Consider the following 53,659-nt stretch of genomic DNA (forward strand, 5'->3'; position numbering starts at 1 on the left):
CGGCGCCCGCCTCGGCCTGCGCCAAAAGCGCGCGGATCAGAGCCAACAGACCAGTTTCGGCCGCGTCCAGTTGATCGCGAACCCACAGCTTGAAATCGGTCGCCACCTGGTCATTCCGGCTGCGGCCCGTGTGCAAACGGCCCGCGGGCTCGCCAATCACCTCTTTCAGCCGCGCTTCGACATTCATGTGGATGTCTTCCAACGCGGTCGAGAACTGAAATTCGCCGTTCTGGATTTCTGACAAAACGGTGAGCAGCCCTTCCCGAATTGCTTCGGCGTCACTATCAGTAATAACGCCTGTGGCCGCCAGCATGGCGGCATGGGCGCGCGAGCCTGCGATGTCCTGGGCTGCCATCCGCTGATCGAACCCGATCGAGGCATTGATTGCCTCCATGATCGCGTCTGGACCGGCGGCAAAGCGGCCGCCCCACATCTGGTTCGAGGATTGATCGGTCATGTAAGAAAACCCGGAGTTGATATGCGCCTATTTCGTCTGATCCCCCTTTATATGGCCCTTGCGCTGGGTGCAAATGCGGCTTTGGCCATGGATGCGGAAACTCTGGGCCCGCTGCGCGAGGGCACGCTGAAACGGCTGATCCTGCATAAAGAGCCGAAACCGGTCGAAGCGGTCGAGTTTCAGCTGGAAGATGACGGCGGCACCGCGACGCTTGAGGATTACAGGGGCAAATATGTTCTGCTGAACTTCTGGGCCACGTGGTGCGCGCCCTGCCGCAAGGAAATGCCGCAGATCGCCGAGCTGCAGGCAGAGTTTGGCGGCGACAAGTTCGAGGTGCTGACACTGGCCACCGGGCGCAACTCGCCTGCAGGGATCAAGAAATTCTTCGAAGAGAACGGCATCGAAAACCTGCCCCGCCATCAGGACAAAGGCTCGGCCGTGGCGCGGGAATTCGGCGTGATCGCGCTGCCGATCACGGTGATCCTCGATCCCGACGGCAATGAGATCGCCCGGCTGATCGGGGACGCCGATTGGAATTCGGACAGCGCAAAAGCGATTATTTCAACGCTGGTGGGCGCTGAAAGCTAAGGAATACGCCATTCCCAGCAATCTGTGCTAGACTGGAACCGGCCCCGATGGGCCGGTTTTTCGTTTGTTACCTTTTGGAAGGGAGGCGACTATGAAACCCGTCGTTCTGTTGATTGGCCGCTTGCCCAACGTCATCGGCGATGTGGCGCGGCAGTTGGATCACATGCCGATTCAATGGCTGGGGGCACATGACCCCGACGAGGTCCGGCGGCAACTGGATGCCGAGCCCCGGATTGTCTGCGCCATCATGGGCGCCGGTCTGGATGACAAGATACGCGGCGAGTTGGTCGGCATCATCGCCGCACGCAGGCCGGATATCTGCATTCACCTCAAGGATCGCGCCTCGGGCCCCGACGGACTGGTGCCCTTTGTGAAACGTGTGGTGCAGCACGAAATACTCGACACGCTCGAAGCAGGCTGACGCCACGCAACCTTTGACAGCATCCTGACTGCTCTGCACTCTGCGGGCGGGAGGATGGAATGCCGCTTGAAATACTGCTGGTTCTGGTTGTCGGAGGCATCGTTGGCGTGACGGTGTTGCTGCATTTGACCGGGCGGTCACGGGTACGCGAACTGACCCCCGAGACCGCGCGCGCGGAATGGCTGCGTCACGCGCCCGACGACGAGATCATCGACATCACCATTGCACATGACAAACACTCGGCCCTGATCCGGACAGAGACCGGCAACGGGCTGCTGTGGTCTTTCGGTGCCGATACCGTAGCCCGGCATCTGCTGGATTTCGACTGGCTGGATCACCCCGAAGGGTTTGAGATCCAGTTCCACGAATTCGGCACACCCAAAGCCATCGTCCGCCTTGACGAATTCGAACGCCCGCACTGGGAACATCTGATGGACCCCTCATGACCGACCAAGTGACCTTTCCCGATGCCGTGCAGTGGGCGGTACCGTTTTTCATCGCCGCCATTCTGGCCGAGTTTGTGTGGATCGCCATCAAGGGCAAGGGCGGCCGGTATGAGACGCGCGATGCGGTGACCTCGCTGGTGATGGGGGCGGGAAATATCGCCTCGGGCTTTTTGCTGGGCTTCATCGCCTATGGGTTTTTCATGTGGCTGTGGCAGATCACGCCGCTGAACCTGGGCACCTCGATCCCGGTGATCATCCTGTGCTTTGTACTGGACGATCTGCGCTATTACTGGGTGCATCGCTTTGGCCACCGCATCCGCTGGGTCTGGGCCAGCCATGTGAATCACCACAGCTCGCAACACTACAACCTGACCACCGCGCTGCGACAGACCTGGACCTATACCTTCACCTTCATGATGCTGGTGCGCGCGCCGCTGATCCTGCTGGGCTTTCACCCGGCGATGGTGCTGTTCTGCGGCGGGTTGAACCTGATCTACCAGTTCTGGATTCACACCGAAGCCATCGGCAAGATGCCCCGCTGGTTCGAGGCGGTGATGAACACCCCCAGCCACCACCGTGCCCATCATGGCCGCAACGCGCGCTATCTGGATTGCAACTATGCAGGTGTCTTCATCATCTGGGACAAGATGTTCGGCACTTTCGTACCTGAACAAGACGATGACCGCGTCGATTATGGCCTGGTCCATAATATCGGCACGTTCAACCCGCTGCGCGTGGCGTTCCACGAATGGGTCGGCATCTGGCGTGACGCGACGCGACCGGGGCTGACCCTGCGCGAGCGTCTGGCCTATTGCTTTGCGCCACCGGGTTACAGCCATGACGGCAGCCGTGACAGTTCTGAGCAGATCAAAGCCAAACACCTGGCCCGCTACCCCGAAGATCGCGGAACGCCCGGATTCGAGCAATATGAGGCAGAAACGCCCAATACGCAGGCAAAACAGGCTTAAATCCGCCGATCCGGCACCCCCCGTTCCTTGAAAGCGGAAATTCACATTCCATATTCAGCGGATGTGACCCGTATCAAGTAGCCGGAGGCCGAAATGTCCAGATTGACGAGTGTATCAACCGTTCTTGGTCTGGTCGGGCTGGTGCTGGCTATGCTGACGGCATTGGCAGGCGGCGCCCCCAGCCTCATCGCGCTGGGGTTTGTCATGCTGGCACTGGGCTTCATGGGCGCAGTAATCGGCGCAGCGGCCGCCTTGGGCCGCGTCTGGGAAACGGTGCGCTGAACCGCATCATTTTCTCCCCCCTTAACCGCAGATTCATAGTTTTGCTCTGAAATCAGATCCCGAGCGGCGACGTAATGGGAATGGCAAGGCTATGCGGGGAAAAGAACAGGCAGATATGCCCGAGGGTGCCGAAAGCCCTCTGAACGCGGCTGTTACATCTCGTGACACCTCCACCGTTCAAATGGCGACCGAGGCCGTAAAGCACAAACAGTGTAAACTGGCCTTTCAACCCATCATGCAGGCGCATCCCCCGTTTGGTGTAGCGTTCTACGAAGGATTCATTCGGGTGCTGGATGAAACCGGGCGGGTCATTCCCGCACGGGATTTCATGCCCCAACTGGAAAACACTCCCATCGGGCGGGATCTGGATTGCGTCGCGTTGGAGATGGGGCTGCGAACGCTGGCCAGAAACCCCGACATCCGCCTGTCGATCAACATGTCCGCGCGCTCGATCGGGTATGCGCGGTATTCGCGGGTGCTGGAGCGGTTTCTGAAAAAAGATGCCGGTATCGGCGAACGGCTGATCCTCGAAATTTCGGAAAGTTCGGCGATGACGGTGCCGGAACTGGTGATCGATTTCATGGATCGGCTGCAACCGCGCGGCGTCGCCTTTGCGCTGGATGATTTCGGAGCCAGCAATTTCAGCTTCCGCCATTTCCGAGAGTTCCTGTTCGACGCCGCCAAGATCGACGGGCAATTCGTGCGCGGCATCAGCGACAACCCCGACAATCAGGCGCTGGTCCGCGCCCTGGTCGCGGTGGCACGAGAGTTTGAAATTCTGGTGACGGCCGAATCGGTGGAAACCAAGGCAGACGCCGAATTCCTTGTGGCCAATGGCGTGGACTGTTTGCAGGGGTTCCTGTTCGGTGCCCCCACCGTTTCGGCCCCGTGGAAGGACGTGAAAACCCAGCAAACCGGCAGCTAACCACGCAAAACTGCCCTTAGGGCACCCTGAGACAAGGTGACCGTTGCTGCAATTGCAGCATTACGCTATGCCATGTGCAGTTGGAGCGGGGGATCAGGAGGCGCTCTGGTTCACAGGGGCCTTGCCTTTGCGATCCGCGCCGTTACGGTTCCCACAGGACCTTGATGGTAAAGGATTGTCTATATGACCAACGTAGTAATCGCATCCGCAGCACGCACCGGTGTCGGCAGTTTTGGCGGCTCGTTTGCAAACACACCCGCACATGACCTGGGGGCCGCCGTTCTTGAGGCCGTCGTCGAGCGCGCCGGCGTCGAAAAGGGTGAGGTAAGCGAAACCATCATGGGTCAGGTGCTGACCGCGGCTCAGGGTCAGAACCCGGCCCGTCAGGCACATATCAATGCCGGTCTGCCGCAGGAAAGCGCGGCCTGGGGCATCAACCAGGTCTGCGGTTCGGGCCTGCGTGCCGTCGCGCTGGGTGCTCAGCACATTCAGCTGGGCGATGCCGAAATCGTTGCCGCCGGCGGTCAGGAAAACATGACCCTCTCGCCCCACGCCGCCGCTCTGCGCGCCGGTCACAAGATGGGCGACATGAAGTATATCGACACCATGATCCGCGACGGCCTGTGGGATGCCTTCAACGGCTACCACATGGGTCAGACCGCCGAAAACGTCGCCGAGAAGTGGCAGATCAGCCGTGACATGCAGGACGAATTCGCCGTCGCCTCGCAAAACAAGGCCGAGGCCGCGCAGAAGGCCGGCAAGTTCGCAGATGAGATCGTGCCCTTCACCATCAAGACCCGCAAGGGTGACATCGTGATGGATAGCGACGAATACATCCGCCACGGCGCAACCATGGAGGCGATGGCCAAGCTGCGCCCCGCCTTCACCAAGGACGGTTCGGTCACCGCTGCAAACGCATCCGGCCTGAACGACGGCGCGGCGGCAACCCTGCTGATGTCGGCCGAAAATGCCGAGAAGCGCGGGATTGAGCCTCTGGCCCGCATCGCATCTTACGCGACCGCCGGTCTGGACCCGTCGATCATGGGCGTTGGCCCGATCTACGCGTCACGCAAGGCACTGGAGAAAGCGGGCTGGTCGGTTGACGATCTGGACCTGGTCGAAGCCAACGAAGCCTTTGCTGCGCAGGCCTGCGCCGTAAACAAGGACATGGGTTGGGACCCGTCGATCGTGAACGTCAACGGCGGCGCGATCGCCATCGGCCACCCGATCGGCGCATCCGGCTGCCGCGTTCTGAACACGCTGCTGTTCGAAATGAAGCGTCGTGATGCGAAGAAGGGTCTGGCGACCCTCTGCATCGGCGGCGGCATGGGTGTCGCTCTCTGCGTGGAGCGCGACTAAGTGCGTTGACAATTAATCATAAATGGGCGTCCGTCGGGCGCCCTTTTTTGTTACAATCACCCTTTACCCAATAGATGCGACAATATCACCGGACAGAAAAACGAAATCGAGCACGAAACGATATTGCGCAACAATCTCTCTCAGAGTAACAGAATTACCAAGCAGACTTAATTGGAGGAATCCTCAATGGCACGTACAGCACTCGTAACCGGCGGCTCCCGCGGCATCGGCGCAGCAATTTCCAAGGCGCTCAAGGCCGAAGGGTATAATGTTGCAGCCACCTATGCCGGGAACGACGAAGCGGCGGCAAAATTCACCGAGGAAACCGGCATTGCCACCTACAAGTGGAACGTGGCCGATTATGACGAATCCAAAGCGGGTATCGAAAAGGTCGAAGCCGAGGTTGGCCCGATCGACATCGTGGTTGCCAACGCGGGCATCACCCGCGATGCACCGTTCCACAAAATGACCCCGGAACAGTGGCACCAAGTGATCGACACCAACCTGACCGGCGTATTCAACACCGTACACCCCGTCTGGTCCGGCATGCGCGAGCGCAAGTTTGGCCGCGTGATCGTCATCAGCTCGATCAACGGTCAGAAGGGCCAGTTCGCGCAGGTAAACTATGCCGCAACCAAAGCGGGCGATTTGGGCATCGTGAAATCGCTGGCACAGGAAGGTGCGCGCGCAGGCATCACCGCCAACGCGATCTGCCCCGGCTACATCGCGACCGAGATGGTCATGGCGGTTCCGGAAAAAGTTCGTGAATCCATCATCGGTCAGATCCCGGCCGGTCGCCTGGGTGAGCCCGAGGAAATCGCCCGCTGCGTGGCGTTCCTGGCGTCCGACGATTCTCAGTTCATCAACGGCTCGACCATTTCGGCCAACGGTGCGCAGTTCTTCGTCTGATCCGACGATCCTGCAAAAAATTCGGGCCGGTCCTATTGGGCCGGCCCTTTTTTATCCCGTAAGAACGCGCGCGCTGCGCTCAGCGGGAACCGAACAGCCATTTCAGGGCGTTGTTGATTGCGCGGGACCGTTCCAGATGTGCGCGCTGAAAGGCGCGGGCAGTGGCCGGGTTCGTGGTGACCTCAATCATGGCAGTCTTCCTTTCAGTTCAACTCTGTTTGACTTGAACTAAATATGCGCCTTACATTTAAAGCTGACAAACGAGGTTTCTACAGACTTCAGTTAAGAATTTTTTGACACGATGAGCATACCCCTTCCCCCTCTGACTGCCTTGCGGGCCTTTGATGCCGCCGCGCGAAACATGTCCTTCGCCAAGGCGGCTGACGAATTGCATGTCACGCCGGCGGCGCTGTCCTTTCAGATCAAATCCCTTGAGGAACATCTGGGCCGCCCCCTGTTTCGACGCCTGAACCGCGCGGTAGAACTGACAGAGGCCGGGCGCGCCCTCGCCCCCGGTGCGGCCGAGGGGTTTGCCACGCTGCAGGCCGCGTGGCAGGCAACCCGGCGGCAGGGCGACGACACCAGCCTGACGGTGACCGCAGGCCCTGCGCTGACGGCCAAATGGCTGGCGCCGCGGCTCTATGACTTTGCTCGGTCGCATCCCGAGATTGACCTGAAGTTTTCAGCCACCCTGCGGATCGTGGATCTGGAACGCGACGATGTGGATGTGGCCATCCGCTTTGGCTATGGCCCGGATGAGGGGGTGTATTCCGTCCCCGTCCGCAAAGAATGGCTGACCCCGGTTATGACCCCCGAACTGGCCGAACAGTTTCCGACCGTCGAAAGCCTGAAGGACGCGCCGCTGATCCACGACGACTCGATTGCGTTTCTGCGGCCTCGTTGTGACTGGCCCACCTGGTTCCGGGCCGTGGGGATAGATTTCACGCCCGAGCATGGCGCGCGGTTCTCGAACGCCGATCACGCGATCGATGCCGCCGTTGCGGGTGTTGGCGTGGTGCTGGGCCGCCGCGCCATGATCCTGAAGGACATGACCGAGGGGCGGCTGGTTGCCCCCTTCAAGGTCGCCATCGAGACCCGCGGGCGGTTCCGCTTTCTGTGCCTGCCCGGTGCCGAAAACCGTCCGCAGATCGCAGCCTTTCGGGATTGGTTCGTTGCCGAGATCGAGAAAACCGCGCATATCTCGGACGAATTCAAGATCATCCCGGTCGAAGACATCCCATCCCCATGACCAGAACGCACGCAACTGCCATCGGGTTTATCGCCGTTTTGCTGTGGTCCCTGCTGGCCCTGTTCACCGTTGGATCGTCTCCGACCCCGCCCTTGCTGCTGAACACCATCTGCTTTTCGATCGGCGGCACGCTGGGCTTGATCTGGACCGGGGCCAATGGTGGACTGCGCCGGCTGCGCACGGTGCCCATGACAACATACTTGTTCGGCACAGCGGGGCTGTTTGGCTATCACGCGCTGTATTTCTCAGCCCTGCGTATGGCCCCGGCGGCCGAAGCCGGATTGATCGCCTATCTCTGGCCGCTGCTGATCGTGCTGTTTTCCGGGCTGCTGCCGGGTGAGAACCTGCGCCTCGGACATCTGATCGGTGCCTGCCTTGGCTTTGCCGGGGCGGCTGTGATCATTGCAGGGGGCGGCAGCATGGGGTTTCAGGCCGATCACCTGCCGGGTTATGGGCTGGCGCTGCTCTGCGCGCTGACATGGTCGGGCTATTCGGTCCTGTCGCGGCGACTGGGGGATACACCGACCAGTTCCGTCGCCGTGTTCTGCATCGCCGCGGCGGTTGCCTCGGGCCTTCTGCATATGGCGGTCGAAGACACTGTGTGGCCCGATGACTCCATCGGCTGGATATCGGTCGCGGCACTTGGGCTGGGACCGGTCGGGCTGGCGTTCTATGTCTGGGATATCGGGGTTAAGCAGGGCGACATCCAGATGCTGGGCACGGCGTCCTATGCGGCACCCCTGTTGTCTACGCTGGCTTTGGTTGTGGCCGGGATCGCCGCCCCGTCCTGGGGTCTGGCGATCGCGGCCGTGTTCATCGCAGGCGGCGCGGCGATCGCCGCGCGGGCCAGTATGAGACGCTAGTTCGACAGTCGCTCGATCTCTTCCTTCAGCCTAAGCTTCTGCTTTTTAAGCTGAGCAATATGGAGATCGTCGATGCCAGGCGAGCGTTGGGCTTGTTCTACTTCAAGACCGAGAGATTCGTGCTTTTTCTTCAGTTCGGTCAGGTGTGCGCTCACGCTCATGGCGATACTCCTCTGTTGGTGTCTGAGTTTCACGTAAGAAGTTGACCACATCGTTTCCACCCTGTCACGCTGCAGACGCACAGAAAATGTCATAAATCCGACAAATTCGGCTGGTTACTGCCTATCGGTCGAAAATGCCGCAGATCGCGGCCCCGTCGCGCAACACGGCTGAGACCTGAGTCGTATAGCTTTCGCCGTCTTTTTCGTGGCGGTCACCGTCATGCAAAATCAGCGGCGCGTGCAGCCGAAACGCCGCCTTACCGCCCTTTCTGGCGCGTAAAATCACCAGTTCGGCACCGCGACCAGTACGCGCGGCCAGCGGCAGCACCTCGACCGAGCCCAAACGCCCGGCGCAGCCCGCCAGCATGTCGGGCAGCCGGTCGGCCTTTTGGATCATGTGAAGATACCCGCGAGGCGCGAGGCGCTTGGCTGCGACGTCGAACCAGTCCGTCAGAGGTGTTTTCTCTCCCAAGGCCACGCTGCGCCCCTTATCCGCGGCAGGGCTGTGCGCCCCGGAGCGGTAATAAGGAGGGTTGGCGATCACGTGGTCGAATTGCCTCTGCTTCAGGTCGGCAGGCAGAGCGTTCAGGTCCGCTTCGATCACCTCCAGCGACGCGCCGTTTTCGACTGCATTTCGGCGGGCCAGATCGGCATAAGCAGGCTGCAGCTCTACCCCAACCCCCTGCAGCCCCGGCACGCGGGCCAGCAGACACAGGATCGCGGCACCGGCCCCGCAGCCCAATTCCAGCACGGTGTGACCACGTGTCGCCGGAACTGATGCCGCCAGCAGCACCGGATCCACCCCGGCGCGATAGCCCGCACGCGGCTGCCACAGGCGCACATGCCCGTTCAGAAAATCGTTACAAGTCAGGTCTGTATCGGGAAACAGGTTCATCGCCCCAGCGGAATGTCATTGTCGCGCATCACCCGTTCCGCCCGGATCAGGTCATCCGCCCGCACCATCAGGCGACGGGGGAAGATTCCGATGCCGCCTTCGAGGATGCTCATATTTACGTCCATCTGAAAGCAGTCTATATCCTCACCCTCAAGAAGGGCCGAAGCAAAGGCCAGGATCGTTGGATCGGTGCTGCGCAAAAGTTCTTTCATGGGGATGGATGTAAGGGCAAGGACCGCCGAAAGTCGAGCCTTGTATCAGGAGTGTGATGGATATCGACACGATCACAAAACCGCATGAGCGGCTGGCGGAAATCTTGGCTGGCGAAATGGACGCGGTCAATGAGCTGATCCGCACGCGCATGGCCTCGGAACATGCGCCGCGCATTCCCGAAGTGACCGCACATCTGGTTGAGGCCGGTGGTAAGCGCCTGCGTCCGATGCTGACCCTGGCGGCCGCGCGGTTGTTCGGCTATCCGGGTGACCACCATGTTCGGCTGGCGGCAACGGTCGAGTTCATCCACACCGCCACGCTGCTGCACGACGACGTGGTGGACGAAAGCGCCCAGCGGCGCGGACGGCCTACGGCGAACCTGTTGTGGGACAACAAATCAAGCGTTCTGGTGGGCGATTACCTGTTTTCCCGCAGCTTCCAGCTGATGGTCGAGACCGGATCGCTGCGGGTTCTGGACATTCTGGCCAATGCCTCGGCCACCATTGCCGAGGGCGAAGTGCTGCAAATGACAGCCGCCACCGATCTGGGCACGGATGAGGCGATTTACCTGCAGGTCGTGCGTGGCAAGACCGCCGCGCTGTTCTCAGCTGCAACCGAGGTCGGCGGCGTCATCGCCGGCGCGTCCGAGGAGCAGGTCAAGGCTCTGTACGACTATGGCGATGCGCTGGGTATTGCCTTCCAGATCGCCGATGATCTGCTGGATTATCAGGGCGATAGCAAAACCACCGGCAAGAATGTCGGTGACGATTTCCGTGAGCGCAAGCTGACCCTGCCGGTGATCAAGGCCGTGGCGCAGGCAACCCCCGAGGAACACGCCTTTTGGGAACGCACCATCGGCCGGGGCCGTCAGGAAGACGGTGATCTGGACCACGCGCTAAGCCTTATGGGCAAATACGGCACTCTGGACGCCACCCGCGCGGACGCGTTCGGATGGGCCGCCAAGGCCAAGGCATCGTTGGACGCCCTGCCCGATCATGAAATCCGCACCCTGCTGCGCGATCTGGCCGATTACGTGGTCTCGCGCCTCAATTAAGCTGCGTCGCGCGGCACCACCAATTGGGATGGGCCGCGCCGATTTCATAAGCCGCGAAATGCGCGTCATTCATCGTTGGATAAAGCGCGAAACAGGTCGAACCTGAGCCTGACATCCGGGCCAGAAGGGCCTGTTTGGTATCTGCCAGTTCCTCAAGCACACTGGCCACATCCGGGGCCAACCCGGTGGTGGGCGGCTCAAGGTCATTGCGCTGATCCTGCAACCACATGGCACAGTCCTCGGGTGTGTTGAAGGCTGGCATTGCGTCCGGCATGGGCGGGTTGTCACGGCTGACCAGAGCCGAGAACACCGTGCCTGTGGGCACTTCGACGCCGGGATTAACTAGCAAGGCGGGCAATGGGGGCAAAGTGATCGGGTCCAACCGCTCGCCTATACCGCGCATCCGCGTGCCAGATGCCAACATGCACACCGGAACATCCGCACCTAAAGACAATGCGGCATCCGGCGAGACAGCCACCCCTTGATCCGCAACCATCCGCAGAGTCGCTGCAGCGTCCGACGACCCGCCGCCGATCCCGCCGCCATGAGGCAGCACTTTGTTCAGATCGATATGCCCTGCCCAGCCCGCAGACTCGGCGGCTTTCCAGACCAGATTGCGGTTGTCCGTGGGCACACCCGCCGCATGTTCACCGGTGACCGTCATTGACAGTTCGGAGCCCGGTGTGAACGCCAGCGTGTCGCCGATATCCGCAAAGACCACCAGCGAATCCAGCAGGTGATAGCCGTCCGATCTCTGGCCGGTTACATGCAGGGTCAGGTTGATCTTGGCGGGCGCGAAGGCCTTAATGGCCATTGGCGACCTTCAGCGGCTCGGCCCCTTCTTCGGCCAGAACCGCGTCCAGCCCAATTTCCAGCTTGCGGCGGATGCGTTCGGGGTCGGCCTCGCCATCTGTATCTGACGGGTCGATGAAGGACAGGGCGCGGCTCCACTGGAACTCGGCCTCACGCCCGCGACCCACGGCCCAATAGACGTCCCCCAGATGGTCATTCACCACCGGATCGACCGGCATCAGTTCGACCGCGCGCTCCATATGCTCGACCGCTTCGTCATAGCGGCCCAGTCGGAACAGGACCCAGCCCAGACTGTCGACGATATAGCCGCTGTCGGGTCGCGCGGCGACGGCGCGTTCGATCATCTCGAGCGCTTCATCCAACTTTTCCTGCCGTTCGACCAGCGAATAGCCCAGATAGTTCAGCACCTGCGGCTGATCCGGGTTCAGCTCCAAGGCACGGCGGAAATCGGCCTCGGCCTGATCCCAGTTCTTCAGCCGCTCATGCGAGATACCGCGGGCATAATGCAGGAACCAGTTGCCGCCCACGCCGCTCTCGGTCAGCTCAATCGCCCTGTCATAAGACGCAATAGCGCTCGCGTATTCCTCTTGCTGGCGCCGCAGATCGGCCAGTGCCACATGCACGCTGGGCAGGTTTGGGCTTTGGTTGGCGAGCGTCTGCAACACTTCGGCGGCTGCATCTTTTTTGCCCCACCGGCTGAGCACTTCGGCCCGGCCAAGTTCGGCAGCGTGGTAATCGCTGCTGCTGGGCGGCACCTTGCGATAGGCGTCCACCGCCAGATCATATTGTTCCAGCTCGTCCAGCAGTTCGGCGCTCAGCAGGATCGCGTCCACGTGATCGGGCCGCAGGTAGGTGGCGATGCGCACATACAGCAGGACGTAGTTCTCAGCCGCCTCGTTGCTGAGCGCGGCGCCGACGGAAAAGAACACTTCGGCCATTCCGTCCTGAGCCGATTGCGCATGGGTGAACGGCAGCGTTTCACCGGCGCTCAGACGCGCGACATAACCTTCGATGGACGGATCACTGCCAGCGACAAAGACCTCTGCCAGAAACTGCAGCGCCTCGTCATGGCGGTCCAGTTGCGACAGGACTTCAGCCCGGGAAAGAGCCGCGCGGCGCGAAAAGCGGGACACAGCGCCATTGTTCGCCGAAAATACCTCTTCGGCCCCTTCAAAATCACCCACTGACGCCAGGGCCAGCGCCTTGTGGTACAGCGCAAAGTCCCGCAGCCCGTCCTGCGTGGCGACCTCATCGAATTGTTCCATGGCGCGGGTCATTGCACCCTGACCGATATAGGCCCAGCCCGCCATCAGACCGTCGACCAGAGGCCCCACGCCCTGTGTTTCGTGGTCCAGAGCCAACAGTTCGTCCAGCTTGCCGTCGGCCCCCAGATTGGCAGTGATCACCATTCGCGCCGCCTGACTGGGCAGGCCCATATCCTCGATCGCCTGTGCAACAGGCAGGGCACGCAGCACCTCACCCAGGGACAGGCGCGCCACGACAACGCTTTCCAACAGGGTCGCATTTTCGGGATCGGCCTTCAGGGCGCGGGCATAGTATTTCTCGGCTGCGGTATAGTCGTTCTCGTAAATCGCCTGACGGCCGGCCAGATAGGCGCCGAACCCATTATCCGCTTGTACCGGAAAAACAAAAGACGAGGTGAACAGCACAGCCAGCGCTGCGCGACGAACCAGAGAAACCACCAAAATCCTGCCTTGCTATTCTTGTCTGCGCAACAAGCTAGGGCTTTGGCTGGCAAGAGGCAATGGCAGAGCCTTCACGACCCTGCCAGTGCCCGGATTTTCGCTTACATGTTGGGATAGTTCGGGCCATCCCCGCCCTGCGGTGTGGTCCAGGTGATGTTCTGGCTGGGGTCCTTGATGTCGCAGGTTTTGCAGTGGACGCAGTTCTGGAAGTTGATCACGAATCGCGGACCGTCTTCATCCTCGACCATCTCGTACACACCCGCCGGGCAATAGCGCTGCGCCGGTTCGTCGAACTTGGGCAGGTTGACCTTCACCGGGATGTCCGGATCGGTCAGTTTCAGATGGCAGGGCTGGCTTTCCTCATGGTTGGTCATCGCAAAGGACACGTTGGTCAGACGGTCGAAGGACAGCGTGCCATCGGGTTTGGGATAGTCGATGGGCTGGTGCTTGCTTGCCTCTTCGGTCGATAGCGCGTCGTTCTTGCCGTGGCCCAACGTGCCCAAGAGCGAGAAGCCCAGCGTGTTGGTCCACATGTCCATGCCACCCAGCACAAGGCTGGCGGTCAGGCCGTATTTCGACCACAGAGGCTTGACGTTGCGCACCTTTTTCAGGTCGCTGCCAATGGGGCCATCGTGCACGTCGGTCTCGTAAGCGGTCAGCTCATCGCCCGAACGGTCGGCCTTGATCGCGTCGAATGCGGCCTCGGCCGCGGCCTTGCCTGACAGCATCGCGTTGTGGTTGCCCTTGATGCGCGGCACGTTGACCATGCCCGCCGAACAGCCCAGCAGAGCCACGCCGGGTGCAACCAGTTTCGGCATCGACTGATAGCCGCCCTCGGTGATCGCACGGGCGCCGTAGGCTACGCGCTTGCCGCCTTTCAGCAGCTCGGCCACCATCGGGTGATGCTTGAAGCGCTGGAACTCCATGTACGGGTACAGGTGCGGGTTCTTGTAGTTCAGGTGCACCACGAAACCGACATAGACCTGATTGTTTTCCAGGTGATAGATGAACGAACCGCCACCTGCATTGCTGCCCAGAGGCCAGCCCATGGTGTGGGTGACAGTGCCTTCCTTGTGTTTGGCCGGGTCGATCTCCCAGATCTCTTTCATGCCGACGCCGTATTTCTGCGGCTCTTTACCGGCAGACAGGTCGTACTTTGCGATGACCTCTTTCGACAGCGAACCACGGACGCCTTCCGACAGGAAGACATATTTGCCGTGCAATTCCATGCCCGGTTCGGTGCCCGGACCGTAGGACCCATCGGGTTCCAGACCGAAGACACCGGCAACCACGCCCTTGACCTCACCATTGTCGCCATAGACCAGCTCGGAACAGGCCATGCCGGGGAAGATTTCGACGCCCATCTCTTCGGCCTGTTCAGCCATCCAGCGGCAGACATTGCCCATCGATACGATGTAGTTGCCGTGGTTGTTCATCAGCGGCGGCATCGGGAAGTTGGGGATGCGGATTTTACCGGCCTCACCCAGCATGTAGAAGTTGTCTTCGTGCACCGGCACGTTCAGCGGCGCGCCTTTTTCCTTCCAGTCCGGGATCAGCGCGTCCAGGCCGCAGGGGTCCAGCACCGCACCCGACAGGATATGCGCGCCCACTTCCGAACCCTTTTCCAGAACAACGACGTTTAGGTCCGCGTCCAGCTGTTTCAGACGGATGGCCGCCGACAAGCCCGCGGGGCCTGCACCCACGATCACCACATCGTATTCCATCGCTTCGCGTTCAATCTCGGCCATCGCGGGCTCCTTAGCTAACTTTCCGAATTGGCGCTTTCACTGCGTGGTCTGCGCAATATTGTTTCACGGCTGATTACATGGTCTGAAAGACCTTGGTCAATCAAAACACGGCGTAACATTGCTGCAATGCGGCAGTTATGCCTCGGGAGCGTCCCCCATGAGGTATCTGGGACCGCTACCATGGGATTTCGCGCGGTCATCCGGGTTGTAAAGGGCGCATTTCGGCAGGCTTAGGCAACCGCATCCGATGCAGCCATCCAGATTGTCCCGCAACCGCGTCAGGGTATCGATTCGCTGGTCCAGATGGGACCGCAGCCCGATGCTGATCTTTTGCCAGTCTTTCGGCGTCGGCGTGCGGTTCCCCGGCAAACCCGACAGCACCTCGCGAATCTCGGGCAGGGTCAGGCCGAATTGCTGGGCAATCATGATGAAACTCAGCCGTCGGATATCGGCGCGCTGATAGCGCCGCTGCCCGCCCGCGTTGCGCCAGGGCGCGATCAGCCCCTGCGCCTCGTAGTACCGAATGGCGGAAACCGCCAACCCGGTGCGCTGCGCCAAGGCCCCAATCGCCAACCCTTCGGATACTGCCATATCGCCCTCTCAAAAATCCCTTGACCTAAAGTTAGGTTTAGAAATTACGGTGAGTCAGGACAAGCCTCAATTCGCAAAGGAGATCCCATGATGGCGACGCTTGAACATACCAACTTCACCGTCCGCGACCCGCAGGCCTCGGCCGCGTGGATGCATAAGGTGTTTGGCTGGAAAACCCGCTGGGAAGGCCCGGCCATCGCGGGCGGATACACGGTGCATGTGGGCAGCAAGCATACCTATCTGGCGCTCTATGCACCCAGTGATCCGAAACCGTCGGGCGAAAGCAGCTATGACATCGTTGGCGGCCTGAACCACGTGGGTGTGCTTGTCGAAGACATCGACGCCACCGAGCAGAAAGTGATCGACGCAGGCTTTACCCCCAAATCCCACGCCGATTACGAACCGGGCAAGCGGTTTTACTTCGACGACGACAATGGCATCGAATTCGAGGTGATTAGCTACGCCTAGGCTGTAATCCGCCCGGTGCATGACCATGCCCTCTTGCATTTCACACCCCATTTGGGTCAGGTATTTGCCAACCCATCAAATCGCCCCGACGCTGGTTCCATGCGGCGGGGCGCATCACTTTTTGCGTGGACGACAAGAGTATGGAAAAGATTCCAATGACGCCTGCGGGCAATGCCGCGCTCGAGGCAGAGCTGAAAAACCTGAAATCCGTTGAGCGCCCGGCGATCATCGAAGCCATCGCCACAGCGCGCGAACTGGGCGACCTGAAGGAAAACGCCGAATACCATTCGGCGCGCGAAAAGCAGGGCTTTATCGAAGGCCGCATCAAAGAGCTGGAAGGTATCCTGTCGCTGGCCGATGTGATCGACCCCGCCAAGCTGTCCGGTGCGATCAAATTCGGCGCCAGGGTCACGCTGGTCGATGAGGACACTGACGAGGAAAAGACTTGGAAGATCGTGGGTGAGTATGAGGCCAATATCGAAAACGGCCTGCTGAACATCAAATCCCCCATGGCCCGCGCCCTGATCGGCAAGGACGAAGGCGATAGTGTCGAGGTACGCACCCCTGGCGGCGTGCGGTCCTACGAAGTTCTGAACATCGAGTACGCCTGACCGGAGCGTTCCCATGTCCGAGCCCACGCCTGAGCAGGAAACCGAGCGACCGACCTCGCTGGGCATCTACGACAAGCCCTCGCGCCCGGCGGTGACCGAGATCGAGATCGCAGCCATTGTGCTAAGCCTGATCTGGCTGGTGGTGTCAGTGGTGTTTCTGGTGCTGCCCGGCCAGACGAAGGGCGGTGGGTTCGTTGTGACCCTGCTGGCGGTGTTCATGCCGGTGGCGATGATCTGGGTTGCCGCCACCGCGATGCGCGCCAGCCGCGTGATGCGCGAGGAAAGCGAACGCCTGCAGACCGCGATCGACGCGATCCGGCAGACTTATGTCATCCAGCAACAGCGTGCGGCCAGCACGTACGAACCGGCGGTCAGCAAGAAACTGGATGAAATCGCCGAGGCCGCAAAAAAGACCGAAAGTGCACTGGCAACGTTTTCGACCAAGCGAACCGAGGCACCGCGCGCAGCTGCGCCAACCGGCACAGGTGATCAGACAACGCTGGAACTGGGCACACAGGCCGAGGACATCGCACCGCCGCTTGGCACCGAAATCTTCATTCGCGCGTTGAACTTTCCTGAAACGCAGGATGATACCGAAGGGTTCAACGCCCTGCGTCTGGCGTTGAAAGACCGCAAGACCGCGCAACTGGTGCAAGCCTCGCAGGATGTGCTGACCCTGCTCAGCCAGGAAGGCATCTATATGGATGACCTGCGCCCCGACATGGCCCGACCCGAGGTCTGGCGGCAGTTCGCGCAAGGCGCGCGCGGGCGTTCGGTGGCCGCTCTGGGCGGCATCCGCGACCGGTCCTCGCTGGCGCTGACGGCTGCACGGATGAAACAGGACCCGATCTTTCGCGATGCCGCGCACCATTTCCTGCGCCGCTTTGATCACATGATCGTGGCCTTTGAACCCGAAGCCAGCGATGCCGACCTGACCGCCCTTGGCGAAACCCGCACGGCGCGGGCTTTCATGCTGCTGGGGCGTGTGGCCGGGACGTTCGACTAAGGTGCCGGGACGGCCCAGCTCATGCGCGTGGCGCTGCTGAATCCGAACAGATACCGAAACGGACCGGTCTTTTCCTTGCTGACGACCCTGAAGCCCTCGCGCTCATACAGGGCCTTTGCGCGGGGGTTTGTATCAATCACATCCAGCTGCACTTCAGCCATGCCCGATTTGCGGGCCTCATCCTTGATCGCGGACAGCAGCGCGGTTCCGACCCCCTGCCCGCGTGCTTCTGCGGCCACAAAGATACCATCCATCTGAGACACGCCGGGTTGCAGATCGCGCTCCAGAACGCTCAGCAACAGACCGCGCCATGTGGCGCCAAACCAGCCGTAGATCTTTGCCATATCGGACAGGCTGCCCTCGACCAGCCCACCATCCATGGTTTTGAAACCGGCCAGCCCCAGCATCTGGTTTGAACTGTCCCGCGCAACCAGGGCAAATTGCGGATTTATGGCATGTTCAATGAAAACAAGCCCCTTTTTGTCCGGCCCCATGACCTTGTGCAGCTTGGCTGCAAAAGCCTGCCAGAACAGGGCTGCGGCCTTTGGCCGTTCCGCCTCGGCGAAGCCCCGTTCGATCCTGACAGTCACAACCCAAAGCTTCCATAAGGGATGAACCGGACCATATCGCCCGGCTTGATGTGACGCGCGCCATCCTCGATCTCGACCAGTCCTTCGGCCCAGCTGAGCCCGCTGATCCGGCCCGATCCTTCCGAGGCGAACACCTCGGCCCGGCCATCACGGACACGGGCACGCAAATATTCGCGGCGGCCCGGTTTCTTGCGTTTCTCGAACGCGGCGGGCAGATCGAACCCTTGCGGGTCCTGCCAGCCTTCACCCGCCATCAGGCCCAGTGCGGGACGGGCAAAGATCAGCGTGCAGACCATGGCCGCCACCGGATTGCCCGGCAGGCCGAACACCGGCGTTCCGTCCCACATGCCCAACGCCAAGGGGCGACCAGGTTTCAGCGCGATCCGCCATTCCTGCATCGCACCTGCCTGCCGCAACAGGGCCGAGACGTGGTCCTCGTCCCCCGCCGACGCGCCGCCGCTGGTCAGGATCACATCCGCCTGCTCTGCCGCCCGGTTCAGGCTGTCGCGCAGGGCGTCACGGTCATCCGAAACGCGCCCCATATCCACGGGCTGAAACCCGATGCGCGCGATCAGCGACAGCAGCATCGGGCGGTTGGCGTCGAATATCTGGCCCGGACCGGCGGGCTCTCCGGGTTCGACCAATTCGTCCCCGGTCGACAATACAGCCACCCGCAGCGTTTCCCGGACCGAGACTTCGGCAAGACCCGTTGCAGACAGCAAGGCCAGATCAGCGGGCGTCAGCCTGCGCCCGGCGGGCAGAACCGGGTCACCCTCGGTCACGTCCTCACCGGCGCGACGTGTGTTGGCACCGCGTTTCAGGGGGCCGTGAAAGGCAATGTGGCCGTCCTGAACGGTGACATCTTCCTCAAGAATGACAGTATCCACCCCCGCAGGCAGGGCCGCGCCGGTCAGAACGCGCAGCGCATGGCCGTCGGGCACCGTGCCATCAAAGGGAATACCCGCCGCCGTCCGCCCCGGATGCAGGGGCATCACCTGCGGGCCCTCGGGTGCAGCTCCGGCAAAACCATAGCCATCCACCGCCGTATTCGGCAGCGGCGGGTTTGAGCGCTTGGCGATGACATCCTCGGCCAGAATGCGCCCGGTTGCCTGTTCCAACGGCAGGGTTTCGACACCCATCCTTACCGTCAATCGCTGGCGCAGCAGGGCCAGCGCGTCATCCACCGGCGTCCAGTTCACCCCGGCGGGCAACGCAAAACAATCATTGCGCAGAGGCGGCGGAGAGATGTTCGGTTTGGTCATAATCCGACCTCCTGCAGGATGAAATCCGCGATGGCTGCGGTGTCATCCAGATCAAATACTGGGCAATCCACGGCCTGCGGCTTATCGCTGGCCACGGCGCGGATGGTTGCGTTTTCGGGCGCCATCAAAGGGTTTTTCGCTTCGGCCCGAAAGGCTTCGACCTTGGGATGGGCTTCACGTTTGAACCCCTCGATCAACACCAGATCGACCGGCGACAAACGCGCCAGAAGATCATCCAGAGATGGCTCGGGCGCACCACGCAGTTCCTGCATGATGGCGATGCGCTGGCCCGAGGCCAGCAGCACCTCGGACGCCCCAGCGCTGCGATGGCGATAACTGTCGGTGCCGGGCTGGTCGACGTCAACGCTGTGATGGGCATGTTTGACTGTCGAAACCGTGAAACCGCGGCCGGTGATCTCGGTCACCAACCGCTCCATCAGTCCGGTTTTGCCCGCGTTTTTCCAACCGGTGACGCCGTAGACCCTCATGCCTGCTCCAACAGCTTTTCCGCCCGCGCCAGATCGTCGGGCGTGTTGACGTTAAAGAAAGGGTCAAACGGCTCGGCGTCGAACAGGGCCTCACGCCCGTCATGTTTGTCGGTCCACAACACGACCTTGCGCAGCCCATTGTTGAGCGCATCGCGCAGATCATCGCGCAGTGCCACGGGCCAGAGACCAAATGTCGGGTGCCGGTTGATGCGTTTGCCCCCGCCTGATTTCAGCGCCTCATCCCCGGTGCGCGGCGTGGTCGCCAGCACCAGCGGATGGGTTTGCCCCTCGGCGGCCTGCGTCAGGCGCGCCACCAGATCGCGCGGGAAAAACGGCGTGTCGGCAGCGGCGGTGACGATACTGTCGGCGCCCTGCTCTGCCGCCCAGTCGAGCCCTGCCAGAACACCCGCCAGAGGGCCTGCGAACCCTTCGATCGTATCGGGCAGAACGGGCAGGTTCAGATCAGCGAACCGTTCGGGATCACCATTGGCGTTCAGCGCCAGCCCATCCACCTGCGAGGTCAGCCGTTCGATTACATGGGACAGCAGGCTCTGCCCACCGATCTGCAACAGGCCCTTGTCGCCGCCACCCATTCGAGTGGCCAGACCGCCTGCGAGGATGATGCCAAGAGGTTTGGTCATGCATTCAAACCCTTCGGCAAAGGCCATTTTGGCGTCCGTAGAAAAAACGCTAAACCAATGAGGAGGAACAACGCAGGTAGCCAAACTGAAAAATGCGAGGCAGCCAGTGTTCCGGTAGAAATCGCAACTACTGTATTTAACCTGTACCGTCGCGCCGCAGATTTAACCGGCGCATTCAGATCATTCAATTTCGGCAAACCCCAAAAGAGAATACGCCTATGCACCAGCCGTCGGTTGGTTTTGTCATTTGTATTGCTCTGCGTGCCGATCAGTTCAGTCAATGAAACCCAACCGAGTTCATCCAGTTTTGCCCGTGGGTAGCCGGCCAGAGCCATGTCGATTGCCAGCTTATCTGCATGCTCGAATTTGATTGTATATATCGCAAGGACAACCAGCACTGAAGAAAACACCGTTTTTTCAAGACCACCGACGATAGAAATCAAGTCTCCGACTACATCAATCATCCTGCGCTCTTTCGTCTGTGTTTCTTGTCCTCGACCGCCACGGTCGACGGGTCCACGTCCCGCAACAGCCGGTTCTCACCAGAAAGACACACGAACCGCTGTCCGCGCATGCGGCCGATCAGGGTCAGGCCGACCTCGCGGGCGATCTCGACACCCCAGGCAGTGAAGCCAGAGCGGGACGCCAGCACCGGGATGCCCATCATCGCGGTCTTGATCACCATTTCCGATGTCAGGCGACCGGTGGTGTAGAGGATCTTGTCCTCAGCCGCCTCGCCCTCGGACAGCATCCAACCGGCGATCTTGTCGACCGCGTTGTGGCGGCCCACGTCCTCCATATAGACCAGGGGTCGGTTTTCGCGGCACAAGACCGTGCCGTGAATCGCGCCGGCCTCAAGATAGAGCGAAGGGGTGCGATTGATCTTGGCGGCCAGATCATACAGCCACGAGGTACGCACCTGAACCTGTGGCAGGCGCACGTCCTCCAACCCCTCCATCATATCGCCGAACACCGTGCCGACCGCGCAGCCGCTGGTGCGGGTCTTTTTCTTCAGCTTGTCCTCGTAGGACGTCTGTCGGGCGGTGCGGACGATGACGGTTTCCAGATCATCGTCGTAATCGACGCGGGTGATTTCATCATCAGCCAGCAGCATACCCTGATTGCGCAGGAACCCCAGCGCCAGATATTCCGGGTAATCGCCAATGGTCATCGCCGTCACGATTTCCTGCGCGTTGAGGAAAATCGTCAGCGGGCGTTCTTCGACCACCGAGATCCGGCTGACCTCGCCATTCTGATCCACGCCTTCAACCGCGCGGGTCAGGCGGGCCGCGCCCGGGTCGGGGGCGATGATGTAATCCGAAAGATCCAGTTCCGTGGCCAATTGCAACCCTTTCCCAAGACCGTTAGTGCTGCGGGCAACACCATAGGATTTAGCCATGGCAGACACCACATCCAAGTCGTACTATTGGAAGGGTTTTCGCGACGGGACCCCGTTCATTTTTGTCGCAGTCCCCTTCGGCACCCTGTTCGGCGTATTCGCGGCTGAGGCCGGGCTGGATATCATCCAGACCATGACGCTCACGTCCACCGTTTTTGCGGGGGCGGCGCAGTTCGCGGCGTTACAGCTGTTGCAGGACCAGACGCCTACGGCCATCATCCTGATTTCGGCGCTGGCAGTGAACCTGCGGATGGCGATGTACTCGGCCTCGCTGACACCGTTTCTGGGAGCCGCCCCGCTATGGCAGAGGGCCTGCGCGGCCTATCTGACGGTCGATCAGTCCTATGCCTGTTCAATCGTGCAGTTCGAGAAGGAGCCGAAGATGACCGTGCCCCAGCGCATGGCCTATTTCGTTGGCTCGGTCACTCCGATTACGCCGCTTTGGATTCTGGCCACCTATCTGGGTGCGGTGCTTGGGACGCGCATTCCCGAAAGCTGGGCGCTGGACTTCGCCTTGCCGATCACCTTTCTGGCCATGATCGGCCCGATGATGCGGACCCTGCCGCATGTCGCCGCCGCGCTGGTTGCCATTATCGTTTCACTGCTGACGGTGGGTATTCCGTACAATCTGGGCCTGTTGATCGCCGGTTGCGCCGGAATGGTCGCAGGCGCGCAGGCTGAACTGATCGCCGAGCGCAGAAAGGTCGGCGCATGACCCAACCTGATCCCGTTACGGTCTGGACCATCATTATCGGGCTCGCCGTTGGCAGCTATGCCCTGCGCTTTGTCTTCATTGGCCTGGTCGGAGACCGCCCGATGCCGCCCTGGTTGCTGCGGCATCTGCGTTATACCGCCGTGGCCATCCTGCCGGCGCTGATTGCGCCGCTGGTGGTCTGGCCCACCGCAACCGGAGGACAGCCGGACGCACCCCGAATGGCCGCGGCGGCGGTCGCTCTGGTTGTCGGGCTTATCACGAAAAACGTGCTGGCGGCCATATTTTCAGGGGCCGGAACGCTCTACGGGCTGCTGTATTTATTGGGGTAAAGCCGTTTCCTGCTGGTTCAGAACAGCGTTGTTCGTCGCCAGCCCCTTTTGCAGATCGGCGTCGTCGTTTTCACGGTATTCCGTGGTGACCACCCCCGGCAACTGGCCAAATTGCTCGGACAGTTTGACCGGATAGAAAGTGGTGCCGATCTGTTCAAAGCCGGGCACCTGCTGCAACAGCCGAGCGGTTGAGTTGGCGCAGTACGCCCCCGGCACCGGCCCCATCTGTTTGGCCAGTTGCAGGGCGATTTCGGCCTGCTGTGGGGAAACCTCAACCCTCTGGATGCGGGCATAGTGCGTTTCACGCGCATGACTGCTGCGGTAGGCGCGTTCCACATTCGGAGTGATACCGTAGAGCACGTCATCCTTGATCGGAACCACATCGGCCCGGAACGATCCCGCCGGGTCAAAAATCACCCGCTCGCTGCCGCTGATCATCAACGAAGTATGGGCACCCGAACCGGTCCGGGTGCTGATCATGGTATACAGCGTCAAGGTGGAAGGTCCCGGATCACGATAGGATCGGGCCACGATTTCGGATTGATCCGCCTGTGGTCGCTGCGAGCCGGTGCAGCCTGCCACTGTCACTGCCAGCAGGCAGGCAAGCAAAATCCTGATCACGGTGAGCCCCGTTTTGGATAAGAAAGTTGGATTAAGAGGCGAAGACCGCCAGGAACAGGCAGAGGAAGACGATAGCAACCACGCACCATGTGGTGGCCTTGATAAAGCCGTGGAAGGTTTTTTCCTGGACGGTTACGTCCATTTCGCCGTGCTTGTATTCAGCCATTGTTCACAGATTCCCAGTTCGCGTGTTTAAGATGTTGGATAATCGAAATTTCGGGGCCTGTCACCACGTCATTCGCGCGCAGGCAGGAACACCGAACAGCCAGGATACCCGAAACCCCATCGCCACGGCAGCCCGGAACAGGGGCCGCCGCCCAGCCGCACTGCTGCGTGCATCGCTTCGGCCGTGACGGAATGCGCCGTGCGAATCTGGTCGGGCGTCATGTCATACCGTTCGGCATAGGTGACGGCGTTGTCTTCTCCGTGCTGTTTAACGCAGGCCCGCAGCGCATCATCCGCAGACAGGCGCGCGTCATAGCTGTCCTCGGCCTGCACAGCCCCGCCTGCATTGTGATAGGCGCGGTCATGGGTCACGCAGCAATATTCCCACGGCGGGTGTTCCTCGTAAAGCGCGCGGAACTTAGGGAAAGTTTCGGCCACAAAGCGCCAACTGGCCGACAAGCCGCCGGAACAGCCATCGGTTTCGAACGGGATGGGATCAACATCCCCGCGCTGTGCGATCAGGGCTCGATGGGCGGGCAGCTCGATATTGCGCATGAAATCCTGTGCCGCCGCAGGGAACGCCACCAGCACGAGGGCCACGCCCAGGTTACGGACTCTCATCGCGCATCGCCTGTGTGTCGACGGACATGCCGAAGGTGGTCGCCAGCCACAGCAGCAGCCGCTCGGCCGGGCCCATTTCGGCGCGCAGCCGCAGCACCTCGTTGGCCATCGCGGGGCGGTCGGTGATCAGCCCGTCCACCCCCATCGAGGCCATGGCCGACATCTGCAGCGGGTCGTTCACCGTCCAGACATAGATATCCTTGCCCGCATCTTGGACCGAGCGCACCAGCCCCGGCGTCGCCATGGCGGCGTTAACGGCGATGAAATCACCCTCAAGCCCGGTCAGATCGCCGACGGCAGTGGCCGCAAGAACCCCGGCCCGCCACTCGGGGCGCAGTTTTTTAATCTTCTGCACCGCCGGGTATTTCAGCGACATGGTGGCGATGTCGTCCTGCATCTGCAGGTCTTCGACAATCGCCGCCACGCGGTTTTCCAGATCGACGTCATGGCCATAGTATTTCAGTTCGATGATGACCTTGGATTTGCCCTTGGCGGCCTCCAGCACCTCGCGCAGGGTGGGCGTGCGTTCGTCGGCATATTCGGGACCGAACCAGCTGCCGATATCGATTTGGGCGATATCCTCCATCGTGGCATCCCAGACCTTGAGGTTCACGCCCGCCAATTTCATGAAATCGCTGTCATGGGCGACGACCACTACACCATCCGCCGATTCCTGTACGTCAATCTCGACCCAATCGGCCCCGTCCTCGATTGCCTTCAATACCGAAGCCATGGTGTTTTCGGGCCGCAGGGCGGCAGCGCCGCGGTGGCCGATCACCTCGGCCCGGTCCGGGGCCTGTATGCGTTCCAACAAGTGCTGCCCGAACCACAGCCCGACCAGCACGGCCACTGCGGCTGCACCCAAAATGGCGAACAGCGGAATACGCAGGCTGCCGGGTTCGGGATGCGGCGGTTCCTCGGTCCTGATCTCGAAGAACCCGTCCAGCAGCACCGCCAGCCCGCCCAGCGCCGTAGCCGCCAGCACGAGGCCAGCCAAAGACCAGACACCGGCCACCAACAGGCTATAGATCAGCGCCAGGCGCAAATGGCTGGCCCCCTGCAACGGCACGATGGCAAACAGAAGCCCCGCCACCCACGCGATCAGGCCCGCGATGATCAGGCGCAGGATCAGCCAGATTGCCAATTCAATCTTTAGGCGCCCGCGTTTGCCTTCCATCCGGGTGGCGCTGACGTTGAAGGCATGGGCGGGGTGAACGGCTTCGAACAGGACCAGGTGCAGGCCCAGCGCCCAGGCTGACAAGCGACGGATCAGCACCCAGGCCATGACCAGACCCACGGCCCCGATCAAAACCACCGCAATCCAGAAGGACGGCGGATGGAAGGTCAGGTAGTAGTTGATGTCATATTCGGTCAGCGTCCACCACGCGATCACGGCCGCGACGACTGCAAAAGGCAGGATCAGAATCAGGACCCGCAGCACAAAGCGCACCGCAAAGCCGAACAGTGCAGGCAGTCGCGACAGGATCAGACCGATGGCGGAACTGCCCGCACGCCATGGGTCGGATTCGCCCATCCGAAGCGAACCGGCCATGACCGAGAACACAAACACCTCGGCCAGCAGAAACAGGCTGAGCACGGCAATCGCCGCAACAAAGCCCACCGGCGACAAGATGAAGGCAGCGATGGCCTGATCCGTCAGCGCGGTCTGGTTCGACAGCGACACAGCCAGATTGACGGTAATCGCCACGCCCGGCGCGATCAGGGCGACCAGCAGCAGGCGCACCGCGATATAGATCGGCACAAAGACGCGTCGACGCGCCCACGCCTTCTTGTACGCGCTTGTAACGGCTGAGAAATCGGACACGCGGCACCCCCTTGAACGGTGCATTCATTCAAGGCTGCGCAGACGTGAAATGCAAGTCAGGCGGTCAGCTTTCTTCCAGATCCTTTGCCAGCCGGAAACCGATGCGGTTGGCGGGCTTGTCCTCGACCGATTTGGGCAAGGCGCGCAACATCACGTTCAGCTGGCTGACATGCTGCACCAATTGTGTCCGCGCGCCGGTCGCGTCCGAGCCGTAGAAGGTGATGATATCGGGATCGAAATAGCCCATGCCCTCGATCCGCATCACCCCGGCATCACCGCCGGTAAAGCCCATGGCGACCTCCTGATCGCCGGTCAGAGTCTTTTCGAAATTCTGGATATAAAGGATCAGCCGTTCATAAGCCCATTGCGCCGGGCTTTTGGTCTGAACCGGTTTTTGCAGTGGTTCGGGCAGATTCTTGGCCGCGGACTCAGCGTCGGGGTTCGCGTGAAACTCGTAACATCTGGGCAATGCCGCCGCTTCTGCCGCCTCGGCCGATGTTTCGATCTGGTCCTGCATGGCTTTACCCTTTGTGCTGAAACTCCCACGCCCCGTCCGCGCGCCGCGTCCGGGTCACGGTTCCAATGTGGTAAAGATGGTTCAGATGTGCAACCGCCTCGACCAGCGCAAGCCCATATTCGCCCTCGCCAATCTGACGTTTGAACAAGGGGGTGAAACACTCGGCGGCGGTTTTCGGTGCATCCAGATAGTCTTGCAAGCGATCCAGCGCACCGTGGTGGTTGTCGATCAGTTGCCGCATCCGCAGCGGCAGGCCGGTAAAGGGCAGCTTGTGCCCACCCAGCGCCAGATGATCGGGCCGCGCCAGCCCCTGTAGCCGCTCGCAAGCCTCCAGCCATTCGGCCACCGGGTCAGCCAGCGGTTCGGTGACATAGACACCCAGATTGGGGCTGATCGAGCTTAGGATCTGATCGCCGGTGATCACCAGATTGTCATCGCGGCTCCAGAACGTGGCGTGCTCGGGGGCGTGGCCGTTGCCCATATGCACGTCCCAGTCGCGCCCGCCCATACGGATCACGCTGCCCTGTTTGATGCGGGTAAAGCCCAGCGGCATCGGATAGACCGTGTCGCAGAAGTTGAAGGGGCGTTCGGTCATACGTTTGGCAAGTACTTCGGGATGCATCCCGGCGCTGCGGTAATAGTCCAGCGTCTCTTGCGGCCAGGTTTCCTGCACATCCAGTTGCAGCATCCGAGAAAACAGCCAGGCGGTGCGGGTTGTGACCAGTTCGGCACCATGCTCGGACTGGAACCAGCCCGCATTGCCGACGTGATCGGGGTGGTGATGCGTGACCACCACGCGGGTCACCGGCTTGCCGCCCAGCGGCCCGGCCATCAGGGTTTCCCAAACCCGGCGCGTCTTGTTCGACGAAATACCGGTGTCGATCACCGTCCAGCCATCGCCATCATCCAGTGCGTAGATGTTGACGTGATCCAGCGCCATCGGCAGCGGCAGACGCATCCACAGCACACCCTCGGCGACCTCAATGGCCTCACCCGGTGCCGGGGGCTCGGGCCAGGGGTATCGGATCGCCAAAGGAGTGTCCCCGTCCATTATACCGCCAGTTCCTCGGCGCTGAGGTCATAAAGGTCCCCGGCCCCGTTCTGAGCCTGCGTTAGCAGACCGGCATATTCAGGCAGCAGCGCGTTGATGTAGTACCGCGCCAGTTTGAAGCGCGGACCATTGGGTTCAGCCAATGCGGCCTTGAGGTGGTAATGCGCGCCCAGAACCCGGGCGAAAGCGTGCAGATAGGGCACGGCCCCGGCAAAGCGGGTGTTCATGTCGGACTGCGCCACGATCCACTCGGTGGTTTCGCGCAGGCTTTCGGTGGCCTCCCAGACGGGACCTGCCAAATCAGGCATGGTGGCGCGGGCCTCTTCGGCGTGATCCTCGATCTCGTCCAACAGGCGCGAAGCTGCCTCACCGCCGTCCATCATCTTGCGCGCCACAAGGTCCATGGCCTGAATGCCGTTGGTGCCCTCATAGATCGCCGTGACGCGAACATCGCGATAATACTGGGCCGCACCGGTTTCTTCGATAAAGCCCATGCCGCCATGCACCTGAACACCGGTCTCGGACACCCGCATCCCGGTCTCGGTGCCGAAGGCCTTGCAGATCGGGGTCAGCAACGCGGCGCGCGCGCTCCACTCGGGATCACCAGTTGCATTGCCCATGTCGATCGCTGCCGCATTGGCCAGCATGATCGCCCGCGCGGCAAAGGTATCGGCGCGCATGCTCATCAGCATCCGGCGAACGTCCGCATGATCGATGATCGTGCCTGAGGGCGTCTTGCCCTGCCTGCGCTCCAGCGCATAGGCCAGCGCGTGCTGATATGCGCCTTCGGCAGCCCCCACACCCTGTCCGCCTACACCCAGACGGGCATTGTTCATCATGGTGAACATCGCGGCCATACCGCCATGTTCCTTGCCCACAAGCCAGCCCTTGGCGCCGTCATACTGCATCACGCAGGTTGGTGAGCCGTGCAGACCCATCTTGTGTTCGACCGAGACAACTTTCAGATCATTCGCCACGCCGGGATTGCCGCTTTCGTCGGGCAGATATTTGGGCACCAGGAACAGAGAAATCCCTTTGGTGCCCGGTACCCCGTCGGGCAGACGCGCCAGCACCAGATGGCAGACATTCTCGGTAAAGTCGTTGTCACCCCACGAGATGAAGATTTTCTGACCCGTAACCGAATAGGTGCCGTCGCCATTGGCCTCGGCCTTCGAGGACAAAGCGCCCACATCCGACCCGGCCTGTGCCTCGGTCAGGTTCATGGTTCCAGCCCATTCGCCCGACATCATCTTGGGCAGGTACAGCGCCTTCAACTCATCACTCGCATGGTGTTCCAGCGCCTCGATCTGGCCCTGGGTCATCAGCGGTGCCAGTTGCAGCGACAGGCAGGCGGCCGACATCATTTCGTTCACCGCTGTGGTCAGGGTCATCGGCAGGCCCATACCGCCATGCTCGGGATCACCGCTCATCCCGATCCAGCCGCCTTCGGCGATTGCCTTCCAGCCGTCGGCATACCCGGGCGAGGTCCGCAGCACACCGTTTTCCAGACGTGCGGGTTCCAGATCGCCGGGACGTTGCAGTGGGGCCATCACCTCTTCGCACATCTTGCCGGCCTCGGTCAGGATCGCACCGACGACATCCTCGCTGGCTTCCGAGAACTTCTCGGTCGCGGCAATCTGATCGAACCCGACCACGTGGCGGAAAAGCAGTTCATAGTCGGAAATAGGCGCGCGGTATGGCATGAGTTCCCTCGGGGCTAACTATATGGTTTTTCGCGGGTGGGGTTGGAAATTGCAATGCCCACCTTTATGCATCCTTGATCAATTCGATTACCTAGTCAGCCAAATGGTACAAGCAATCAAAACGCGGCGTCACCAGATATGATCCCTAACGGCACATTGGATTTGTCCGCCGATCCGGGCGGAATTGCACAGGCGGCAGACTTTCTGCGGCAGGGCCTGCTGGTCGCCTTCGCGACCGAGACCGTCTATGGGCTGGGCGGCGACGCCCGCAATGGTGAGGCCGTGGCCAGCATTTACGCAGCCAAGGGGCGGCCCAGCTTCAACCCTCTGATCGCGCATGTGGCCTCGGTCGGGGCGGCACAGCGGTATGTTGAATGGTCCGACCGGGCCGAGGCCCTAGCCGCCGCCTTCTGGCCCGGCCCGCTGACGATGGTTCTGCCGCTGCGCGACGAGCATGGGATTTCTCCGCTGGTCACGGCGGGGCTGGACACGCTGGCGGTGCGAGTACCCGCCCATGGCACCGCACGGTCGCTGCTGGCGGCGTTCGACGGGCCGGTCGCGGCCCCTTCGGCCAACCCTTCGGGCCAGATCAGCCCCACAACCGCCGACCATGTGCGCGCCGGACTGGACGGACGCATTGCGGCGATACTGGATGATGGTCCCTGCGGTGTCGGGCTGGAATCCACTATCGTCGGACTGGCCGGAGAGCCCTCTCTGCTGCGTCCGGGCGGTGTGGCGCTGGAACAGGTCGAAACCGTTCTGGGCACAGAGCTCCACATTCATCAGGCCGGAGACCTTTTGACCGCGCCCGGCCAGTTGCAATCGCACTATGCCCCGGACGCGCCGGTGCGGCTGAATGCAGAGAACCGGCAAGGGGATGAGGTGTTGCTGGGCTTTGGCCCTGTCGATTGCGATCTGAACCTGTCGGAAAAGGGGAACCTGACCGAAGCCGCGGCCAATCTGTTCTCGGCCCTTCATACGCTGAATGCCACAGGACGTCCGATCGCGGTATCACCGATCCCGGATCAGGGTCTGGGTGCCGCCATCAACGACCGCCTGCGCCGGGCGGCAGCACCGCGCGACAGCTGATCAGGCGCGCCCGGCGCTGGCCGACAGGGTCAACGGGTCAACCCCCAGCGTCGCCAGCGCGGCCTCCCATTTCTCATCATCGGGCACATCGAATACCAGCTTCGAGTTCGCCTCGGTGGTCAGCCAGCCGTTCATGGCGATCTCATCCTCCAACTGGCCGGGACCCCAGCCGGAATAGCCCAGCGCCAGTGTCGAATTCAAAGGACCGCGCCCCGAGGCCAAATCCTCGAGCACATCCAGCGTCGCGGTCATGCTGAAATCGTCCGATATCTGCATCGAATGCAGATTGGCCTCGTAATCCGAGCTGTGCAGGACAAAACCGCGCGACATCTCGACCGGGCCGCCGAAATGCACCAGACGCTCGCCCACAATCGGGATGCGGCAGGCGATATTCAGTTGCTCCAGCAGAGTTTTGATCCGCAAGTCCGAGGGTTTGTTGATGATCAGGCCCATCGCCCCATCATCCCCATGGCTGCACATGTAAACCACCGAATGATCGAAGCGCGGATCACCCATGCCAGGCATCGCAATCAACAGTTTTCCGGTCAGGTCCATGGATTTACATCTCTTGCTTCGTCCCCTTTCAACAATGGCCCCGGTGCATGGGGATTGGCAAGGGAAGAGGCCACATTTCGCCAGATTTCATCCGGGTGACCGGAACGTGACTTGGAATCCCGGCCCAGACCACGCATTTATGGGGTATGAAGCGTTTTCTGAAGCCAACCGCGGCCGCCCTGACCGCCTGTTTCGCCCTGACCTCCCCTGCGCAGGCGCAGGATGTGGACGGGGTTGTGCAACTGGACGTGCTGGATGGCGGGCGCACCGCCAACGGCACTTATCTTGGCGCGTTGCGGCTGACACTGAAGGACGGCTGGAAAACCTATTGGCGCGCACCCGGCGATGCCGGTATCCCGCCGCAGTTTGACTGGCGCGGCTCGCGAAATGTAGGCGATGTGGCGATCACCTGGCCCGCGCCCGAGGTGTTCGTGCAGAACGGCCTGCAATCCATCGGGTATGCCAATCAACTGGTGTTGCCGGTCGAAATCACACCCAAGGACTCCACCAAACCCGTGCGGCTGCGCGGTGATATGGATCTGGGCGTCTGCAAGGATGTCTGCATCCCCGAGCGGCTGGATTTCGATCATACGCTGAACGCCGACGCCGACCGAAACCCTGCTATCGCTGCGGCTCTGGCCCAGCGCCCCTATTCCGCGAAAGAGGCGCGTGTGACCGCCGCCAGCTGCCAGCTGACTCCAACCTCGGACGGAATGCAGATCGAAGCGCGCGTGAAAATGCCCTCGGCCGGAGGGCGCGAGGTTGCCGTGATCGAACCGGGCAACCCGGCGCTTTGGGCCTCGCAGCCGGAAACCACGCGGCAGGGCGATACGCTGGTCGCCACATCCGAGGTGATCAGCGCCTCGGGCGGACCTTTCGCGCTGGACCGGTCCGAGATCAGGATCACGGTGCTGGGCGCGAACCACGCGGTCGATATTCGGGGCTGCAGCGCGGGCTGATCGATGCAGAAAACCCCGAAGATCGGCACGCTGGCCGTTGTCTTGCATGACGCAAACGTGCTGTTGGTACAGCGCAGCAAACAACCTGACGCGGGACTTTGGGGTTTCCCTGGCGGCCACGTCGAATGGGGTGAAACCGTCATGCAGGCGGCACAACGGGAACTGTACGAAGAAACCTCGGTCATCGCCGAACCGCTGCACTATCTCGACAATCTGGACCTGCTGCGCCACGACGCGCAAGGCGCTGTGCAGTCGCATTACCTGCTGGTCGGGGTCGCCTGTCAGTATCGCTCAGGTACACCGTTTGCCGGGGATGACGCGCTGGACGCCCGCTGGTTTCCGATCGATCAGATCCGCCGTGGCGATCTGCCCATGAGCGACCGCGTCACCGACCTGTTGGATACCGCCCTGCGTCGGGCTTAAACCGCCCGCCCTCTGAGGCGTACGTAAAGCAAGCCGGATAGCACGACACTCAGAATTAGGATCGGTACGGCACCGACGAGGAAGGCCCCCAGCCCCATTTGCAGGACCGCAACGCCTCCTTCACCCGGATAGAGACCCGACAACAGGCCAATCGGCGCACCCGAAATCGCGGGCCAGACCATCGTCAGGCCGAACCAGACCAGCAGCGCCAGCCCAGTGGCAGAAACCGCACCCTGCACCACCCGATCCGGTGCCCGCAGCGCCCGGCGCATCGCGGTCATCGGGCGCGCCAGGTCGTTGAGAATGGCCAGCAACGCAGGCACCAGAAGCAACACCAGCAGCATCCCGAAACCCAACCCATAGACCAGCGTGATCACCGAGGGCTTGAGGAACTGCGCCTGTTGCGAGCCCTCATAGAGCAGCGGTGTCAGCCCCAGAACCGTTGTCAGCGTCGTCAGCATGACAGGCCTGAGCCGATCCGCCGTGCCCTCGACAATCGACGGCAGCAACCCGCGCTCTTGCTGATAAGCGTCGATGGTCGTCACCAAAACAATCGAATCGTTGATTATGATCCCGGTCATCCCCAACAGGCCGATCACGGTGAACATACTCAAAGGTATTTCCCAGATGTAATGGCCCCAGATTGCGCCCACCAACCCGAACGGGATAATCGCCATCACCACCACAGGCCGGGTCCAGCTGGCAAACACCCAGGCAAGAACCAGATAAATCCCGGTCAGGCACAGGATCAGCCCGGTGCGCGCTTCGGTCAGGAACTCGTCCTCTTGCTCGCTCAGGCCCGCCATCTGCCATTCGACCTGCCGTTCGGCTGCGATATTGGGCAGAATCTCTTCGCTCAGGGCGCGGGCGATATCCTCTGCGCGGGCTGGGTCATCCTCGGAAATATCGCCGATCACCGAAAGCACCCGCAGGCCGTTTTCGCGGCGAACAGACGCAAAGCCCGATTTACGCTCGACCGAAACGATATCCGCCAGCGGCACATAGACCCCCTCTGGCGTGCGCATCAGGGTGCGTTCCAGGAAATCGGCGGTCAGCTCACCCTCGGGCAGTTCTACGCGGATCTCGGCGCTGCGCGGGCCGTCAGGGAAGGTGGCAGCCTCGATCCCGTTCAGCCGGTCGCGCAGCACGCGGCCCAGCGTTTCGATGCGGAAGCCCAGCGACTGTCCCTTGGCCGTCAGGTCCAGGATGAAGTCTTCCTTGTCATAGGCCAGATTGTCCTCAAGCGCCGACACCTCGGGGTATTTTGACAGCTCGGCCTGCAAATCCTCGGACGCCGCCTTGAGCGTGTTCACGTCGGCGCCATAGAACTGCACGTCGATCGCATCGCCGCCGGGTCCCGAGCGCCAGCCGCGGAAGGTCAGCAGCTCGACCTTGGGGTGGCGCGGGACAAAGTCCTGAAGCTCGCCCACGAACTCAAAGCTGGAATAGGGGCGCAGGTCCGAGTCGATCAGTTCGATCGAAACCCCGCCCAGCAGGTCCTTGTCCTTGCCATCGGCGGCACTCAGGTTGAACCACCCGGCATTGCCGCCGACCTCGGCCAGAATATAATCGATGGGATTGCGCCCGTGACGCTCTTCGTAAATCCGGCCCAGCTCTTCGGCGGCGCGCTGCATCTGGTGCATCATTTCCAGCGTGTCTTCGCGGGTGGCGCCTTCGACCATGATGAAATTGCCGGTGACCGAGCCGCGTTCGGGCGCATTGAAGAACCGCCAGTTCACGTCGCCCCTAATGAACAGGGCGATCTGGCTGGCCAAAATCACCACCATCACCGCCACAACCACATAGCGCGCCCAAACGACCCAGGCGATCAACGAGCGGAACAGGTGATCCCGCACCCAGCGGAACCCGCGATTGACCACGCGATTGGGCCAGTCATACCAGTGCTCCTTGGCCGAATGCGTAATCGCATGGGCCATGTGGTTGGGCAGGATCAGGAAACATTCGATCAGCGAGGCCAGCAGCACCGCGATCACGGTAAAGGGAATGTCGCCAATCAGCTCTCCGAACCGGCCACCGATGGCCGTGAGACCAAAAAAGGCGATCACGGTGGTCAGGGTGGCGGCAAAAACCGGCATCGCCATACGCCGCGCCGCGCGTTCGGCGGCCACGACCGGGGCCTCACCCAGCCGTCGCGCGCGGAAATCGGCGTGTTCGCCGACAACGATGGCGTCATCCACCACAATGCCCAGCGTGATGATCAGACCGAACAGCGAGATCATGTTGATCGACAGCCCGCCGATATACATGAAGGCTATCGCCGCGGACATCGCCACCGGAATGCCCGCCGCCACCCAGAAGGCAATGCGCGCGTTCAGGAACAGAAACAGAAGGCAGACCACCAGGCCCAAACCCACCAGCCCGTTATCGACCAGAATATCCAGACGCTCGGTGATGGCCTGTGCACGGGTGCGGATCAGCTCGATGGTCACGCCTTCGGGCAGGCTGGCCTGAAGCTCGGTCACCACGTCCTCGACCGTGTGCTGAATCTTGATGGCATCCCCAAGATTGGACCGGTCCACGCGCACGGACATGGCCGGGTTTTCGCCAACAAAATAGCTGCGGTTGCGGGTGACCCCTTCGACCCGGATTTCCGCCACATCACCCACAAAAAGCTTGGAGCCATCAGCGAAGTTACGCAGCGCGATACCTTCGATCTCTTCGGGGGTGCGCTTTTCCGTGCCTGTTCGGATGCGGGCATTGGCGCCGGTGACATCACCTGCCGGGTTGGCCATCGCCTCGGCCGCGATGGCCTGCGCGATTTCCGACAGGGTGACGTCATTGGCGATCAGCTGCGCCGTTGGCACCTCGACCACCACGCGGGGTGCGGCAATGCCGCGGATGGTTGTGCGGGTCACGCCGACCGCAAACAGACGGTTGATCAATTCGTCGGTGAATTTCGCCAACTGGTCCGGATCGACCGGGCCGGTCACCACCACATCCGTTACCCGATCCCGCCACGCCCCGCGCTTGATCGAGGGTTCCTCGGCATCGTCGGGCAGGTTGGTCACCCCATCGACGGCGGTCCGAACCTCGTCCACGGCGCGCGACATGTCCCAGTTGGGCTCGAACTCCAGCCGGATATTGGCCCGCCCCTCGCGCGAGGTCGAGGTCGTGCCAGCCACCCCTTCGACCGCCAGCAGGGCCGGTTCAAGCAGCTGAACAATGCCGTTATCGACATCCTCGGGGCCGGCGCCTTCCCATTTGATGTCCACGTCCACGCGTTCAAGAATCACATCCGGAAAGAACTGCGCCCGCATCGCCGGGATCGCCGCCGCGCCCAGTACCAGCATCACCAGCAACAGCAGGTTGGCGACCGTCCTGTGCCGGGTGAAATAGCTGAGGATACCGCCCGCCGCGCCGGGGATCTCGCGCATCATGGCGCCTAGCCCCCTGCCCGGTTCTCGATGCTGCGCACCAGAGAGGCGGGAACCTTGGGCGCGCTGAGCTGGCTCAGGGCGCTGGCCTTGGCCTCATTAGACATCTGTTCGCTGGCCTCGACCTGAGCGACCAGTTGGGCGCGTTGTTCGTCGGACAGTTCAACCATGCCCGGATCGGCCCCAGCATTGGCCTCATCCCGCAACGGGCGCACCCGGACCCCGCCGCCCAGCAGCGGCGTGCGGCCGATCACTACCTCGCGTCCAACCAGACCCTGCCCGCGCAGCAGCACCTCGTCGCCCTGACGGCGGATCAACTGCACCGGCAGCGCCTCGAGCCGGTCATCGGCGCCCAGCACCAGCACCGTGCCCGCCGCGTCCAGTACCGATGAGGGCAGACGCACCACGTTGTCCAGCGGCTGTTCTTCAACAGTTACGGTGACAAAATCGCCGGGTTTGAATCCCGGCGCGTCCTCCAGCCTTGCATAGATCAGCCGTCCGGTCTGTCCTTCGCCCGCGGAACCGCTGTCGCGGCTGATGCGGCCTTGGGCCATCAGATCGGTGCCCGTGACCTCAAGGGATGCGGTGACCGGCGCGTTGATCAGGTCACCCTCGGCATCCAGCAGACGCACGTATTGCGCAGTCGAGACCCGAAAGGCCACCTCAAGCGCGGTAGGATCAACCAATTCGGCCAGCTTTTCATTGGCCGACACCAGTCGCCCTTCGACCAAGGTCACATCCGTCAACGTACCGGCAAACCGCGCACGAACGGTCATGTCATCCAGATCACGTTCGGCGGCCTCAAGCGCGATGCGGGCGCGGGCCAGCAAGGTGGTCGCCTGATCGACCCGCGATTCCGCTTGCGCCAGAGCAATGCGACGCGCCAGCACCGATTGTTGCGCCGCCGCCTCGGCCAGTTCCGCCTCTTCCACGGCGGCAGGGGTTCCGACCCCGCGACCCTGTAAGTCTTTCTGCCGTTGCAAGGCACGCCCGCGCAGGGCCGCCTGTGCCTCGGCCGAGTTCAACTCGTCCTGCGCCAACAGCAGCGACCGTTCGGCGTCGCGTTCTTCGAATTGCGCGTCCAGCAAGTCGGATTTGGCCCGATCCAGCGCCGATTGCGCGTCCGCCGGGTCCAGTTCCACCAGAACCTCGCCTGCGGTGACAACACCGCCATCCTCGAAATCCTCTGCCAGAAAGACCACACGCCCGCCCAGCGCCGCGCGCAATTCCAGACGGCGGCGGCTTTGAACCTCGCCAAAGGCCTCAAGATACGGGGTGACGGTTTCAAGTTCTGCCGGACGCACGCTGACAGCAAAGATGCGTTCGCGCGCCTCGGGCGGTGTGTTCTCGCGCGTCAGCGCATCCTGCACCGCGCCAGTGATCATCTGAATCGCGACAAACAGCAAGGCCAGCGTCAGAAACGCCAGAAAGACACCAACAAGGCTTTGCCTCAGAAATCGCATCAATCTTTCACCCCGGTCGCTTCAGGCTGCCATGCGCAGATGGTAGCCGGGCACAGAAAAATGCCAAGCCACAAAGCGGTTACGAACAGTTATACGTGCAACCAGTCTACTTCCGTCGCAGATGTTCGTCCAATCGGGGCATTATTTCCACGAAATTGCAGGGGCGGTGACGGTAATCGAACTGTTTTTCCAGAATTCCGTCCCAGGCGTCCTTGCAGGCGCCGGGACTCCCGGGCAGGGCGAACAGATAGGTGCCACCCGCCACGCCGCCGGTGGCGCGGGACTGCACCGCCGAAGTGCCGATCTTTTCCATAGAAATAATGGTGAAAACGGTGCCGAACGCCTCGATTTCCTTTTCATAGACGTCGCGATGCGCCTCAACTGATACGTCGCGGCCCGTCAGGCCGGTGCCCCCGGTCGAGATCACCACGTCAATCTCGGGATCACCGACCCACAGCCGCAACTGGGCTGCGATCTCGCCCCGTTCATCCCGGATGATCTTGCGATCGGCCACCGAATGGCCTGCGCGCTCGATCCGGTCGACCAGCGTCTGACCCGAGCGGTCCTCGTCCAGCGACCGTGTGTCCGAGACGGTCAGAACGGCAATCCGAACCGGAATGAACTCTTTGCTTTCATCAATGCGTGACATTTGGCGTCAGGCCCTTTCCATGATGGCAAGCCGGACGGCAAGGGCGGTGAAAATCCCCCCTGTCACCCAGCCCATGATACGAGAGGCGCGCGGGTTCGAAATCAGAACCTTACCTGCGCCGCCGGCAAAAACACCCACTAGCCCGTTCACCACAAACCCGCCCAGCGCAATGATCACGCCAAGGATCAGGAATTGCGGCAGGATCGAGCCGGTGGCGGGGTTCACAAATTGCGGGATGAAGGCAAGCACGAACAAGATGACCTTGGGGTTGGTCAGGTTCACCACCATTCCGTCACGAAACGCATGGCTTGTGGGTTTCGCGGGCGCATCGGCAGACACCGCTCCGTTCCGTATGGCACCCCACGCCAGATACAGCAGGTAGGCCACGCCCATCCAGCGGATGACATCAAACAGCCACGGCAGGCTGTTGACCGCGGCACCCAGCCCAAGCCCCGCCAGCAGCACGTGCACCATCAACCCCAGCGAGATGCCCGCGCTGGCCACCAACGCCGGTCGGGCACCGGACCGCAGCCCCTGACCAAAGCAGAACATCATGTCGGCGCCGGGGGCGAAATTCAGCGCCAGGGCTGCCGGAATGAACGCCAGCAGAGTGACCGTTTCTATCATAAGGTGACCTCGAACCAATTTACGCGGGGTCCCAGATTGGCGATCTGCGTGCGGCCGATTGTGCCGCGATAACCCCAGCTGTCATGGATATGACCGCACAGCGCGTATTGCGGCTGCAGCCGCTCCACCGCATCACGCACGGCGACCGAGCCGACCGCTTCGCCCATCGACGTGACATCGCCATACCCCTTGGGCGGAGAATGCGCGATCAGAATGTCGGTGCCGTCGCAGCGGTCCAGCAACTCGGCGGCCTCAGCATCGGTAAGGTCGCAGGACCAGTCGCCAAACGGCGTGAGTGGCACGCCGTAGCCCAGACCGAACAGGCGGAGCCCGTCCAAGGTCATGCCGGTGCCGTGCAGCACATGGCCGCCCTCGGGCGCGGCGTCTGCCAATTCCTGTGCGCTTTCCGCATTGCCGGGCACCATGACAAACGGCGCAGATATGCCGGCCAGCATCGCCATCGCCTCTTCCAGCCCTTGCCGCATGTTGCAGAAATCTCCGGCCCCGATCACCAGATCAGCCTCGGCGCTGGCGGCTACGACCTCGGCCGCGCGGTTGCGGGCCATATGCAGGTCGGAAAAGGCCAGAACGCGCATCATTTCCCCTCCAGCTTGGCCCTGAGCTCCAGCAGATCCGCCCAGGCCTGGCGCTTCATCTGCGGCTGGCGCAGCAGATAGGCGGGATGGAACATCGGGATGACCGGCAGGTCCAGCGCCTGATCCCATTGCCCGCGCAGCCTTGTGATCCCGCGTTTGCCCAGCACCGCCTGACAACTGATATTGCCCATGATCACCAGAACTTCGGGCTTGGCGAGCGCCACGTGGCGTTCGAGGAACGGCTTCATCATCCCGATCTCTTCGGGTTTGGGGTCGCGGTTCTGCGGTGGCCGCCACGGCAGGACATTGGTGATGTAGACGTTTTGCGTACGATCCAGATCAATCGCCGCCAGCATCCGGTCCAGCAATTGCCCGGCGCGTCCCACGAACGGCTTACCCTCGCGGTCCTCTTCGCGGCCCGGAGCCTCGCCGATGATCATCACCCGCGCGCCCGGCGTACCGTCGGCAAACACCAACTGCCGCGCGCCGCGTTTCAGCTCGCAATGATCGAACCCGTCCATCGCGGTCCGCAATTGGTCCAGCGACCCGGCGCTTTTGGCGGCGGCCTTTGCGACCGCGGCGGGGTCCACCTTTTTCGGCTTTTCAGGCGCGGCCTGTACCGCAGCGGGTTTCTTGGCCTTGGGCGCGGTATCGGGCAGCGCATAGCGGTCGACCGGCGCATCGCCGATCGCGTCCGTTGCGCCCAGTTCGATCTGCCAGTCCAGCAGCGCCCGCGCGGTATGATAGTCCAAAGCCGATTCCATACCCCTCAATCTAACCAGCTTTTGATCGAGGGAAAGCGAATAGGCCTTGATCGGACCGTTCATCGCACCGACCATTGCGGTGTTCATGTTGGTTCTGTTGCGATTCCTTTTGATTTCCCTGCTGCTGATCCCGCTCAGCGGCCCATCCTTTGCGCAACTGTTCGACCGCAATGGCCAATGCCGCCCCGGTCAGTTCCAATGCGGCACCCGCTGCTGTTCCGGCGGACAAAGATGCAGCTTTGACGGCCACTGCATCCCGCTGGGTGGCACCTATTGCGGCGGCGGGCGCACCTGCGGACCGTTTGAACGCTGCGTGGCGGGGGGCACCCGCTGCGCGCCCGCGGGGGCCAACAAATGCTATTCGCGGCTGGATTGCCCCGGAGGCACCTTCTGCAACGCGCGCGGCGAATGCGAACGGACCTCACCCGAATTTGACCCGAATACCGCCATCGAAGGCCTGCCCTCGCTATGCGACGACGGCCAGTCCTGCGCGGCGGGCACATCCTGTCTGCCGGGCGGCGGATGCTCGCGCCCCGGCTGGTTTTTGTGCGAAGAAACCGACTCGCAATGCCGCCCCGGATTCAAATGTTCCGAACATCAGGGCTGCGTGCCGGTCAAGGCGGTCGATTGCGGCTATGGAAAGTGGTGCAAACCCGGCGAGCAGTGTTTGCCCGAAGGCGGGTGCGAGAAACTGCCCGAAGGTTCCGATCCTTAGGTTGCCCTCGCGCGCGCGGCTTCCTATAAGCGGCTCGATTGTCAGACAGGAGCCCGCCCATGCGTTTCGCCCATCGTCACCTTCTTGGCATCGAGCATCTGTCGCAGTCCGATATTACCGCCATCCTCGACCTGGCCGAGAAATATGTCGACATGAACCGCCAGTCGACCAAGCATTCCGACGTGCTGTCGGGGCTGACGCAGATCAACATGTTCTTTGAGAACTCGACCCGCACGCAGGCCAGTTTCGAACTGGCAGGCAAGCGGCTGGGTGCGGATGTGATGAACATGGCGATGCAGGCCAGCTCGATCAAAAAGGGCGAGACGCTGATCGACACCGCGATGACGCTGAACGCGATGCATCCCGATCTGCTGGTGGTGCGGCATCCGCATTCCGGCGCGGTCGATCTGTTGGCGCAGAAGGTGAACTGTGCTGTGCTGAACGCAGGCGACGGGCGGCACGAACACCCGACCCAGGCCTTGCTGGACGCGCTGACCATCCGACGCGCCAAGGGGCGTCTGCACCGTCTGAACATCGCTATTTGCGGAGATGTCGCCCATTCCCGCGTGGCACGGTCGAACCTGATCCTGCTGGGCAAGATGGAAAACCGTATCCGCCTGATCGGCCCGCCGACGCTGGTACCTGGCCAGTTCGCCGACTTCGGCGCCGAGATTTACGACGACATGAACGAAGGTCTGAAGGACGTCGACGTTGTGATGATGCTGCGGCTTCAGAAGGAGCGGATGGACGGCGGCTTTATCCCCTCGGAACGCGAATACTATCACCGCTACGGGCTGGACGCCGCCAAGCTGGCACTGGCCAAGCCTGACGCCATCGTCATGCACCCCGGTCCGATGAACCGCGGGGTCGAGATCGACGGCACGCTGGCCGATGACATCAACCGGTCCGTCATTCAGGAACAGGTTGAGATGGGCGTTGCCGTCCGCATGGCCGCGATGGAGCTGCTGGCCCGCAACCTGCGAGACGCCGCATGAGCGATCTGACAGTCGCCCCCCATGAACGCGGCGTGATCCGCCTTTTCACGCTGGATATGCGCCCGGAAGAGGCGAAGTTCCTGCGCGAACCGGGCGCTGCCGATCAAGCTCTGGGGGTGGCGGGGCTTGACCCGGACCAGATCGATGTTTTTCCGGTCTCTGACCTCGAAGATCTTGGGCTCTTTGGCTATCTGAACGAGGGCTGCGGCGTCGCGGCCGATCAACTGGATCGAGCCGCGCTGGAGACCATCGAAGGCTGGGTCATGGTCGTGCGCAGCGCCGCCTTTGGCGACCGCGCAGCGACGCTGACACCGGACCCGAGGGTGCATCTGGCCGGTCTTTATACTGAAGAGGCCACCAACTGGACCGGCGGTCCGATCGAAACCGAAAGCGCCAAGCCGTTCTCGGCGCCGAAAACCGCGCCGCAGGATGAGCGACCCCGCCGCATCGGCTCGGCCATTCTGGCGCTGGTGATCCTGCTGGCTATCGGAGGTGCCCTGTGGCTGATCCTGTGACCTTCTCGCCCGACAAAGGCGCTTATATCCGCACCAACGCATGGCTGGCCGCCTTTGCGATGGCGGGCGCGATGATCATCCTCTGGCTGATCGGCAATCCCTATCCCTGGACCGGCGCGCCGGCGGGCCTTGCAGCCATCGGCATTCGCGCGTGGTACCTGGCCTCCGAAGAGCTGGTCGCCACGTGGGAGATGTCCGACACCACCCTCACCGGCCCCGGTCCGCGCAAGGTGGCGCTGAACCAGATACAGGCGGTCAACACCATTGGCAGCTTTGTCCAGGTCGTCACCAAGGGCGGCGACAAGCACCTGATCAAATACCAGGCGGACCCGGCCGCCACCAAAGCCGCAATCGAAAGGGCCATGGCATGAGCAACCTGATCTTCACCAACGCCCGCCTGATCGACCCGGAATCCGGCACGGACAGCATGGGCTGGCTGCACGTGACCGAAGGCCGGATTGCCGCGCGCGGTGAAGGCGACGCCCCAACCCTGGACGCGCAGGTCGTTGATTGCGGCGGGCATTGTCTGGCCCCCGGGATCGTCGATATCGGCGTCAAGGTTTGCGAACCGGGCGAACGCCACAAGGAAAGCTACAAATCCGCCGGCCTGGCCGCCGCTGCCGGAGGGGTGACCACCATCGTCACCCGCCCCGATACGCTGCCTGCCGTCGACACGCCTGAAACGCTGGAATTTGCCACCCGGCGCGCGCAGGCGGATGCGCCTGTGAACGTGCTGCCCATGGCCGCCCTGACCAAAAACCGCGAAGGGCGCGAAATGACCGAGATCGGCTTTCTGCAGGATGCCGGTGCCGTTGCATTCACCGATTGCGATCACGTCATCGCCAATACCAAGGTGTTTTCCCGCGCCCTGACCTATGCGCGGTCCTGCGGCGCTCTGGTCATTGCGCACCCGCAGGAACCGGGCCTGAGCAATGGTGCGGCGGCCACCAGCGGCAAGTTCGCCGCCCTGCGGGGTTTGCCTGCTGTGTCACCGATGGCAGAACGCATGGGACTGGACCGCGACATCGCACTTTTGGAAATGACCGGGGCGGCATATCACGCCGACCAGATCACCACTGCCCGCGCCCTGCCTGCGCTGGAGCGCGCCAAGCGCAACGGTCTGGACATCACCGCCGGAACCTCGATCCACCATCTGACCCTGAACGAGCTGGACGTGGCCGACTATCGCACTTTCTTCAAGGTCAAACCGCCGCTGCGGTCCGAGGACGACCGACAAGCGGTGATCGACGCGGTGCGGTCCGGCCTGATCGACATCATCAGCTCGATGCACACGCCGCAGGACGAGGAAAGCAAGCGCCTGCCGTTTGAAGAGGCGGCCTCGGGCGCGGTGGCGCTGGAAACGCTGCTGCCTGCGGCGCTGCGGCTGTATCACGCGGATCAGCTGGACCTGCCCACCCTGTTCCGCGCCATGGCGCTGAACCCGGCCAAACGGCTGGGGTTGGACTCGGGCCGTCTGGCCGAGGGCGCGCCCGCCGATCTGGTGCTATTCGACCCGGATGTGCCCTTTGTGCTGGACCGGTTTTCATTAAAATCAAAATCGCAGAACACCCCGTTTGACGGCCAGCGGATGCAGGGTAAGGTCACCGCAACTTATGTAGCAGGCCAAGAAGTTTACCGGAGATCCTGATGCCCCTACTCGACAGCACGATGACCCAGCTGATCCTCTGGGCCGCGATTGGGTATCTGATGGGATCGGTCCCGTTCGGTATGATCATTGCCAAGGTCATGGGGCTGGGCAATCTGCGCAATATCGGATCGGGCAATATCGGGGCGACCAATGTCTTGCGCACCGGCAACAAGGCCGCCGCCGCGCTGACGCTGGTTTTTGATGCCGCCAAGGGGGCGGTCGCCGTTCTGCTGGCCCGCGCACTGGCCGGTGAGGACGCCGCCCAGATCGCCGCCCTGACCGCGCTTCTGGGCCATTGCTTCCCGGTTTGGCTGGGCTTCAGGGGCGGCAAGGGTGTCGCCACCTTTCTGGGCCTGTGGTTGGCATTGGACTGGCGCGTGGGCGTGGCCTGCTGCCTGAGCTGGCTGGTCGCCGCCGCGATCTGGCGAATTTCCTCGCTGGGCGCGTTGGTCGCAGCGGCAACATCGACCCTCTGGGTGTTGCTGCTGACAGATGGTTCGACCTTTTTCCTGGGCATCATCCTGACCTTGCTGGTCTATTGGCGCCACAGCGCGAACCTGGCGCGGATCAGGGCCGGGACCGAACCCAAAATCGGCCAGTCTTGATCGCCCCGGACGCGTTTCTGTCTGCATTTTTCGCCATCCCTCTCGGCTCGTCCACCGGGCAAAGCCAAGGCAGGCGGTATATCGTCTGCCGAACGGCACTGGCTGGCGGTAAATCCCATAAGCTGGTGGCGCATCAATTGGGCGGCGGCGATTACATCAGCCTGAACCTCTACCTGACCGACAGCAGTGGCGCGCTACTGCGCCCGTGCGAGATGTTAGCGGACAAAGTCATCGCCTTCGTGGTTGCATTCGAACCCGACGCCTGAGGCTGAAATGCGCGAATTTGAACAGCGCCCCTTCGCCGCCGCACATTCACAATTGATTGTTTTGAACGTGATGGCGCGATTGCCCACTTCGGTTGCGTGACGGCCAATTACCGGTCGCACGGACAATAATCCCTAGGGTCGTCCAGGTGTAATTTCAGCGCCGCCGGGCCGCCCGTTTCACGAAAGGTGAAAACAATGAACAAGATCAAATCCATCATTGGCGGCGTTGCGCTGTCCGTTGCAATCGCAAGCTCGGCCCTGGCTGCAGGTGTTGAACTGAACGCAAGCTCGACCGGTCTGGCGCTGCAGGGTTACGACCCGGTTGCCTATTTCACCGAAGGTGAGCCGACCAAGGGCGACTACCGTATCACCGCGCTGCACAATGACGCGCTGTATCGCTTTGCCACTGAGGAAAACAAAGTCGCGTTCGAAGAAAATCCCGAAGCCTACCTGCCTGCCTACGGTGGCTATTGCGCTTTTGGTGCCGCGATGGGCTTCAAGTTCGACGGCGACCCGACCTACTGGAAAATCGTCGACAACAAACTGTACCTGAACCTGTCGCAGGACATTCAGGAACGCTGGGAAGGCGACATCCCCGGCTTTATCGAGCAGGCCAGCACCAACTGGGAAACCATTGCCGACAAAACTCCGGCAGAACTGCAGCAATAACCCGCTGACAGATTCAGTCAGATCGGCGGCGGATCACTCTGCCGCCGATTGTCATTTGAAACAGCCATTTTCGGGACCTACATTTAAAGGAAAGGACGTGCCCGGATTTAACGGGCCGGTGCTGCCACGGATTACGGATATGGCGCATCTTTTTTGGGTCGGAATGTTCGAACAAACTGTGATCCGGTCGTGAGACCGGGCCGTAGTGATCAATACAGACAAACAGGCAGCGCGGATTTGCTGCAGGCCATTTCCGATGAAAGGATAAAACATGAAAGGTACGTTTCTTCTCGTCTCAACGATCGCGGCCTTGTCCGCAAGTGCAGCAGCGGCGCAGTCCTCGGGCAACTGGACCGGCTTCTACGGTGGTTTGCAGTTCGGTTACGCCGATATCGACACCAATATTTCGGGCGTGGAAGGCGACGGTGCAATCGGCGGTATCATCCTGGGCTACGACTACGACCTGAGCGATTGGGTTGTCGGCCTTGGTTTTGACTATGACTGGGCCAGCATCGGGTTGGCTCCTGGCGTCAAGGTCGAGGATGTCTGGCGCGTCAAGGCGCGCGCGGGCTACAAGGTGACTTCTACCGGATTGCTGTACGGTGTCGGCGGCTTTGCCGAAGCCGGGACCGACAATCTTGGCAGCGAGGACGGCTGGTTCATCGGGGCAGGCTACGAACAGATCGTCGCTCCGAACATCAGCGTTGCCGGCGAGATCCTCTATCACGAATTCAGCAATTTCGATCGTACCGGCATCGACGTGGACGCAACCACCCTTCAGGTGCGCGCAGCCTACCGGTTCTGATCGGACGAAAGGTCAGTTTTGGACCCGGCCCCCGTCGGCCGGGTTTTTTGTTTGTCAGGGTTCCAGAATCGTGCTGCCGGTGGTTTGCCGGGCCTCAAGTGCGCGGTGGGCGTCGGCGACCTGTTCCAGCGGAAAACGCTGATCGATATGGAGTTTGACCTCTCCGCCCTCGACCTTTCCGAACAGACGCCGGGCCATCGCCTGACAGACCGCGTGTTCGGATATATGGGTGAACAGAGTTGGCCGGGTGATCTTGAGCGAACCCTTCTTGGCCAGAATCCCGATATCCATCAGCGGCACCGGCCCCGACGCGTTGCCAAATGAGATCATCATTCCCAACGGCTTCAGACTGTCCAGCGATCCGTTGAACGTATCCGCACCGATCGAGTCCATCACCACATCCACGCCCTTGCCGTCGGTAATTTCGGCCACGCGTTCGGCAAAGTTCTCGGTGCGGTAATTGATACAATGAGCGGCGCCGTTGAACTGCGCCAGGCTGCATTTTTCATCCGTGCCAGCGGTGCCGATCAGGGTGATCCCCTCGGACTTGGCCCATTGGCAGGCGATCAGACCCACGCCCCCGGCCGCCGCGTGAAACAGAACGGTATCGCCGCGTTTCAGCGGCGTGGTGCGGTGAAACAGGTATTCCACCGTCATCCCCTTGAGCATCATCGCCGCCGCCGCATCAAAGGATATCCCGTCGGGCAAAGGACAGACCTGCGCCGCAGGCATCACCCGTGCATCGGAATAGGCCCCCGAGGGCGCGGCGGCATAGGCTGCGCGCTGGCCGGGTTCCAGATGGGTCACACCTTCGCCGACCGCCTCGATCACGCCGGCGGCCTCCATGCCCAAAGCGTGCGGCAGATCCATCGGGTACAGCCCCGTGCGCTGGTAGACATCGATGAAATTCAACCCGCAGGCGTGGTGACGGATGCGCACCTCTCCGGGTCCGGGATCGCCCACGGGGCGGTCTTCGATCTTCAGAACTTCGGGGCCGCCGTGTTCGTGAATGACGACGGTTCTTGCCGTTTGCTGCATTCTGACCTCCTGTTACCTGAACCCAAGCTAACACGCCTGAAAATAAGGGCAATCGGCACGATTCCGCGCCACGCAACCGCAACGCGAAAAAATGTGTTATACTGGCGCTCAGGCGTTGCCGGCTGGTCCGGCCAAGGGCAACCGATGCCGGAATCACCCTGCTGCGCAGATTCGCAAAGGGAGGGGATGACGATGGCCAAAACGATTGGAAATCCGATCAGCTGGGCGGCCCAGCACATCGGGGCGACCGGCGATCATATTGCAGAAAGCGTGAACCGTATCGGCAGCGCGGATACGAGGCATTTGCCAAAGGTTCAGACTTTGACGATGCAGGACCTGCGCGCCTGTCTGCGGGCCGGTTACAATGATTTTCTGGAAACACGGGCAGATGCCATATTCATCGTGCTGATCTACCCCATCGCGGGATTGCTGATGTTCGGGTTCGGACTGAACCGCAACTTGGTGCCGCTGCTGGCACCGCTGATTCTGGGGTTTGCCCTGATTGGCCCGGTCGCCGCGGTTGGCCTGTATGAAATCAGCCGCAAACGCGAACAGGGGGGCGAGGTCCATTGGCTGGACGCATTCGGCGTATTCCAGTCGCCATCTTTCGGCGCAATCCTGATGCTGGGCTTTTACCTGGTCATGTGGTTGCTGATCTGGCTGATGGTCGCGCAGAGCATCTATGTCCACACGCTGGGCCCCGAACTGCCCACATCCATCGGCGCCTTTGTCACGCAGGTCTTCACCACCGGCGCGGGCTGGACGATGATCATCTTCGGCAACGCGGTCGGGTTCCTGTTTGCATTGGTCGCGCTGGCGATCAGCGTGGTCAGCTTTCCGCTGCTGCTGGATCGCAAGGTGGGGCTGCCGGTGGCGGTCGTGACCTCGGTCCGGGTGCTGCGCCACAATCCCGGAGTGATTCTGGCATGGGGGTTCATCGTCGCTGCCCTGTTGGTCCTTGGCGCGATCCCGATGATGTTGGGGCTGATCGTGGTGATGCCGGTTCTGGGCCACGCCACATGGCATCTGTATCGCCGCGCGGTGGCCTGACGGACAGCGCGCGGGACAGGCCCGCGCGCCCCGGTTAACCCGCGACTTTCAGGACGATCTTGCCGATATGGCCCGAACTTTCCATCCGCGCGTGCGCCGCTGAGGCCTCTGCCAGATCGAACTCGCTGTCCATGACGGGGGCAACCTTCCCGGCCTCCAGCAACGGCCAGACCGCCTCGCGCAGTTCCTGAGCGATCTTCGCCTTGGCCAGATCGCTTTGCGGACGCAGGGTGCTGCCGGTCAGGGTCAGGCGTTTGACCATCATCAGGGCAAAGTTCAATTCAACCTTCGGCCCCTGCAAAAAGGCGATCTGCACCAGACGGCCATCCTCGGCCAGCGTTTTCACGTTCCGAGGGATATAATCGCCGCCCACCATATCGAGGATCAGGTTCGCGCCGCCTTCAGCCCGCATGACCCCGACGAAATCTTCATCGCGGTAATTGATTGCCCGCTCGGCACCCAACTTGACGCAGGCCTCGCATTTCTCATCCGATCCGGCAGTGGCAAAGACACGGGCTCCAAACGCATGGGCCAGTTGGATCGCCGTTGTACCGATCCCGCTGGACCCGCCATGCACCAGAAACCGCTCACCAGCCTTCAACCCGCCACGCATGAAGACGTTGGACCAGACGGTGAAGAAGGTCTCGGGCAGACAGGCAGCCTCTTTCATTCCCATTCCCGTCGGAACCGGCAAGCAATGCGCGGCAGGTGTGGCCACGTATTCGGCATACCCGCCACCGGGCAGCAGCGCGCAAACCTGATCGCCGACCGAAAGCCCCTCGCCCCCTGAACCCACGGCAACCACTTCGCCCGACGCTTCAAGCCCCGGCAAATCACTGGCACCCGGAGGCGGATCATAGGCCCCGGCCCGTTGCAACGCATCCGGGCGATTCACCCCTGCATAAGCAACTTTGAGGATCACCTGGCCGTTTTGCGGCTCGGGGACCGGGCGTTCGGTCAGTTGCAGAACATCCGGGCCGCCGGGCTGCGAAATTTCTACGGCGCGCATCGTCTGGGTCATGGGCAAATCCTCCTTTGCCCAATGCCTAGCAGGCAAATTCCGGAAGGCCCAGATGCTTACTTGCGCGGGTTCAGCATCCCGGGCAGATCAGCGCGCATTTTCATCGGTGGCTTCACCTGGCTGGCGAACCAGTTCGGCACCGCAAGGAACGGCTTGAACAACGGATTGTCGTTCACCTGCGCCTTGAGTTTTTCGAATTGCATGACGTTGTCGATGCGGCGATCCAGAAATTCCCACGTTTTCTCATGATCCGGAGAATCATCGCCCAGCCAGAACAACAGGGTCGAGGAGTATACCCCCGACAAGGTCGCGCGCTTGGTGTACCAGTTCACATCGTCCGAGGTATCGCCCAGCGTGTCCCAGATCAGGTCGCAGGTCTGCCACAGCGCCTTGGCCCCGTCCGCCGCATGGGTTGGCAGGGAAAACAGCGTCATCCCCCGTCGCACCAGTTCCTTGTCGGGCACAGCCTCAAGCCGGAACCGGACGCCGGCGGCCACACGGTCGCGGAACTTCATCTCGCTCAGGTCCGTGGATTTCAGGCGTTCCACCATGGCCGCATCGCCCCGCGCGTGAAAGGCCAGCGCCAAATCGACCGCCCCACGCGGGCAGATCGCCCGCGCCAGACCCTCATCCATATCGCAATCGGTGATCGCGGCACGAAAGCTGGCCTCGGACCAGCCATCGAACGGCACATGGATCAGGACCGCGTCCAAAAGCTGTTGTTTTGCATCTTCATAGGTAAGGGTCATGGCAGTTCTCCGGTTCTCGGGGCCAGTACTAGACAAGATACATCGGCTTTGCTATACGGCCAACTCCTGCAATTTCCTTGCAACTCTATCTAGAAAGGTGGTGACAACCACATGCAGGTTAGTGTTCGCGACAATAACGTCGATCAGGCGCTTCGTGCCCTGAAGAAAAAGCTGCAGCGCGAAGGCGTGTTCCGTGAAATGAAGCTGAAGCAACATTTCGAGAAACCGTCCGAGAAAAAAGCGCGCGAGAAAGCTGAAGCGATCCGCCGTGCCCGTAAACTGGCACGCAAGAAAGCCCAGCGCGAAGGTCTGCTCTAAGAGCTGCCTGAGTCTCGTCCAGCTTTGGATGACACTATTTGACGACCCCCGAGGCCCCGCCCGGGGGTTTGTCGTTTCTGGCACCGGTTGTATTTCGCCGAATCGTTCACCGCACTAAGCAACAAGCTGCCAAATCCGGTTCAGCAACATTTTGCCCGGCATTTTGCAGCGCAGCGAATCTCGTACTGGTAGCACGCCCCTGCCGGATTTCGCCTGAATCCCCGCCTCCTCTGTCCGACCGTTCGGTGCCCCCTGTAACTGGCCCCGTCTGCACAGACGACCACTCAAACCGGAGGCAACCATGTCGACTGCAAGTACATTCGAGCAAGAAATGCTGGCGCTGATCAACGAAGAGCGCACATCCCGCGGGCTGAACCCGCTGAAATTGGAAACCCGCCTGAATGACTCGGCCGAGGATCACAGCACCTGGATGCTGGACACCGATACCTTCAGCCACACCGGATCGAACGGCTCCAGCGCGACCGAGCGGATGCGGGACGCCGGGTTCGACTTTTCCGGCAGCTGGCGGTCGGGTGAAAACATCGCCTGGCAATCGGAACGCGGCGCGCCGGGCATCAGCGATGATGTCGAGCAGCTGCACCAGAGCCTGATGAACAGCCCGGGCCACCGTGCCAATATCCTGAACCCCGATTACGAATACATCGGCATCGGTATCGAAGAAGGCGACTACAACGGTTGGGACGCCGTCATGGTGACCCAGAACTTTGCCACCACCGATGGGACGGTTGTACTGGACAACGGCGCCGCGCCGATGCCTCCGGTAGAAGAGCCTGTTGCCGAAGACCCCGTGGTGGAAGAACCCGACACCGACGTCACCGAGACCGAGGAACCGGCGGACGAAACGCCCGATACCGACGTTACCGAGACCGAGGAACCGGTGGACGAAACGCCCGATACCGACGTCACCGAGACCGAGGAACCGGCGGACGAAACGCCCGATACCGACGTCACCGAGACCGAAGAGCCGGTGGACGAAACGCCCGATACCGACGTCACCGAGACCGAAGAGCCGGTGGACGAAACACCCGATACCGACGTCACCGAGACCGAGGAACCGGCGGACGAAACGCCCGATACCGACGTCACCGAGACCGAAGAGCCGGTGGACGAAACGCCCGATACCGACGTCACCGAGACCGAGGAACCGGTGGACGAAACACCCGACACCGACGTCACCGAGACCGAAGAACCGGCAGACGATAGTTTTGACGTCGAGGCGTTTCTTGCGGCGATTGAAGAGTTCGTGAATGACCTGCTGGTTCTGATTGACGACTTCCGGCTGAACGAATTCCCGGCAACCGATACCGTTGAGGTCGAGGATGACTTCATGCTGACCTGGGACATGGACGACGACGCCCCAACCGAAACCGAGATCACATCGGACATGGGCACGGAGATGCAGGACGATTTCGTCAACTTCTTCTCCATCGACACTGTCTGCATGGTGGACTTCGCCTAAGCGTACAGACAAACAGCGGGGCACCTCGGCGGTGCCCCGCCTATATGCGCAGGGTATTCTGCGCGATTTCTTGCACAAAACGGGCAAAATCGGCGGTGACAATTCGCTCAGCGGGCCGGGCTGTCCGGTTTGCGGCCTTATCTCGCCCAAGTCTCGCCATTAATGTCCCGCCAAAATAACGCGATCCACTGGAGGCAGAATCATGGCAATCGCTAGCGATCTAGAACGGCAAATGCTTGCGTTGATCAACCAGGAACGGACAAGCCGGGGGCTTCAACCCCTGCAGCTTGAACAGAGGCTGAACGACTCAGCCGAAGACCACAGCGAATGGATGCTGCAGACGAACACGTTCAGCCACACCGGTCAGGGTGGCTCCAGCGCAACCGAGCGGATGAGAGATGCGGGCTTCGATTTCTCAGGCAGCTGGGCATCGGGTGAGAACATCGCCTGGCAATCCGAACGCGGAGCAAGCGGCGCCAGCGACGACGTCGTGCAGCTGCATCAAAGCCTGATGAACAGCCCCGGCCACCGTGCCAATATCCTTAACCCCGACTTCCGGTATATCGGGCTGGGCATCGAAGAAGGCAACTTCAACGGTTGGGACGCCGTGATCGTGACGCAGAACTTTGCCGCCACCAATGGTACGGTTGTGCTGGACAACGGCGGCTCGGCACCTGCACCTGCGCCTGCACCCGCGCCTGAACCTGTAGAACCGGGACCTGAATATGTGAACGCAGGCACCGTCGGCGATAATGGGGATAACTGGTTCGCACTGAACCTCGACCAGGCGGGCTCGTTGGAAGGACGCGGTGGTAACGACACGCTGACCGGCGCAAACGGCGGTGATTTCCTTCACGGCGGCACGGGCAATGACACCTTGATCGGCTATGGCGGCGATGACGCCCTGATCGGCGGTCAGGGAACGGACCTTCTGAGAGGTGCGGACGGAAACGACTTTATCCAGGGCAGCCGGGGCAACGACAAGCTGCATGGCGGTAACGGCAACGACCTGATGTTGGGCGGCACCGAAAACGACTGGCTGCAATCCGGCAACGGCAATGACGTCTTGCGGGGCGAACGTGGCGAGGATGACCTTTTTGGCGGAGCGGGTAGTGACATTCTGTACGGCGGCCGCGACGACGACAACCTGACCGGCGGGTCCGGTTCAGACCTGTTCGTCCTCACCTCAGGGAAGGACACCGTTTTGGACTTCTCCAGCGACGACTACATCGGCCTCAGTGGCACGGCCTCGATCACGGGGTACAGCGACCTGATGAACAATCACATTTCGCAGTCCGGCAGCGATGTGGTGATCGACGACGGCAACGGCAACAGCCTGATTCTGGCGAATACGCAGGTGTCGGACCTGTCGCAGGACTATTTCGTGTTCTGATGTTTCAGACATTCCAAACTGAAAACGCCCCCGATTTCGGGGGCGTTTTTTTGTGATCAGTAGATCTTGGGCACGTGCAGTTCGTCCGGCAAAACGCGGCGTTCGTATTCCGGGTTGTACCTGCGATCCGGCAAATTGACCTTCTCCTGCGGCACATCGGTGTAGGGGATCTTGGTCAGCAGATGCTCGATACAGTTCAGGCGTTCGCGTTT

64 protein-coding genes (2 of these 64 running past the window's edge) are annotated in these 53,659 nt (G+C 61.6%); 32 read left to right on the plus strand and 32 right to left on the minus strand.

Going from position 1 to position 53,659, the window contains the following annotated elements:
- Positions 1 to 457: the 5' end (the start) of an argininosuccinate lyase gene (argH, locus tag GOX88_RS13705; protein ID WP_170402765.1), read on the minus strand. Its footprint begins 932 nt before the window's first position; only the first 457 of its 1,389 coding nucleotides appear in the window; the start codon lies at positions 455 to 457; the stop codon falls past the left edge of the window.
- A gap of 21 nt (positions 458 to 478) precedes the next feature.
- Here argH and GOX88_RS13710 point away from each other — a divergent pair, with 21 nt between their 5' ends.
- From GOX88_RS13710 to yddG, 10 genes are all read left to right on the plus strand, one after another.
- Complete coding sequence (locus tag GOX88_RS13710) at positions 479 to 1,045, plus strand: TlpA disulfide reductase family protein (protein WP_170402768.1); 567 nt, start codon at positions 479 to 481, stop codon at positions 1,043 to 1,045.
- A 91-nt stretch (positions 1,046 to 1,136) separates the two neighbouring features.
- The gene (locus GOX88_RS13715; protein ID WP_170402771.1) at positions 1,137 to 1,466 is read left to right on the plus strand and encodes a hypothetical protein; all 330 of its coding nucleotides are present in this window, start codon (positions 1,137 to 1,139) and stop codon (positions 1,464 to 1,466) included.
- A 59-nt stretch (positions 1,467 to 1,525) separates the two neighbouring features.
- Positions 1,526 to 1,912, plus strand: coding sequence for a hypothetical protein (locus tag GOX88_RS13720; RefSeq protein ID WP_170402773.1), 387 nt, complete (start codon positions 1,526 to 1,528; stop codon positions 1,910 to 1,912).
- A complete protein-coding gene (locus tag GOX88_RS13725; RefSeq protein WP_170402776.1) occupies positions 1,909 to 2,880 on the plus strand; it encodes a sterol desaturase family protein in 972 nt (323 codons plus the stop codon). The genes GOX88_RS13720 and GOX88_RS13725 overlap by 4 nt, the downstream gene beginning before the upstream one ends.
- Positions 2,881 to 2,973: 93 nt before the next feature.
- A complete protein-coding gene (locus tag GOX88_RS13730) occupies positions 2,974 to 3,162 on the plus strand; it encodes a hypothetical protein (RefSeq protein WP_170327206.1) in 189 nt (62 codons plus the stop codon).
- Between the two features lie 91 nt (positions 3,163 to 3,253).
- Positions 3,254 to 4,087 carry an EAL domain-containing protein gene (locus GOX88_RS13735; protein ID WP_170402779.1) on the plus strand — a complete coding sequence of 278 codons (834 nt, stop codon included), beginning with the start codon at positions 3,254 to 3,256 and terminating at the stop codon, positions 4,085 to 4,087.
- Between the two features lie 183 nt (positions 4,088 to 4,270).
- On the plus strand, positions 4,271 to 5,446 hold the full coding sequence (locus GOX88_RS13740; protein WP_170327208.1) for an acetyl-CoA C-acetyltransferase: 1,176 nt from the start codon (positions 4,271 to 4,273) through the stop codon (positions 5,444 to 5,446).
- 186 nt (positions 5,447 to 5,632) lie between these two features.
- Positions 5,633 to 6,355, plus strand: a complete 723-nt coding sequence (gene phbB, locus GOX88_RS13745) for an acetoacetyl-CoA reductase (RefSeq protein ID WP_039523022.1) — start codon at positions 5,633 to 5,635, stop codon at positions 6,353 to 6,355.
- 301 nt (positions 6,356 to 6,656) lie between these two features.
- Complete coding sequence (locus GOX88_RS13750; protein ID WP_170402782.1) at positions 6,657 to 7,604, plus strand: transcriptional regulator GcvA; 948 nt, start codon at positions 6,657 to 6,659, stop codon at positions 7,602 to 7,604.
- Positions 7,601 to 8,467, plus strand: a complete 867-nt coding sequence (gene yddG, locus GOX88_RS13755; protein ID WP_170402784.1) for an aromatic amino acid exporter YddG — start codon at positions 7,601 to 7,603, stop codon at positions 8,465 to 8,467. Before GOX88_RS13750 ends, yddG begins: the two co-directional genes overlap by 4 nt.
- Here yddG and GOX88_RS13760 read toward each other — a convergent pair.
- From GOX88_RS13760 to GOX88_RS13770, 3 genes are all read right to left on the minus strand, one after another.
- On the minus strand, positions 8,464 to 8,628 hold the full coding sequence (locus tag GOX88_RS13760; RefSeq protein ID WP_170327212.1) for a YdcH family protein: 165 nt from the start codon (positions 8,626 to 8,628) through the stop codon (positions 8,464 to 8,466). The two genes, yddG and GOX88_RS13760, sit on opposite strands and share 4 nt — an antisense overlap.
- 121 nt (positions 8,629 to 8,749) lie before the next feature.
- The gene (locus GOX88_RS13765; RefSeq protein ID WP_170402787.1) at positions 8,750 to 9,523 is read right to left on the minus strand and encodes a tRNA1(Val) (adenine(37)-N6)-methyltransferase; all 774 of its coding nucleotides are present in this window, start codon (positions 9,521 to 9,523) and stop codon (positions 8,750 to 8,752) included.
- A complete protein-coding gene (locus tag GOX88_RS13770; protein ID WP_170327214.1) occupies positions 9,520 to 9,735 on the minus strand; it encodes a putative signal transducing protein in 216 nt (71 codons plus the stop codon). The genes GOX88_RS13765 and GOX88_RS13770 overlap by 4 nt, the downstream gene beginning before the upstream one ends.
- A 56-nt stretch (positions 9,736 to 9,791) precedes the next feature.
- On the opposite strand from GOX88_RS13770, the gene GOX88_RS13775 reads away from it, so the two are divergent.
- Positions 9,792 to 10,790: a polyprenyl synthetase family protein gene (locus tag GOX88_RS13775; RefSeq protein ID WP_170402790.1), complete on the plus strand. Its 999-nt coding sequence runs from the start codon at positions 9,792 to 9,794 to the stop codon at positions 10,788 to 10,790.
- Here the strand turns inward: GOX88_RS13775 and GOX88_RS13780 are convergent.
- The 4 genes from GOX88_RS13780 to soxR form a co-directional block, all read right to left on the minus strand.
- The gene (locus GOX88_RS13780; protein ID WP_170402793.1) at positions 10,783 to 11,604 is read right to left on the minus strand and encodes a 4-(cytidine 5'-diphospho)-2-C-methyl-D-erythritol kinase; all 822 of its coding nucleotides are present in this window, start codon (positions 11,602 to 11,604) and stop codon (positions 10,783 to 10,785) included. The genes GOX88_RS13775 and GOX88_RS13780 overlap by 8 nt on opposite strands.
- Positions 11,594 to 13,309, minus strand: coding sequence for a tetratricopeptide repeat protein (locus tag GOX88_RS13785; RefSeq protein ID WP_174826123.1), 1,716 nt, complete (start codon positions 13,307 to 13,309; stop codon positions 11,594 to 11,596). The genes GOX88_RS13780 and GOX88_RS13785 overlap by 11 nt, the downstream gene beginning before the upstream one ends.
- A gap of 101 nt (positions 13,310 to 13,410) precedes the next feature.
- On the minus strand, positions 13,411 to 15,057 hold the full coding sequence (locus tag GOX88_RS13790; protein ID WP_170402800.1) for an electron transfer flavoprotein-ubiquinone oxidoreductase: 1,647 nt from the start codon (positions 15,055 to 15,057) through the stop codon (positions 13,411 to 13,413).
- Between the two features lie 135 nt (positions 15,058 to 15,192).
- Positions 15,193 to 15,648 carry a redox-sensitive transcriptional activator SoxR gene (gene soxR / locus GOX88_RS13795; protein WP_170402803.1) on the minus strand — a complete coding sequence of 152 codons (456 nt, stop codon included), beginning with the start codon at positions 15,646 to 15,648 and terminating at the stop codon, positions 15,193 to 15,195.
- Between the two features lie 87 nt (positions 15,649 to 15,735).
- Between soxR and GOX88_RS13800 the strand changes: the two genes are divergently transcribed.
- From GOX88_RS13800 to GOX88_RS13810, 3 genes are all read left to right on the plus strand, one after another.
- The gene (locus GOX88_RS13800; protein WP_170402806.1) at positions 15,736 to 16,116 is read left to right on the plus strand and encodes a VOC family protein; all 381 of its coding nucleotides are present in this window, start codon (positions 15,736 to 15,738) and stop codon (positions 16,114 to 16,116) included.
- A gap of 140 nt (positions 16,117 to 16,256) precedes the next feature.
- The gene (gene greA / locus GOX88_RS13805; RefSeq protein WP_170402809.1) at positions 16,257 to 16,727 is read left to right on the plus strand and encodes a transcription elongation factor GreA; all 471 of its coding nucleotides are present in this window, start codon (positions 16,257 to 16,259) and stop codon (positions 16,725 to 16,727) included.
- 13 nt (positions 16,728 to 16,740) lie between these two features.
- The gene (locus GOX88_RS13810) at positions 16,741 to 17,733 is read left to right on the plus strand and encodes a hypothetical protein (protein WP_170402811.1); all 993 of its coding nucleotides are present in this window, start codon (positions 16,741 to 16,743) and stop codon (positions 17,731 to 17,733) included.
- Here the strand turns inward: GOX88_RS13810 and GOX88_RS13815 are convergent.
- From GOX88_RS13815 to GOX88_RS13840, 6 genes are read right to left on the minus strand one after another with little or no spacing between them, the layout of a single operon-like run.
- The gene (locus tag GOX88_RS13815; RefSeq protein ID WP_367648075.1) at positions 17,730 to 18,323 is read right to left on the minus strand and encodes a GNAT family N-acetyltransferase; all 594 of its coding nucleotides are present in this window, start codon (positions 18,321 to 18,323) and stop codon (positions 17,730 to 17,732) included. The two genes, GOX88_RS13810 and GOX88_RS13815, sit on opposite strands and share 4 nt — an antisense overlap.
- Positions 18,320 to 19,585 carry a molybdopterin-binding protein gene (locus tag GOX88_RS13820; RefSeq protein WP_170402814.1) on the minus strand — a complete coding sequence of 422 codons (1,266 nt, stop codon included), beginning with the start codon at positions 19,583 to 19,585 and terminating at the stop codon, positions 18,320 to 18,322. The genes GOX88_RS13815 and GOX88_RS13820 overlap by 4 nt, the downstream gene beginning before the upstream one ends.
- Entirely contained in the window at positions 19,582 to 20,073 is a 492-nt protein-coding gene (mobB, locus tag GOX88_RS13825) for a molybdopterin-guanine dinucleotide biosynthesis protein B (protein WP_170402817.1), read from the minus strand. The genes GOX88_RS13820 and mobB overlap by 4 nt, the downstream gene beginning before the upstream one ends.
- Complete coding sequence (mobA, locus tag GOX88_RS13830) at positions 20,070 to 20,714, minus strand: molybdenum cofactor guanylyltransferase MobA (protein ID WP_170402819.1); 645 nt, start codon at positions 20,712 to 20,714, stop codon at positions 20,070 to 20,072. The genes mobB and mobA overlap by 4 nt, the downstream gene beginning before the upstream one ends.
- Entirely contained in the window at positions 20,711 to 21,178 is a 468-nt protein-coding gene (locus GOX88_RS13835; RefSeq protein ID WP_170402822.1) for a hypothetical protein, read from the minus strand. The genes mobA and GOX88_RS13835 overlap by 4 nt, the downstream gene beginning before the upstream one ends.
- Entirely contained in the window at positions 21,175 to 22,113 is a 939-nt protein-coding gene (locus GOX88_RS13840; RefSeq protein WP_254436229.1) for a formate dehydrogenase accessory sulfurtransferase FdhD, read from the minus strand. The genes GOX88_RS13835 and GOX88_RS13840 overlap by 4 nt, the downstream gene beginning before the upstream one ends.
- On the opposite strand from GOX88_RS13840, the gene GOX88_RS13845 reads away from it, so the two are divergent.
- Both GOX88_RS13845 and GOX88_RS13850 read left to right on the plus strand, forming a co-directional pair.
- A complete protein-coding gene (locus GOX88_RS13845; RefSeq protein WP_170402830.1) occupies positions 22,112 to 22,828 on the plus strand; it encodes an AzlC family ABC transporter permease in 717 nt (238 codons plus the stop codon). The two genes, GOX88_RS13840 and GOX88_RS13845, sit on opposite strands and share 2 nt — an antisense overlap.
- Positions 22,825 to 23,157 carry an AzlD domain-containing protein gene (locus tag GOX88_RS13850; RefSeq protein ID WP_170402833.1) on the plus strand — a complete coding sequence of 111 codons (333 nt, stop codon included), beginning with the start codon at positions 22,825 to 22,827 and terminating at the stop codon, positions 23,155 to 23,157. Before GOX88_RS13845 ends, GOX88_RS13850 begins: the two co-directional genes overlap by 4 nt.
- On the opposite strand, the gene GOX88_RS13855 is transcribed toward GOX88_RS13850, so the two are convergent.
- The 7 genes from GOX88_RS13855 to GOX88_RS13885 form a co-directional block, all read right to left on the minus strand.
- Positions 23,146 to 23,778: a hypothetical protein gene (locus tag GOX88_RS13855; RefSeq protein WP_170402836.1), complete on the minus strand. Its 633-nt coding sequence runs from the start codon at positions 23,776 to 23,778 to the stop codon at positions 23,146 to 23,148. The two genes, GOX88_RS13850 and GOX88_RS13855, sit on opposite strands and share 12 nt — an antisense overlap.
- A gap of 31 nt (positions 23,779 to 23,809) precedes the next feature.
- Positions 23,810 to 23,944 carry an aa3-type cytochrome c oxidase subunit IV gene (locus GOX88_RS13860; RefSeq protein WP_170402838.1) on the minus strand — a complete coding sequence of 45 codons (135 nt, stop codon included), beginning with the start codon at positions 23,942 to 23,944 and terminating at the stop codon, positions 23,810 to 23,812.
- Positions 23,945 to 24,012: 68 nt separating this feature from the next.
- The gene (locus GOX88_RS13865; protein WP_170402841.1) at positions 24,013 to 24,564 is read right to left on the minus strand and encodes a hypothetical protein; all 552 of its coding nucleotides are present in this window, start codon (positions 24,562 to 24,564) and stop codon (positions 24,013 to 24,015) included.
- The gene (locus tag GOX88_RS23760; protein WP_170402844.1) at positions 24,551 to 26,389 is read right to left on the minus strand and encodes a glycerophosphodiester phosphodiesterase family protein; all 1,839 of its coding nucleotides are present in this window, start codon (positions 26,387 to 26,389) and stop codon (positions 24,551 to 24,553) included. Before GOX88_RS23760 ends, GOX88_RS13865 begins: the two co-directional genes overlap by 14 nt.
- A gap of 64 nt (positions 26,390 to 26,453) precedes the next feature.
- Positions 26,454 to 26,906: a DUF6173 family protein gene (locus GOX88_RS13875; protein ID WP_170402847.1), complete on the minus strand. Its 453-nt coding sequence runs from the start codon at positions 26,904 to 26,906 to the stop codon at positions 26,454 to 26,456.
- A gap of 4 nt (positions 26,907 to 26,910) precedes the next feature.
- A complete protein-coding gene (locus GOX88_RS13880) occupies positions 26,911 to 27,957 on the minus strand; it encodes an MBL fold metallo-hydrolase (protein ID WP_170402850.1) in 1,047 nt (348 codons plus the stop codon).
- Positions 27,957 to 29,660, minus strand: a complete 1,704-nt coding sequence (locus tag GOX88_RS13885) for an acyl-CoA dehydrogenase (protein WP_170402852.1) — start codon at positions 29,658 to 29,660, stop codon at positions 27,957 to 27,959. The genes GOX88_RS13880 and GOX88_RS13885 overlap by 1 nt, the downstream gene beginning before the upstream one ends.
- Before the next feature lie 138 nt (positions 29,661 to 29,798).
- Here GOX88_RS13885 and GOX88_RS13890 point away from each other — a divergent pair, with 138 nt between their 5' ends.
- Positions 29,799 to 30,749, plus strand: coding sequence for an L-threonylcarbamoyladenylate synthase (locus GOX88_RS13890; RefSeq protein WP_170402855.1), 951 nt, complete (start codon positions 29,799 to 29,801; stop codon positions 30,747 to 30,749).
- On the opposite strand, the gene GOX88_RS13895 is transcribed toward GOX88_RS13890, so the two are convergent.
- The gene (locus tag GOX88_RS13895; protein ID WP_170402858.1) at positions 30,750 to 31,304 is read right to left on the minus strand and encodes a YqgE/AlgH family protein; all 555 of its coding nucleotides are present in this window, start codon (positions 31,302 to 31,304) and stop codon (positions 30,750 to 30,752) included.
- Positions 31,305 to 31,450: 146 nt separating this feature from the next.
- On the opposite strand from GOX88_RS13895, the gene GOX88_RS13900 reads away from it, so the two are divergent.
- Both GOX88_RS13900 and GOX88_RS13905 read left to right on the plus strand, forming a co-directional pair.
- Positions 31,451 to 32,263: a protein-disulfide reductase DsbD domain-containing protein gene (locus GOX88_RS13900; RefSeq protein ID WP_170402861.1), complete on the plus strand. Its 813-nt coding sequence runs from the start codon at positions 31,451 to 31,453 to the stop codon at positions 32,261 to 32,263.
- 3 nt (positions 32,264 to 32,266) lie between these two features.
- On the plus strand, positions 32,267 to 32,686 hold the full coding sequence (locus GOX88_RS13905) for an NUDIX hydrolase (RefSeq protein WP_170402864.1): 420 nt from the start codon (positions 32,267 to 32,269) through the stop codon (positions 32,684 to 32,686).
- Here the strand turns inward: GOX88_RS13905 and GOX88_RS13910 are convergent.
- The 6 genes from GOX88_RS13910 to GOX88_RS13935 form a co-directional block, all read right to left on the minus strand.
- Positions 32,683 to 36,084: an efflux RND transporter permease subunit gene (locus tag GOX88_RS13910; protein ID WP_170402866.1), complete on the minus strand. Its 3,402-nt coding sequence runs from the start codon at positions 36,082 to 36,084 to the stop codon at positions 32,683 to 32,685. The genes GOX88_RS13905 and GOX88_RS13910 overlap by 4 nt on opposite strands.
- A gap of 5 nt (positions 36,085 to 36,089) precedes the next feature.
- Positions 36,090 to 37,544, minus strand: coding sequence for an efflux RND transporter periplasmic adaptor subunit (locus tag GOX88_RS13915; protein ID WP_170402868.1), 1,455 nt, complete (start codon positions 37,542 to 37,544; stop codon positions 36,090 to 36,092).
- Between the two features lie 106 nt (positions 37,545 to 37,650).
- A complete protein-coding gene (moaB, locus tag GOX88_RS13920) occupies positions 37,651 to 38,193 on the minus strand; it encodes a molybdenum cofactor biosynthesis protein B (RefSeq protein WP_170402870.1) in 543 nt (180 codons plus the stop codon).
- Between the two features lie 6 nt (positions 38,194 to 38,199).
- A complete protein-coding gene (locus GOX88_RS13925; protein ID WP_170402872.1) occupies positions 38,200 to 38,820 on the minus strand; it encodes a LysE family translocator in 621 nt (206 codons plus the stop codon).
- On the minus strand, positions 38,817 to 39,416 hold the full coding sequence (locus GOX88_RS13930; RefSeq protein ID WP_170403115.1) for a metallophosphoesterase family protein: 600 nt from the start codon (positions 39,414 to 39,416) through the stop codon (positions 38,817 to 38,819). The genes GOX88_RS13925 and GOX88_RS13930 overlap by 4 nt, the downstream gene beginning before the upstream one ends.
- The gene (locus tag GOX88_RS13935; protein ID WP_170403118.1) at positions 39,416 to 40,180 is read right to left on the minus strand and encodes a uracil-DNA glycosylase; all 765 of its coding nucleotides are present in this window, start codon (positions 40,178 to 40,180) and stop codon (positions 39,416 to 39,418) included. The genes GOX88_RS13930 and GOX88_RS13935 overlap by 1 nt, the downstream gene beginning before the upstream one ends.
- 46 nt (positions 40,181 to 40,226) lie before the next feature.
- On the opposite strand from GOX88_RS13935, the gene GOX88_RS13940 reads away from it, so the two are divergent.
- From GOX88_RS13940 to GOX88_RS13980, 9 genes are all read left to right on the plus strand, one after another.
- Positions 40,227 to 40,895, plus strand: a complete 669-nt coding sequence (locus GOX88_RS13940; protein ID WP_254436230.1) for a scavenger receptor class F, member 2 — start codon at positions 40,227 to 40,229, stop codon at positions 40,893 to 40,895.
- Between the two features lie 59 nt (positions 40,896 to 40,954).
- Positions 40,955 to 41,890 carry an aspartate carbamoyltransferase catalytic subunit gene (locus GOX88_RS13945; RefSeq protein ID WP_170327245.1) on the plus strand — a complete coding sequence of 312 codons (936 nt, stop codon included), beginning with the start codon at positions 40,955 to 40,957 and terminating at the stop codon, positions 41,888 to 41,890.
- Entirely contained in the window at positions 41,887 to 42,405 is a 519-nt protein-coding gene (locus tag GOX88_RS13950) for a hypothetical protein (protein ID WP_170402876.1), read from the plus strand. Before GOX88_RS13945 ends, GOX88_RS13950 begins: the two co-directional genes overlap by 4 nt.
- Positions 42,390 to 42,776, plus strand: coding sequence for a hypothetical protein (locus tag GOX88_RS13955; protein ID WP_170402878.1), 387 nt, complete (start codon positions 42,390 to 42,392; stop codon positions 42,774 to 42,776). The genes GOX88_RS13950 and GOX88_RS13955 overlap by 16 nt, the downstream gene beginning before the upstream one ends.
- Positions 42,773 to 44,053 carry a dihydroorotase gene (pyrC, locus tag GOX88_RS13960; RefSeq protein ID WP_170402880.1) on the plus strand — a complete coding sequence of 427 codons (1,281 nt, stop codon included), beginning with the start codon at positions 42,773 to 42,775 and terminating at the stop codon, positions 44,051 to 44,053. Before GOX88_RS13955 ends, pyrC begins: the two co-directional genes overlap by 4 nt.
- On the plus strand, positions 44,053 to 44,658 hold the full coding sequence (gene plsY, locus GOX88_RS13965; RefSeq protein WP_170402883.1) for a glycerol-3-phosphate 1-O-acyltransferase PlsY: 606 nt from the start codon (positions 44,053 to 44,055) through the stop codon (positions 44,656 to 44,658). The genes pyrC and plsY overlap by 1 nt, the downstream gene beginning before the upstream one ends.
- A complete protein-coding gene (locus GOX88_RS13970) occupies positions 44,655 to 44,924 on the plus strand; it encodes a hypothetical protein (protein ID WP_170402886.1) in 270 nt (89 codons plus the stop codon). The genes plsY and GOX88_RS13970 overlap by 4 nt, the downstream gene beginning before the upstream one ends.
- 195 nt (positions 44,925 to 45,119) lie before the next feature.
- Positions 45,120 to 45,593 (plus strand): YHS domain-containing (seleno)protein, encoded by a 474-nt coding sequence (locus GOX88_RS13975; protein WP_170402889.1) that lies wholly within the window; start codon positions 45,120 to 45,122, stop codon positions 45,591 to 45,593.
- Positions 45,594 to 45,864: 271 nt separating this feature from the next.
- Positions 45,865 to 46,398 (plus strand): outer membrane protein, encoded by a 534-nt coding sequence (locus tag GOX88_RS13980; protein ID WP_170402892.1) that lies wholly within the window; start codon positions 45,865 to 45,867, stop codon positions 46,396 to 46,398.
- A 54-nt stretch (positions 46,399 to 46,452) separates the two neighbouring features.
- Here GOX88_RS13980 and GOX88_RS13985 read toward each other — a convergent pair whose 3' ends face one another.
- The gene (locus GOX88_RS13985) at positions 46,453 to 47,436 is read right to left on the minus strand and encodes a quinone oxidoreductase family protein (RefSeq protein WP_170402895.1); all 984 of its coding nucleotides are present in this window, start codon (positions 47,434 to 47,436) and stop codon (positions 46,453 to 46,455) included.
- A gap of 192 nt (positions 47,437 to 47,628) precedes the next feature.
- Here GOX88_RS13985 and GOX88_RS13990 point away from each other — a divergent pair, with 192 nt between their 5' ends.
- On the plus strand, positions 47,629 to 48,486 hold the full coding sequence (locus tag GOX88_RS13990; protein ID WP_170402898.1) for a DUF2189 domain-containing protein: 858 nt from the start codon (positions 47,629 to 47,631) through the stop codon (positions 48,484 to 48,486).
- A gap of 34 nt (positions 48,487 to 48,520) precedes the next feature.
- Here GOX88_RS13990 and GOX88_RS13995 read toward each other — a convergent pair whose 3' ends face one another.
- Positions 48,521 to 49,507: an NAD(P)H-quinone oxidoreductase gene (locus GOX88_RS13995; RefSeq protein ID WP_170402901.1), complete on the minus strand. Its 987-nt coding sequence runs from the start codon at positions 49,505 to 49,507 to the stop codon at positions 48,521 to 48,523.
- A 56-nt stretch (positions 49,508 to 49,563) separates the two neighbouring features.
- Positions 49,564 to 50,256 carry a COQ9 family protein gene (locus GOX88_RS14000; RefSeq protein WP_170402904.1) on the minus strand — a complete coding sequence of 231 codons (693 nt, stop codon included), beginning with the start codon at positions 50,254 to 50,256 and terminating at the stop codon, positions 49,564 to 49,566.
- A 111-nt stretch (positions 50,257 to 50,367) separates the two neighbouring features.
- Between GOX88_RS14000 and rpsU the strand changes: the two genes are divergently transcribed.
- The 3 genes from rpsU (at position 50,368) to GOX88_RS14015 (ending at position 53,447) form a co-directional block, all read left to right on the plus strand.
- On the plus strand, positions 50,368 to 50,574 hold the full coding sequence (rpsU, locus tag GOX88_RS14005) for a 30S ribosomal protein S21 (protein WP_005614280.1): 207 nt from the start codon (positions 50,368 to 50,370) through the stop codon (positions 50,572 to 50,574).
- 301 nt (positions 50,575 to 50,875) lie between these two features.
- Complete coding sequence (locus GOX88_RS14010; protein ID WP_170402908.1) at positions 50,876 to 52,054, plus strand: CAP domain-containing protein; 1,179 nt, start codon at positions 50,876 to 50,878, stop codon at positions 52,052 to 52,054.
- Positions 52,055 to 52,256: 202 nt separating this feature from the next.
- The gene (locus GOX88_RS14015) at positions 52,257 to 53,447 is read left to right on the plus strand and encodes a CAP domain-containing protein (RefSeq protein ID WP_170402911.1); all 1,191 of its coding nucleotides are present in this window, start codon (positions 52,257 to 52,259) and stop codon (positions 53,445 to 53,447) included.
- Positions 53,448 to 53,503: 56 nt separating this feature from the next.
- On the opposite strand, the gene ppk2 is transcribed toward GOX88_RS14015, so the two are convergent.
- On the minus strand, positions 53,504 to 53,659 hold the end of the coding sequence (gene ppk2, locus GOX88_RS14020; protein WP_254436232.1) for a polyphosphate kinase 2. 762 nt of this gene lie beyond the right edge of the window; the window shows 156 of its 918 coding nt (coding positions 763-918); its start codon lies beyond the right edge, outside the window; its stop codon occupies positions 53,504 to 53,506.

It is taken from the genome of Ruegeria arenilitoris (assembly GCF_013030985.1).
Classification (GTDB): Bacteria; Pseudomonadota; Alphaproteobacteria; order Rhodobacterales; family Rhodobacteraceae; genus Ruegeria; species Ruegeria arenilitoris_B.

What these genes read in the sequence shown, in the direction of transcription:
- GOX88_RS13935 (WP_170403118.1), bottom strand. Translation starts at nt 40,180, where the DNA reads ATGGAATCGGCTTTGGACTATCATACCGCGCGGGCGCTGCTGGACTGG.
- GOX88_RS13725 (WP_170402776.1), top strand. Translation starts at nt 1,909, where the DNA reads ATGACCGACCAAGTGACCTTTCCCGATGCCGTGCAGTGGGCGGTACCG.
- rpsU (WP_005614280.1), top strand. Translation starts at nt 50,368, where the DNA reads ATGCAGGTTAGTGTTCGCGACAATAACGTCGATCAGGCGCTTCGTGCC.
- GOX88_RS13900 (WP_170402861.1), top strand. Translation starts at nt 31,451, where the DNA reads ATGAAGCGTTTTCTGAAGCCAACCGCGGCCGCCCTGACCGCCTGTTTC.
- GOX88_RS14000 (WP_170402904.1), bottom strand. Translation starts at nt 50,256, where the DNA reads ATGACCCTTACCTATGAAGATGCAAAACAACAGCTTTTGGACGCGGTC.
- moaB (WP_170402870.1), bottom strand. Translation starts at nt 38,193, where the DNA reads ATGTCACGCATTGATGAAAGCAAAGAGTTCATTCCGGTTCGGATTGCC.
- GOX88_RS13880 (WP_170402850.1), bottom strand. Translation starts at nt 27,957, where the DNA reads ATGGACGGGGACACTCCTTTGGCGATCCGATACCCCTGGCCCGAGCCC.
- pyrC (WP_170402880.1), top strand. Translation starts at nt 42,773, where the DNA reads ATGAGCAACCTGATCTTCACCAACGCCCGCCTGATCGACCCGGAATCC.
- GOX88_RS13890 (WP_170402855.1), top strand. Translation starts at nt 29,799, where the DNA reads ATGATCCCTAACGGCACATTGGATTTGTCCGCCGATCCGGGCGGAATT.
- GOX88_RS13775 (WP_170402790.1), top strand. Translation starts at nt 9,792, where the DNA reads ATGGATATCGACACGATCACAAAACCGCATGAGCGGCTGGCGGAAATC.
- GOX88_RS13910 (WP_170402866.1), bottom strand. Translation starts at nt 36,084, where the DNA reads ATGATGCGCGAGATCCCCGGCGCGGCGGGCGGTATCCTCAGCTATTTC.
- GOX88_RS13740 (WP_170327208.1), top strand. Translation starts at nt 4,271, where the DNA reads ATGACCAACGTAGTAATCGCATCCGCAGCACGCACCGGTGTCGGCAGT.
- GOX88_RS13975 (WP_170402889.1), top strand. Translation starts at nt 45,120, where the DNA reads ATGAACAAGATCAAATCCATCATTGGCGGCGTTGCGCTGTCCGTTGCA.
- GOX88_RS13760 (WP_170327212.1), bottom strand. Translation starts at nt 8,628, where the DNA reads ATGAGCGTGAGCGCACACCTGACCGAACTGAAGAAAAAGCACGAATCT.
- GOX88_RS14010 (WP_170402908.1), top strand. Translation starts at nt 50,876, where the DNA reads ATGTCGACTGCAAGTACATTCGAGCAAGAAATGCTGGCGCTGATCAAC.
- GOX88_RS13820 (WP_170402814.1), bottom strand. Translation starts at nt 19,585, where the DNA reads ATGACCAAACCGAACATCTCTCCGCCGCCTCTGCGCAATGATTGTTTT.
- GOX88_RS13915 (WP_170402868.1), bottom strand. Translation starts at nt 37,544, where the DNA reads ATGCGATTTCTGAGGCAAAGCCTTGTTGGTGTCTTTCTGGCGTTTCTG.
- GOX88_RS13925 (WP_170402872.1), bottom strand. Translation starts at nt 38,820, where the DNA reads ATGATAGAAACGGTCACTCTGCTGGCGTTCATTCCGGCAGCCCTGGCG.
- GOX88_RS13790 (WP_170402800.1), bottom strand. Translation starts at nt 15,057, where the DNA reads ATGGCCGAGATTGAACGCGAAGCGATGGAATACGATGTGGTGATCGTG.
- GOX88_RS13860 (WP_170402838.1), bottom strand. Translation starts at nt 23,944, where the DNA reads ATGGCTGAATACAAGCACGGCGAAATGGACGTAACCGTCCAGGAAAAA.
- GOX88_RS13750 (WP_170402782.1), top strand. Translation starts at nt 6,657, where the DNA reads ATGAGCATACCCCTTCCCCCTCTGACTGCCTTGCGGGCCTTTGATGCC.
- GOX88_RS13800 (WP_170402806.1), top strand. Translation starts at nt 15,736, where the DNA reads ATGATGGCGACGCTTGAACATACCAACTTCACCGTCCGCGACCCGCAG.
- GOX88_RS13770 (WP_170327214.1), bottom strand. Translation starts at nt 9,735, where the DNA reads ATGAAAGAACTTTTGCGCAGCACCGATCCAACGATCCTGGCCTTTGCT.
- GOX88_RS13715 (WP_170402771.1), top strand. Translation starts at nt 1,137, where the DNA reads ATGAAACCCGTCGTTCTGTTGATTGGCCGCTTGCCCAACGTCATCGGC.
- GOX88_RS13765 (WP_170402787.1), bottom strand. Translation starts at nt 9,523, where the DNA reads ATGAACCTGTTTCCCGATACAGACCTGACTTGTAACGATTTTCTGAAC.
- yddG (WP_170402784.1), top strand. Translation starts at nt 7,601, where the DNA reads ATGACCAGAACGCACGCAACTGCCATCGGGTTTATCGCCGTTTTGCTG.
- GOX88_RS13850 (WP_170402833.1), top strand. Translation starts at nt 22,825, where the DNA reads ATGACCCAACCTGATCCCGTTACGGTCTGGACCATCATTATCGGGCTC.
- GOX88_RS13985 (WP_170402895.1), bottom strand. Translation starts at nt 47,436, where the DNA reads ATGCAGCAAACGGCAAGAACCGTCGTCATTCACGAACACGGCGGCCCC.
- greA (WP_170402809.1), top strand. Translation starts at nt 16,257, where the DNA reads ATGGAAAAGATTCCAATGACGCCTGCGGGCAATGCCGCGCTCGAGGCA.
- GOX88_RS13950 (WP_170402876.1), top strand. Translation starts at nt 41,887, where the DNA reads ATGAGCGATCTGACAGTCGCCCCCCATGAACGCGGCGTGATCCGCCTT.
- GOX88_RS13895 (WP_170402858.1), bottom strand. Translation starts at nt 31,304, where the DNA reads ATGGACCTGACCGGAAAACTGTTGATTGCGATGCCTGGCATGGGTGAT.
- plsY (WP_170402883.1), top strand. Translation starts at nt 44,053, where the DNA reads ATGCCCCTACTCGACAGCACGATGACCCAGCTGATCCTCTGGGCCGCG.
- GOX88_RS13945 (WP_170327245.1), top strand. Translation starts at nt 40,955, where the DNA reads ATGCGTTTCGCCCATCGTCACCTTCTTGGCATCGAGCATCTGTCGCAG.
- GOX88_RS13780 (WP_170402793.1), bottom strand. Translation starts at nt 11,604, where the DNA reads ATGGCCATTAAGGCCTTCGCGCCCGCCAAGATCAACCTGACCCTGCAT.
- GOX88_RS13905 (WP_170402864.1), top strand. Translation starts at nt 32,267, where the DNA reads ATGCAGAAAACCCCGAAGATCGGCACGCTGGCCGTTGTCTTGCATGAC.
- GOX88_RS13930 (WP_170403115.1), bottom strand. Translation starts at nt 39,416, where the DNA reads ATGCGCGTTCTGGCCTTTTCCGACCTGCATATGGCCCGCAACCGCGCG.
- GOX88_RS13810 (WP_170402811.1), top strand. Translation starts at nt 16,741, where the DNA reads ATGTCCGAGCCCACGCCTGAGCAGGAAACCGAGCGACCGACCTCGCTG.
- GOX88_RS13835 (WP_170402822.1), bottom strand. Translation starts at nt 21,178, where the DNA reads ATGATTGATGTAGTCGGAGACTTGATTTCTATCGTCGGTGGTCTTGAA.
- GOX88_RS13735 (WP_170402779.1), top strand. Translation starts at nt 3,254, where the DNA reads ATGCGGGGAAAAGAACAGGCAGATATGCCCGAGGGTGCCGAAAGCCCT.
- GOX88_RS13990 (WP_170402898.1), top strand. Translation starts at nt 47,629, where the DNA reads ATGGCCAAAACGATTGGAAATCCGATCAGCTGGGCGGCCCAGCACATC.
- GOX88_RS13865 (WP_170402841.1), bottom strand. Translation starts at nt 24,564, where the DNA reads ATGAGAGTCCGTAACCTGGGCGTGGCCCTCGTGCTGGTGGCGTTCCCT.
- GOX88_RS14015 (WP_170402911.1), top strand. Translation starts at nt 52,257, where the DNA reads ATGGCAATCGCTAGCGATCTAGAACGGCAAATGCTTGCGTTGATCAAC.
- GOX88_RS13840 (WP_254436229.1), bottom strand. Translation starts at nt 22,113, where the DNA reads ATGGCTAAATCCTATGGTGTTGCCCGCAGCACTAACGGTCTTGGGAAA.
- phbB (WP_039523022.1), top strand. Translation starts at nt 5,633, where the DNA reads ATGGCACGTACAGCACTCGTAACCGGCGGCTCCCGCGGCATCGGCGCA.
- soxR (WP_170402803.1), bottom strand. Translation starts at nt 15,648, where the DNA reads ATGGCAGTATCCGAAGGGTTGGCGATTGGGGCCTTGGCGCAGCGCACC.
- mobB (WP_170402817.1), bottom strand. Translation starts at nt 20,073, where the DNA reads ATGAGGGTCTACGGCGTCACCGGTTGGAAAAACGCGGGCAAAACCGGA.
- mobA (WP_170402819.1), bottom strand. Translation starts at nt 20,714, where the DNA reads ATGACCAAACCTCTTGGCATCATCCTCGCAGGCGGTCTGGCCACTCGA.
- GOX88_RS13885 (WP_170402852.1), bottom strand. Translation starts at nt 29,660, where the DNA reads ATGCCATACCGCGCGCCTATTTCCGACTATGAACTGCTTTTCCGCCAC.
- GOX88_RS13980 (WP_170402892.1), top strand. Translation starts at nt 45,865, where the DNA reads ATGAAAGGTACGTTTCTTCTCGTCTCAACGATCGCGGCCTTGTCCGCA.
- GOX88_RS13995 (WP_170402901.1), bottom strand. Translation starts at nt 49,507, where the DNA reads ATGACCCAGACGATGCGCGCCGTAGAAATTTCGCAGCCCGGCGGCCCG.
- GOX88_RS13845 (WP_170402830.1), top strand. Translation starts at nt 22,112, where the DNA reads ATGGCAGACACCACATCCAAGTCGTACTATTGGAAGGGTTTTCGCGAC.
- GOX88_RS13720 (WP_170402773.1), top strand. Translation starts at nt 1,526, where the DNA reads ATGCCGCTTGAAATACTGCTGGTTCTGGTTGTCGGAGGCATCGTTGGC.
- GOX88_RS13710 (WP_170402768.1), top strand. Translation starts at nt 479, where the DNA reads ATGCGCCTATTTCGTCTGATCCCCCTTTATATGGCCCTTGCGCTGGGT.
- GOX88_RS13875 (WP_170402847.1), bottom strand. Translation starts at nt 26,906, where the DNA reads ATGCAGGACCAGATCGAAACATCGGCCGAGGCGGCAGAAGCGGCGGCA.
- GOX88_RS13730 (WP_170327206.1), top strand. Translation starts at nt 2,974, where the DNA reads ATGTCCAGATTGACGAGTGTATCAACCGTTCTTGGTCTGGTCGGGCTG.